This is a genomic window from Robertmurraya massiliosenegalensis JC6 (assembly GCF_000311725.1).
GTDB classification, from domain to species: Bacteria; Bacillota; Bacilli; order Bacillales; family Cytobacillaceae; genus Robertmurraya; species Robertmurraya massiliosenegalensis.
Map to the genome: position 1 here is coordinate 1 of NZ_HE978522.1, position 53,354 is coordinate 53,354.

52 protein-coding genes are annotated in these 53,354 nt (G+C 38.6%); 2 read left to right on the forward strand and 50 right to left on the reverse strand.

Translation table 11 applies throughout. The features are described 5' to 3' along the window. Nucleotides 1-392: 392 nt before the first annotated feature. From lysS to metG, 42 genes are all read right to left on the reverse strand, one after another. The gene (gene lysS / locus BMSHG_RS24670) at nucleotides 393-1,883 is read right to left on the reverse strand and encodes a lysine--tRNA ligase (RefSeq protein WP_026073615.1); all 1,491 of its coding nucleotides are present in this window, start codon (nucleotides 1,881-1,883) and stop codon (nucleotides 393-395) included. 209 nt (nucleotides 1,884-2,092) lie between these two features. Continuing rightward, nucleotides 2,093-3,091 carry a tRNA dihydrouridine synthase DusB gene (gene dusB / locus BMSHG_RS24675; protein WP_019157140.1) on the reverse strand — a complete coding sequence of 333 codons (999 nt, stop codon included), beginning with the start codon at nucleotides 3,089-3,091 and terminating at the stop codon, nucleotides 2,093-2,095. 13 nt (nucleotides 3,092-3,104) lie between these two features. Beyond that, the gene (locus BMSHG_RS24680) at nucleotides 3,105-3,314 is read right to left on the reverse strand and encodes a helix-turn-helix domain-containing protein (protein WP_019157141.1); all 210 of its coding nucleotides are present in this window, start codon (nucleotides 3,312-3,314) and stop codon (nucleotides 3,105-3,107) included. Beyond that, nucleotides 3,266-3,793, reverse strand: coding sequence for a 2-amino-4-hydroxy-6-hydroxymethyldihydropteridine diphosphokinase (gene folK, locus BMSHG_RS24685; protein ID WP_019157142.1), 528 nt, complete (start codon nucleotides 3,791-3,793; stop codon nucleotides 3,266-3,268). The genes BMSHG_RS24680 and folK overlap by 49 nt, the downstream gene beginning before the upstream one ends. A gap of 1 nt (nucleotide 3,794) precedes the next feature. Further along, nucleotides 3,795-4,154 (reverse strand): dihydroneopterin aldolase, encoded by a 360-nt coding sequence (gene folB, locus BMSHG_RS24690; protein ID WP_019157143.1) that lies wholly within the window; start codon nucleotides 4,152-4,154, stop codon nucleotides 3,795-3,797. Next, nucleotides 4,147-4,992 (reverse strand): dihydropteroate synthase, encoded by an 846-nt coding sequence (gene folP / locus BMSHG_RS24695; RefSeq protein WP_019157144.1) that lies wholly within the window; start codon nucleotides 4,990-4,992, stop codon nucleotides 4,147-4,149. The genes folB and folP overlap by 8 nt, the downstream gene beginning before the upstream one ends. 119 nt (nucleotides 4,993-5,111) lie before the next feature. Beyond that, complete coding sequence (cysK, locus tag BMSHG_RS24700) at nucleotides 5,112-6,041, reverse strand: cysteine synthase A (protein ID WP_019157145.1); 930 nt, start codon at nucleotides 6,039-6,041, stop codon at nucleotides 5,112-5,114. 208 nt (nucleotides 6,042-6,249) lie between these two features. Continuing rightward, a complete protein-coding gene (locus BMSHG_RS24705; RefSeq protein ID WP_019157146.1) occupies nucleotides 6,250-7,134 on the reverse strand; it encodes a peptidyl-prolyl cis-trans isomerase in 885 nt (294 codons plus the stop codon). Nucleotides 7,135-7,191: 57 nt separating this feature from the next. Beyond that, nucleotides 7,192-8,070 carry an Hsp33 family molecular chaperone HslO gene (gene hslO, locus BMSHG_RS24710; protein WP_019157147.1) on the reverse strand — a complete coding sequence of 293 codons (879 nt, stop codon included), beginning with the start codon at nucleotides 8,068-8,070 and terminating at the stop codon, nucleotides 7,192-7,194. A gap of 46 nt (nucleotides 8,071-8,116) precedes the next feature. Further along, nucleotides 8,117-8,899: a type III pantothenate kinase gene (locus tag BMSHG_RS24715; RefSeq protein WP_019157148.1), complete on the reverse strand. Its 783-nt coding sequence runs from the start codon at nucleotides 8,897-8,899 to the stop codon at nucleotides 8,117-8,119. 229 nt (nucleotides 8,900-9,128) lie between these two features. Then, nucleotides 9,129-11,129 (reverse strand): ATP-dependent zinc metalloprotease FtsH, encoded by a 2,001-nt coding sequence (gene ftsH, locus BMSHG_RS24720; protein WP_019157149.1) that lies wholly within the window; start codon nucleotides 11,127-11,129, stop codon nucleotides 9,129-9,131. Nucleotides 11,130-11,322: 193 nt separating this feature from the next. Next, the gene (gene hpt, locus BMSHG_RS24725; protein WP_213083613.1) at nucleotides 11,323-11,874 is read right to left on the reverse strand and encodes a hypoxanthine phosphoribosyltransferase; all 552 of its coding nucleotides are present in this window, start codon (nucleotides 11,872-11,874) and stop codon (nucleotides 11,323-11,325) included. Beyond that, complete coding sequence (tilS, locus tag BMSHG_RS24730) at nucleotides 11,858-13,300, reverse strand: tRNA lysidine(34) synthetase TilS (RefSeq protein WP_019157151.1); 1,443 nt, start codon at nucleotides 13,298-13,300, stop codon at nucleotides 11,858-11,860. The genes hpt and tilS overlap by 17 nt, the downstream gene beginning before the upstream one ends. Before the next feature lie 168 nt (nucleotides 13,301-13,468). Next, complete coding sequence (locus BMSHG_RS24735; protein WP_026073616.1) at nucleotides 13,469-14,437, reverse strand: protein kinase domain-containing protein; 969 nt, start codon at nucleotides 14,435-14,437, stop codon at nucleotides 13,469-13,471. Continuing rightward, the gene (locus BMSHG_RS24740) at nucleotides 14,406-15,164 is read right to left on the reverse strand and encodes a vWA domain-containing protein (RefSeq protein ID WP_262362312.1); all 759 of its coding nucleotides are present in this window, start codon (nucleotides 15,162-15,164) and stop codon (nucleotides 14,406-14,408) included. Before BMSHG_RS24740 ends, BMSHG_RS24735 begins: the two co-directional genes overlap by 32 nt. A gap of 243 nt (nucleotides 15,165-15,407) precedes the next feature. Further along, nucleotides 15,408-17,888: a stage II sporulation protein E gene (gene spoIIE, locus BMSHG_RS24745; RefSeq protein ID WP_019157154.1), complete on the reverse strand. Its 2,481-nt coding sequence runs from the start codon at nucleotides 17,886-17,888 to the stop codon at nucleotides 15,408-15,410. A gap of 615 nt (nucleotides 17,889-18,503) precedes the next feature. Then, nucleotides 18,504-18,959, reverse strand: a complete 456-nt coding sequence (locus tag BMSHG_RS24755) for a S1 domain-containing RNA-binding protein (protein ID WP_019157156.1) — start codon at nucleotides 18,957-18,959, stop codon at nucleotides 18,504-18,506. 134 nt (nucleotides 18,960-19,093) lie between these two features. Next, a complete protein-coding gene (locus BMSHG_RS24760; RefSeq protein WP_019157157.1) occupies nucleotides 19,094-19,495 on the reverse strand; it encodes an FtsB family cell division protein in 402 nt (133 codons plus the stop codon). A 27-nt stretch (nucleotides 19,496-19,522) separates the two neighbouring features. Then, entirely contained in the window at nucleotides 19,523-20,149 is a 627-nt protein-coding gene (gene yabQ, locus BMSHG_RS24765) for a spore cortex biosynthesis protein YabQ (RefSeq protein WP_019157158.1), read from the reverse strand. Further along, nucleotides 20,146-20,448: a sporulation protein YabP gene (gene yabP / locus BMSHG_RS24770; protein ID WP_019157159.1), complete on the reverse strand. Its 303-nt coding sequence runs from the start codon at nucleotides 20,446-20,448 to the stop codon at nucleotides 20,146-20,148. Before yabP ends, yabQ begins: the two co-directional genes overlap by 4 nt. A 139-nt stretch (nucleotides 20,449-20,587) precedes the next feature. Then, nucleotides 20,588-20,848, reverse strand: a complete 261-nt coding sequence (locus BMSHG_RS24775; protein ID WP_019157160.1) for an RNA-binding S4 domain-containing protein — start codon at nucleotides 20,846-20,848, stop codon at nucleotides 20,588-20,590. A 35-nt stretch (nucleotides 20,849-20,883) separates the two neighbouring features. Further along, nucleotides 20,884-22,344 carry a bifunctional methyltransferase/pyrophosphohydrolase YabN gene (gene yabN, locus BMSHG_RS24780; protein ID WP_019157161.1) on the reverse strand — a complete coding sequence of 487 codons (1,461 nt, stop codon included), beginning with the start codon at nucleotides 22,342-22,344 and terminating at the stop codon, nucleotides 20,884-20,886. 7 nt (nucleotides 22,345-22,351) lie between these two features. Then, the gene (locus tag BMSHG_RS24785) at nucleotides 22,352-23,965 is read right to left on the reverse strand and encodes a putative polysaccharide biosynthesis protein (RefSeq protein WP_019157162.1); all 1,614 of its coding nucleotides are present in this window, start codon (nucleotides 23,963-23,965) and stop codon (nucleotides 22,352-22,354) included. A gap of 238 nt (nucleotides 23,966-24,203) precedes the next feature. Further along, nucleotides 24,204-24,740 carry a stage V sporulation protein T gene (spoVT, locus tag BMSHG_RS24790; RefSeq protein WP_026073618.1) on the reverse strand — a complete coding sequence of 179 codons (537 nt, stop codon included), beginning with the start codon at nucleotides 24,738-24,740 and terminating at the stop codon, nucleotides 24,204-24,206. 238 nt (nucleotides 24,741-24,978) lie between these two features. Then, nucleotides 24,979-28,521 carry a transcription-repair coupling factor gene (gene mfd / locus BMSHG_RS24795; RefSeq protein WP_019157164.1) on the reverse strand — a complete coding sequence of 1,181 codons (3,543 nt, stop codon included), beginning with the start codon at nucleotides 28,519-28,521 and terminating at the stop codon, nucleotides 24,979-24,981. A 319-nt stretch (nucleotides 28,522-28,840) separates the two neighbouring features. Next, nucleotides 28,841-29,071 (reverse strand): anti-sigma-F factor Fin family protein, encoded by a 231-nt coding sequence (locus tag BMSHG_RS24800; protein WP_019157165.1) that lies wholly within the window; start codon nucleotides 29,069-29,071, stop codon nucleotides 28,841-28,843. Nucleotides 29,072-29,168: 97 nt separating this feature from the next. Further along, nucleotides 29,169-29,729: an aminoacyl-tRNA hydrolase gene (pth, locus tag BMSHG_RS24805; RefSeq protein ID WP_019157166.1), complete on the reverse strand. Its 561-nt coding sequence runs from the start codon at nucleotides 29,727-29,729 to the stop codon at nucleotides 29,169-29,171. 90 nt (nucleotides 29,730-29,819) lie between these two features. Continuing rightward, complete coding sequence (locus BMSHG_RS24810) at nucleotides 29,820-30,458, reverse strand: 50S ribosomal protein L25/general stress protein Ctc (RefSeq protein WP_019157167.1); 639 nt, start codon at nucleotides 30,456-30,458, stop codon at nucleotides 29,820-29,822. Nucleotides 30,459-30,693: 235 nt separating this feature from the next. Further along, nucleotides 30,694-31,650 carry a ribose-phosphate diphosphokinase gene (locus BMSHG_RS24815; protein WP_019157168.1) on the reverse strand — a complete coding sequence of 319 codons (957 nt, stop codon included), beginning with the start codon at nucleotides 31,648-31,650 and terminating at the stop codon, nucleotides 30,694-30,696. A 60-nt stretch (nucleotides 31,651-31,710) separates the two neighbouring features. Continuing rightward, entirely contained in the window at nucleotides 31,711-33,078 is a 1,368-nt protein-coding gene (glmU, locus tag BMSHG_RS24820) for a bifunctional UDP-N-acetylglucosamine diphosphorylase/glucosamine-1-phosphate N-acetyltransferase GlmU (RefSeq protein WP_019157169.1), read from the reverse strand. Between the two features lie 403 nt (nucleotides 33,079-33,481). Further along, nucleotides 33,482-33,772: a septation regulator SpoVG gene (gene spoVG / locus BMSHG_RS24825; RefSeq protein WP_019157170.1), complete on the reverse strand. Its 291-nt coding sequence runs from the start codon at nucleotides 33,770-33,772 to the stop codon at nucleotides 33,482-33,484. Between the two features lie 205 nt (nucleotides 33,773-33,977). Continuing rightward, entirely contained in the window at nucleotides 33,978-34,352 is a 375-nt protein-coding gene (locus BMSHG_RS24830; RefSeq protein ID WP_019157171.1) for a RidA family protein, read from the reverse strand. Nucleotides 34,353-34,369: 17 nt separating this feature from the next. Next, complete coding sequence (purR, locus tag BMSHG_RS24835; protein WP_019157172.1) at nucleotides 34,370-35,197, reverse strand: pur operon repressor; 828 nt, start codon at nucleotides 35,195-35,197, stop codon at nucleotides 34,370-34,372. 59 nt (nucleotides 35,198-35,256) lie between these two features. Next, a complete protein-coding gene (gene ispE / locus BMSHG_RS24840; protein WP_019157173.1) occupies nucleotides 35,257-36,126 on the reverse strand; it encodes a 4-(cytidine 5'-diphospho)-2-C-methyl-D-erythritol kinase in 870 nt (289 codons plus the stop codon). Nucleotides 36,127-36,358: 232 nt separating this feature from the next. Continuing rightward, nucleotides 36,359-36,547, reverse strand: coding sequence for a small, acid-soluble spore protein, alpha/beta type (locus tag BMSHG_RS24845; protein WP_034659412.1), 189 nt, complete (start codon nucleotides 36,545-36,547; stop codon nucleotides 36,359-36,361). A gap of 138 nt (nucleotides 36,548-36,685) precedes the next feature. After that, entirely contained in the window at nucleotides 36,686-36,949 is a 264-nt protein-coding gene (gene veg / locus BMSHG_RS24850) for a biofilm formation stimulator Veg (RefSeq protein WP_019157175.1), read from the reverse strand. 379 nt (nucleotides 36,950-37,328) lie between these two features. Next, a complete protein-coding gene (gene yabG, locus BMSHG_RS24855; protein ID WP_019157176.1) occupies nucleotides 37,329-38,207 on the reverse strand; it encodes a sporulation peptidase YabG in 879 nt (292 codons plus the stop codon). A 649-nt stretch (nucleotides 38,208-38,856) separates the two neighbouring features. Beyond that, nucleotides 38,857-39,735 carry a 16S rRNA (adenine(1518)-N(6)/adenine(1519)-N(6))-dimethyltransferase RsmA gene (gene rsmA / locus BMSHG_RS24860; RefSeq protein ID WP_019157177.1) on the reverse strand — a complete coding sequence of 293 codons (879 nt, stop codon included), beginning with the start codon at nucleotides 39,733-39,735 and terminating at the stop codon, nucleotides 38,857-38,859. Further along, nucleotides 39,728-40,288: a ribonuclease M5 gene (gene rnmV / locus BMSHG_RS24865; RefSeq protein ID WP_019157178.1), complete on the reverse strand. Its 561-nt coding sequence runs from the start codon at nucleotides 40,286-40,288 to the stop codon at nucleotides 39,728-39,730. Before rnmV ends, rsmA begins: the two co-directional genes overlap by 8 nt. Before the next feature lie 233 nt (nucleotides 40,289-40,521). After that, nucleotides 40,522-41,706 (reverse strand): G5 and 3D domain-containing protein, encoded by a 1,185-nt coding sequence (locus BMSHG_RS24870; RefSeq protein ID WP_019157179.1) that lies wholly within the window; start codon nucleotides 41,704-41,706, stop codon nucleotides 40,522-40,524. 235 nt (nucleotides 41,707-41,941) lie between these two features. Beyond that, nucleotides 41,942-42,709, reverse strand: a complete 768-nt coding sequence (locus BMSHG_RS24875) for a TatD family hydrolase (protein WP_019157180.1) — start codon at nucleotides 42,707-42,709, stop codon at nucleotides 41,942-41,944. A gap of 433 nt (nucleotides 42,710-43,142) precedes the next feature. Further along, on the reverse strand, nucleotides 43,143-45,086 hold the full coding sequence (gene metG, locus BMSHG_RS24880) for a methionine--tRNA ligase (protein WP_019157181.1): 1,944 nt from the start codon (nucleotides 45,084-45,086) through the stop codon (nucleotides 43,143-43,145). Between the two features lie 593 nt (nucleotides 45,087-45,679). Between metG and BMSHG_RS24885 the strand changes: the two genes are divergently transcribed. Then, nucleotides 45,680-45,967, forward strand: a complete 288-nt coding sequence (locus BMSHG_RS24885; protein ID WP_019157182.1) for an AbrB/MazE/SpoVT family DNA-binding domain-containing protein — start codon at nucleotides 45,680-45,682, stop codon at nucleotides 45,965-45,967. 59 nt (nucleotides 45,968-46,026) lie between these two features. Here the strand turns inward: BMSHG_RS24885 and rsmI are convergent, their stop codons facing one another. From rsmI to BMSHG_RS24925, 8 genes are all read right to left on the reverse strand, one after another. Beyond that, nucleotides 46,027-46,902 carry a 16S rRNA (cytidine(1402)-2'-O)-methyltransferase gene (gene rsmI, locus BMSHG_RS24890; protein ID WP_019157183.1) on the reverse strand — a complete coding sequence of 292 codons (876 nt, stop codon included), beginning with the start codon at nucleotides 46,900-46,902 and terminating at the stop codon, nucleotides 46,027-46,029. Nucleotides 46,903-46,923: 21 nt separating this feature from the next. After that, nucleotides 46,924-47,670, reverse strand: a complete 747-nt coding sequence (locus BMSHG_RS24895; RefSeq protein ID WP_019157184.1) for a tRNA1(Val) (adenine(37)-N6)-methyltransferase — start codon at nucleotides 47,668-47,670, stop codon at nucleotides 46,924-46,926. A 63-nt stretch (nucleotides 47,671-47,733) separates the two neighbouring features. After that, a complete protein-coding gene (gene yabA, locus BMSHG_RS24900; RefSeq protein ID WP_019157185.1) occupies nucleotides 47,734-48,102 on the reverse strand; it encodes a DNA replication initiation control protein YabA in 369 nt (122 codons plus the stop codon). Nucleotides 48,103-48,131: 29 nt separating this feature from the next. After that, complete coding sequence (locus BMSHG_RS24905) at nucleotides 48,132-48,941, reverse strand: PSP1 domain-containing protein (protein ID WP_019157186.1); 810 nt, start codon at nucleotides 48,939-48,941, stop codon at nucleotides 48,132-48,134. Continuing rightward, on the reverse strand, nucleotides 48,934-49,890 hold the full coding sequence (gene holB, locus BMSHG_RS24910) for a DNA polymerase III subunit delta' (RefSeq protein WP_235776443.1): 957 nt from the start codon (nucleotides 49,888-49,890) through the stop codon (nucleotides 48,934-48,936). The genes BMSHG_RS24905 and holB overlap by 8 nt, the downstream gene beginning before the upstream one ends. Before the next feature lie 84 nt (nucleotides 49,891-49,974). Next, on the reverse strand, nucleotides 49,975-50,304 hold the full coding sequence (locus BMSHG_RS24915) for a cyclic-di-AMP receptor (protein ID WP_019157188.1): 330 nt from the start codon (nucleotides 50,302-50,304) through the stop codon (nucleotides 49,975-49,977). Nucleotides 50,305-50,404: 100 nt separating this feature from the next. After that, the gene (gene tmk, locus BMSHG_RS24920) at nucleotides 50,405-51,046 is read right to left on the reverse strand and encodes a dTMP kinase (RefSeq protein WP_019157189.1); all 642 of its coding nucleotides are present in this window, start codon (nucleotides 51,044-51,046) and stop codon (nucleotides 50,405-50,407) included. Beyond that, on the reverse strand, nucleotides 51,039-52,469 hold the full coding sequence (locus BMSHG_RS24925; RefSeq protein WP_019157190.1) for an aminotransferase class I/II-fold pyridoxal phosphate-dependent enzyme: 1,431 nt from the start codon (nucleotides 52,467-52,469) through the stop codon (nucleotides 51,039-51,041). The genes tmk and BMSHG_RS24925 overlap by 8 nt, the downstream gene beginning before the upstream one ends. A 247-nt stretch (nucleotides 52,470-52,716) precedes the next feature. On the opposite strand from BMSHG_RS24925, the gene BMSHG_RS24930 reads away from it, so the two are divergent. Next, complete coding sequence (locus BMSHG_RS24930) at nucleotides 52,717-52,920, forward strand: sigma factor G inhibitor Gin (protein WP_019157191.1); 204 nt, start codon at nucleotides 52,717-52,719, stop codon at nucleotides 52,918-52,920. The last annotated feature ends 434 nt before the right edge of the window (nucleotides 52,921-53,354 follow it).

A 53,354-nucleotide genomic window follows, 5' to 3' on the forward strand; every position in this document is an offset into this window, starting at 1 on the left:
TCTTCTCGACCATTTCACTTCTTCTGTCAAAGTCTTTTGGACTTTTCCGCCAGAAGCTCCAATGTCTGTCGAAGCTGTACAGTCGCCTTCACTATTATATGTTGACGTATGATTTGTTTAGTTTTCAAAGTGCAATTGCGAAATTATCCACAAAAGAAAATTTCTTATATCGCTCAAAGGCGACTTTTTAATAATAACAGAATCTAACATGAGTGTCAATCACTTTTTTTAAATTCTTTTTTGTGTACCGACATCTTTCGCGGCAACAGATAATAATATACCACTATAATTTATCCCGCGCAATACTTTTTTTATAAGTTTTTATTGAAATCTTTTTTGATAGAAAAAAAGAGCAAAAGCTCTATCGCTCTCGCTCTCCTCTTATATCATAATTAACGATGACGCATTAACGGGAATAATAAAACATCTCTAATAGACGGAGAATTAGTTAATAGCATCACAAGACGATCAATTCCAATTCCTAGACCACCAGTCGGAGGCATTCCAAATTCTAAAGCCTCAATAAAATCATGGTCCATCATATGAGCTTCGTCGTTTCCTTGCTCTCTCTCTTTAAGCTGCGCTTCGAAACGTTCTCTTTGATCAATTGGATCATTTAACTCAGTAAACGCATTCGCATGCTCACGGGCCACGATAAATAACTCAAAACGATCCGTAAATCTTGGATCTTGTTCATTTTTCTTAGCCAATGGAGAAATCTCTACTGGATGGCCGTAAATGAAGGTTGGCTGAATAAGTTGTTCTTCTACTTTTTGCTCAAAGAACTCATTGACGATATGCCCATATAACATTGTATCTTTAATTTCAACATTATGTTCTTTTGCTAATTGTTTTGCTTCTTCAACGGACATTTCCTTCCAGAAGTCAACACCCGTATATTCCTTAATTGCATCTACCATATGAAGTCTTTTCCATTCAGGCTTCAAGTCTACTAAATGGTCACCGTATTGAACGGTCGTTGTACCAAGTACTTCTTGCGCAATATGAGCAACAAGATTCTCAGTCAGACTCATAATGTCACGGTAATCAGCATAAGCTTCATACAGTTCAATCATCGTAAATTCAGGGTTATGTCGAGTAGATACTCCCTCATTACGGAATACACGACCAATTTCGTACACTTTCTCTAATCCACCAACAATCAGGCGCTTTAAGTGCAACTCAATTGCAATACGCATATATAACTGCATGTCCAATGCATTGTGATGAGTAATGAACGGGCGAGCTGATGCTCCACCTGCAATGGCATGCATCATAGGTGTTTCTACTTCCAAATATCCGTGGTCATCTAAATAGCGTCTCATCGATTGAATAATTTTGCTGCGAGTAATGAAAGTTTTTCTACTTTCTTGACTTGTTATTAGATCTAAGTAGCGTTGACGGTAACGCTGTTCCACATCTTTAAGTCCATGGAACTTTTCAGGTAATGGACGAAGAGCCTTTGTTAGCAGTTGGAAGTCTTGAACTTTAATAGACAGTTCCCCTACCTTTGTCTTAAATAATTCTCCTGTTACACCAACGATATCTCCTAAATCTACGCTGCCGAAAGTATCATACTGATCCTCACCAACTGCATCTTGTCTCACATATATTTGAATTTGGTCTGTAAGATCTTGCAGATGAGCAAAACCTGCTTTTCCTTTTCCGCGCTTTGTCATAATACGACCTGCAATCGTAACGGTAACAGCTAATTGTTCAAGAGCCTCTTTCTCCATTTCACCATATTGATTAACTATTTCTTCTGCAAGATGAGTACGCTCATAGCGCTTTCCGAACGGATCTAATCCTTTTTCCCGCAAATCATTCATTTTTTCCAATCTGACCCTCATCTGGTCGTTTAATTCTTCACTCACTGAAATCATCTCCAATATTTAAATGTTTCTATGTAATCCAATCCAAAGACGTAAACCTTAAATCATGAATGGTATCATGGACAATCACAAAATAAAAATTCATACTTTACTATTTTACACAAAATAAATGAAAGAGACACCTAATATAATAAAAACTGCCAGCTATGACCGGCAGTTTTCTTTTTCATCATAATGAAAGAAGCGATCGAAGTCAATCCTTATCCAACCTGTATCTTTTGTTCCTTTGCCTCTTGCTCAAGGACAAGCTCATTTAGCAACCGGACCAATTCATCTCTTGTATTACATGAGTTAACTCCAGTACGAGCTTTAGCCGTTCCTCTAATCCCTTTTAAATACCACGCCGCATGCTTTCTCATTTCACGAACAGCGACATATTCACTTTTCAGGGCGATAAGACGGTCTAGGTGGAGAATGCACACATCAATCTTTTCTCTTACCGAAGGCTCACCTATCAATTCGCCTGTTTCCAAATATTTTACCGTTTCATAAATCATCCACGGATTGCCTAATGCTGCTCTTCCAATCATGACAGCGTCACAACCCGTTTCATCTAACATCCGCTTTGCATCCTGCGGTGTTTTCACATCGCCATTCCCAATGAGGGGGATATTGATAGATTCCTTCACTTCACGGATGATATCCCAATTCGCACTTCCTTCATACAATTGGACACGTGTACGGCCATGTAAGGACACCGCACTACCACCAGCTCGTTCAACTGCTTGGGCATTTTTCACAGCAAAGATATGCTCATCATCCCACCCCATACGCATTTTTACTGTCACGGGCTTATCCACATTATCAACTACCGCCGACACCATTTCATAAATTTTATCAGGGTCAAGCAACCATTTAGCGCCTGCATCACATTTCGTGATTTTCGGAACAGGGCATCCCATATTAATATCAATAATATCGGCATTTGTATGTTTATCTACAAATTTAGCTGCTTCAACAAGGGTAGCCTTTTCCCCACCAAAAATTTGTAGACTTAATGGATTTTCTCTCTCATCTATATATAGCATATTCATCGTTTTTTCGTTTTTTAAAACGATTCCTTTATCGCTAATCATTTCAGCACAAACTAAGCCAGCACCAAATTCCTTCACCGTTAAACGAAAAGCTGAATTACATATCCCAGCCATTGGCGCTAAGACAACTTGATTTTTCATTTCTACATTTCCGATTTTAAACATCAAGTTACCTCCTTTATTCTTCAGGTGGTGTTAAATCATCTATGTTCACTTTCAATTGTTCGGCAACCTGGTTTAAAAAATCTTCTGTCGGCATACGATTGCCACGTTCCACCTCTCCCAAAATAGAAACCGATACACCAAGATTTTCCGCTAAGCTCTCTTGTGTATAGCCTTTTAATTTGCGAAAAGCGCGAATACGTCTTCCCCATTTTTCAGCTTCCATATTCGTACTCCTTCTCTATCTGGTATTTCATCTAAATTTTTTCGTAAAAGATGATCCGTACTTGGGAGCTTTTCGTTCGGACTAATCTCGAGAAGTGGAATTAACACAAAAGCTCTTTCGTGCATCCGAGGATGTGGAACAAAAAGCTTCTCTGATTCAATATTTTCTTGATTATAGAGGAGAATGTCAAGATCTATAATCCTTGGTCCCCATCGAATGATCCTTTTTCTCCCAAGCTTTTCTTCAATTTGCAAGCAGCAATCTAACAAATCTAAAGGTCCCAACTCCGTTTTGACTTCAATTACCATGTTTAAAAATGGATCTTGCTCGGTGTATCCTACTGGGTCTGTCTCATAAATAGAAGAGCTATGAATCAACTCAATCTCAGGATGTTCATTTAGTAGTATGATTGCATCTGCGAGATTTTTATACCGATCGCCCATATTCGTACCGAGTGCAAGAAATGCTCGATTTTTCAATTTATCTACTCCTTGTAATTTCCACCGCAACCGAGTCGTAGTGACCTGGAATAGGAGGATCTGGCTTGATAACTTTTACCGTACATGACATCGCTTTTTCAAATTGCAGAAGACACGTGGCAGCAATTTTTTCGGCCACTGCTTCTAAAAGCTTATAGGGCTCTCCCTCTACAATTTCCTTGCACATCATATATAGCTCACCATAGTGAATGGAATCGGAAAGTTCATCCTTTTCACCAGCTGACTTTAAATCTGCTTCCACTACCAAATCAACGATGAACCTTTGCCCTAAACGTGTTTCCTCTGGAAAAACACCGTGGTAACCATAGAACTCCATTCGATTTACATAGATTTTATCCATTCCCTTGTCCCTTTCCGATTAATACATCCATCATCCCAGCCATTCGACTCATCTCTTTCACATCATGGACACGAATGATGTGACACCCCTTTTGAATGCCATAACAAACCGTTGCCCCTGTACCTTCCATCCTTTCTTCGACCGGAAGATTTAATGCTTGGCCAATCAGTGATTTTTTCGATGTTCCAAGTAAAACTGGATAACCAATCGAAACCAATTTATCAAGCTCCCTCATCATCACAATGTTTTCCTGCAAATCTTTAGCAAAACCAATACCTGGATCAAGTATGATATTTTTATCAGGAACGCCCGCATTTTTTACAATATGAATACTTTCAAACAAATCGTTTACCACATCTCGGTAAAAATGCTGATAGTCACGATCGTTACGATTATGCATCAAAATAATTGGCACATTGCAACGGACAGCTAGTGGAGCCATATCCGGATCTGCTTTTGCTCCCCATATATCGTTAATGATATGAGCACCAGCTTCCAAAGCTCCGGCTGCGACTTCAGCTTTATATGTATCAATCGATATCGGAACCCGAACTGCTTCTGACACCGCTTTAATAACAGGAACGACACGCTCCAATTCTTCCTGAACAGAAATTTGTTCATAACCAGGCCGAGTGGACTCGCCGCCAATATCAATAATGTCAGCACCAGCTTCAACCATTTGGCGAGCATGCTGAACCGCTTTTTCAATATGATTAAATTTGCCCCCATCTGAAAAAGAATCAGGGGTTGCATTTAAAATTCCCATAATTAGTGTTTTTTTACTGTAGTCCAGTGTATATGGACCACATTCGATCATTTGTTTTTGAATGGTAGACATCGTTAACCTCCAGATCGTTTTACTTCTTTATTGTAGCATAAGTTTCTTTCATCCATTCGATCTAAAAGGAGCAATAGTCATGTCGACTACTGCTCCTTTTGCATTTTTAATTGGCACGCTTACTCAGCATCAAATTGATACAGAGGAGTACTTAAATAACGTTCACCGTTACTTGGGATAATCGCTAACACTTTCTTCCCTTTCCCAAGCTCCTTTGCTACTTTTAATGCTGCTGAAATGGCAGCACCTGAAGAAATTCCACCTAAAATTCCTTCTTCTTTCGCAGCACGGCGGGCATATTCAAACGATTCTTCGTTTGTGATCTTTAATACTTCATCATACACTTCTGTATTTAATACTTTCGGTACAAATCCAGCACCGATACCTTGAATTTTATGTGGCCCTGGCTTACCTCCTGAAAGAACAGGTGAATCAGCAGGCTCAACTGCGTAAATTTTAATATTTGGATAATTTTCTTTTAGAACAGAACCAGCACCCGTTATCGTACCACCTGTTCCGATACCAGAGATAAAAGCATCTAATTGTTCGCCTATTTGCTCAACAATCTCTTTACCAGTTGTTCTCTTATGAACTTCAGGATTCGCAAAGTTTTCAAATTGTTGCGGTATGAAATAACCATTTTCCTTTGCTAACTCATCAGCTTTACGAATAGCTCCACCCATACCTTCTGGACCAGGTGTCAATACAAGCTCAGCACCATAGGCACGCAATAAGTTTCTACGCTCTAAGCTCATCGTTTCAGGCATTACAAGAATTGCTTTATATCCTTTGGCAGCCGCAACCATCGCCAGACCAATTCCTGTGTTTCCACTAGTTGGTTCAATGATCGTGTCTCCCTCTTTTAATTTTCCAGCTTCTTCTGCTGCTTCGATCATGGCAAGAGCGATACGATCCTTTACGCTGCTTCCAGGATTCATATACTCTAGCTTTAAATACACATCTGCGCTGTTTTCATCTACAAGGCGATTCAGTTTTACGATGGGCGTTTGACCCACTAACTCTGTTATTGAATTGGCTACACGTACCATTCTAAACACCTCTTATTCCGAGTAATTTTATTGGATTAATTCAAATTTACCAAGCTTATACCTAAATGTCAATCTTTTTACATGAAAAATGCAGAATATTTTTAATGTAATTTTTCACGCTTCACATTTCCTATCCTTCTTCATGCATTAAATACTTTTTATCCACTTTACAAAAATACACGAGCCACTGCTCGTGTATGATATTATCCTACTGCTCCCCGTAGAACCATTCCACATCTACTTCATTCCAAAAAGCTTCTACTGAGGATTCACCTTCCATCTGTTCCAAAGCGATAACTCTTCGAATTTCATTCTTCACTTCTTTAAAGCTGTACTCTTTTCCATCAATTTTTTCATGAAGGAGAGCAATCGCATATCCATCTTCAACTGGGATAGCCCCAGTCCATTCACCTGGCTTTAAAGTTTCCAATGCTTTTATGTAATCTGCGGAGATGGTCTCATCTTCAGAACGGACAAATCCAATATCCCCACCTTGGGCAGCACTAAACTCGTCCATCGATCGTTCCATCGCTAAAGCTGCAAAATTCGAACCACTTTTTAACTCCTCTAGAGCTTGATTTGCTTCTTTCTCCGTTTTCACCACTATTTGTGAAACATGGTAAGAAGTAGGGATTGCATAAAAGCTTTCGTTCTCATTATAGTAAGCCTGTAATTCCTCTTCTGGTACATTAACGTCCTTTGTTAAAATTTCCTCAAGCATCAGAGATGATTTTATTTGCCTTCTCCATTCTTCTTCATTCGATGCATCAGAGCTTGAGCCGTACATCGTTTTTATTAAAAACATTTCACGATCCACAGCTGCTTCTGAAATCGATATATCATACTTTTTGGCTAAGGCTTCAATGACCTTCTCATCAATCATTTCCTTCAATGTATCTTTTCCATACCGCTCTTCCATCACATTGAGCCACTCTTGCCTTGTTACTTCCTCTTTCCCGACAGTTGCCACAACTTCACTACTTCCATGGCTCGTTCCTAGTTTCGTTAGAAAAAAAGCAACGGTTAAGCAGTTTAGTGCAATTAGGCCAGCAATGATGATCCACAGCTGCTTTTTCTCCCACTTTCTCTCCAACCTTTTCTCCTCCCATTTTCACCACAATAGTCACACCAATGCTAAATAAAGCTATCTTTATTTCGCTTCATTTAACAATTGTTCTAAATCTTCACGCGTATAGGTATATTTCTCATTACAGAAATGACAATGGGTCTCTGCTTTACCATCTGTTTCAATCATATCGGTAATTTCATCTTTGCCTAAACTAATAATGGCATTTCCAAAGCGCTCCTTTGAGCATGTACATTGAAAAGTCACCGGCTGTGTTTCAAGGAACCGTACATTCCCTTTTCCTAAGACCTCTTCTAGTATTTCTTCTGGACTCAGGCCCCGTTCGATTAATTTTGAGATCGGTGGGATCGCTTTTAACCGTTCCTCAATTTTGGTAATCGTTTCATCTTCTGTCCCAGGCAATAATTGTATGACAAAACCTCCAGCTGCTAAAATCGTGTTATCCGGATTCACTAGTACACCTACCCCAACTGAAGAAGGGACCTGTTCGGATTTAACAAAGTAATACGTAAAGTCCTCTCCTAATTCCCCTGAAACGAGTGGAACCTGGCCAGTAAAGTAATCTCTTAAGCCAACATCTTTTACAACAGATAAGAAGCCACTCGTCCCTACTGCTCGTCTGACATCAAGCTTTCCATGCTCATTTAAGTCAAAGTGGACTTGAGGATGTGTGACATACCCTCTGACTTGTCCTTTCGCATTAGCATCTACTAAAATGGGACCAAGAGGACCATCCCCTTCAACTTTTACCGTAAGCTTTTCTTCCCCTTTTAACATAGAGCCCATCATTACGCTTGCTGTCATCGTTCTTCCAAGCGCCGCTGATGCGGTCGGCCATGTATGATGTCTTCTTTGTGCCTCTCCTACCGTTTCAGTACTACGAACTGCATAGGCGCGAACTTGATCATCAAACGCTAATGCTTTTACTAAATAATCCTTCATTCCTGTACCCCTTTCATGTATACCCGTTGTTGCTGCTTTATAGAGACTATTTTCTTAGCGTCTCCATATTTCGTTTATAAATTAACTGTAATCCTTTTAAGGTTAAATACGGATCGACGATATCAATGATAGATGCTTCTTTGGCGATAAGTCCATATAACCCACCTGTCGCAATGACCATCGGCTTTTTTTTGCTTTGCTTTTTCATTCTTTTTACAATTTCTTCAACCTGTCCTACATACCCGTAAAGGATACCCGCTTGCATTGCAGCAACTGTATTTTTTCCTACTACTCCTTCTGGAGGCGGTATTAATTCAATACGTGGTAACTTCGCTGCCCTGGAATACAGAGCTTCTGTTGAAATATGAACACCCGGAGCGATGGCTCCACCCATGTATTGCTTATGTTCATTAATATAACAATATGTAGTTGCTGTTCCAAAATCAACCACAATTAACGGACTTCCGTATTCATGAATGGCAGCAACCGCATTGACAATTCGATCCGCCCCAACCTCACGTGGATTTTCATATTTAATATCTAAGCCAGTTTTAATTCCCGGCCCGACAATTAATGGTTTCAAATTGAAATAGCGGGAACACATTCTCTCTAGCGCTAGCATAATTGGTGGAACGACAGATGAAATAATAATTCCCTCAATGGCAGATAAACTTAAACCGACATGATCAAATAAGTTCTTGATCATAATTCCGTACTCATCCTCGGTTTTGGAACGATTCGTCTCCATTCTCCAATGATGCTTTAATTCATCCTTATCATATACACCTAGAACCATATTGGTATTTCCCACATCAAAAACAAATATCACCTAGATCACCACTTTTGTTTAATATCAAGCTTTGATTAAACCAAGATCTTTGTCGAATAGTTGGATATCCTATTCTGCCAACATTTTAACACAAACGAAGGTTCTTTTAGCAAGCATTGTAGCTTTTCAAACATTTATTCCCTTACTTAGATCAGAAAAGGTGCCCTAAAGATAGGACACCTTAACGTGAACCATTATATCAGGCAGGAGCCTGAAGAAATTGCACTCATTAGTTCTTTTTATTTTCATCTTCTGTAGCGGATGGTGGTTCTGTCAAGTCTGTATCCTTTTCAGTTTCACTGGATTCAGACTTATCTTCATCCTTTTTGACACTGATATTTACCTTCACATCATCTGAATCAGTAGCCTCATTTTTTTCTAATTCAACAGATGCTGTTGGTCTTTCAGGTAATGTACCATGGTCGATTAAATGCTTGATTTGCTCAGCATCTAAAGTTTCTACTTCCAATAAAGTATTAGCGATTAAATCAAGCTTATCTCGGTTCTCAGTAAGAACTTTTCTAGCCTTTTCATAACACTCTTTAATGATGCGTTGAATTTCTAAATCAATTTCATACGCAATCGCATCGGAATAGTTTTGTTCATTATGAATATCACGACCTAAGAATACTTGGCCGCCTTGCGCTTGACCAAACTGTAAAGGTCCGAGCTTATCACTCATACCAAACTCAGTCACCATTCGACGAGCAAGACCTGTAGCACGTTGGAAGTCATTGTGAGCCCCTGTACTTACCTCACCAAAGACAATTTCCTCTGCTACGCGTCCACCAAGCAAGCCGACGATTTTGTCAAGAAGCTCCGGCTTTGTCATAAAGTAACGGTCTTCCTTCGGTAACATAACGGCATATCCGCCAGCCTGACCACGTGGAACGATCGTAACTTTATGAACCATTTCTGCTTCTTCAAGAACCACACCAATGACCGTATGTCCAGCTTCATGGAAAGCTACGATGTTTCTCTCCTTCTTGGAGATTACTCTGCTTTTCTTCGCTGGACCTGCAATGACGCGATCCGTTGCTTCGTCAATATCATCCATATCGACTTTCTTTTTGTTTCGACGGGCAGCTACAAGAGCCGCTTCATTTAATAAGTTTTCAAGGTCTGCACCAGAGAAGCCTGGCGTACGAGCTGCGATTGCTTTTAGGTTAACAGACTCATCTAATGGCTTATTACGCGCATGTACTTTTAGCACCGCTTCACGACCATTTACATCTGGGCGATCCACTGTAATTTGACGGTCAAAACGACCTGGACGCAATAACGCTGGGTCTAAAATATCTGGGCGGTTTGTAGCAGCGACGATGATAATTCCTTCATTGACGCCAAACCCATCCATTTCAACAAGCAATTGGTTCAAGGTTTGCTCACGTTCATCATGTCCTCCACCGAGACCAGCACCACGCTGACGACCAACTGCATCGATTTCATCAATAAAAATAATACATGGTGCATTTTTCTTCGCATTTTCAAATAAATCACGGACACGAGACGCACCGACCCCGACAAACATTTCAACAAAGTCAGAACCACTAATAGAGAAGAACGGGACTCCTGCTTCTCCCGCTACTGCTCGTGCCAGCAATGTTTTACCCGTACCTGGAGGTCCAACAAGTAAAACACCTTTCGGGATTCTTGCCCCTACTTCAGCAAATTTACGAGGATCCTTCAAGAATTCAACAACCTCTACAAGTTCCTGTTTCTCTTCATCTGCACCAGCCACATCTTTAAAACGGACTTTCTTCTTCTCATCATTGTAAAGCTTTGCCTTACTCTTACCAAAATTCATGACACGACTACCGCCGCCTTGAGCTTGGTTTAATAAGAAGAAAAACAAGATGAAAATAATGATAAACGGAATAATAGAAGTAAAGAACGTAATCCAACCACTCTGTTCTTTTGCTGGAAGAACGTCAATTTCAGAAGCTGCTGCTGCCTGGTCGACTTTTGCTAGCAACTGTTCACTATTCCATACATATGTGATAAAGTATTTGCCTTCCTCATAGTTGGCAAGGCGTCCTCTTACTTCATAGACCCCTCTTTCAGGCTGGATTGTGATTTCTTTAACATCACCAGCTTCTAAATGGGTTATAAAGTCATTATAGGATATATCTTCTGTTGGCTCATTGCTTCCATTAAAGAAACTAACAACGCCAATAATTACGAGAAAAATCAATAAATAAAATATGGTATTACGAAAAATTCGATTCATCCCTTACCTCCTCCCACACATCAACAAACTATAGTAAATAGTATCATAGAGATTTATGACTATACAAGAAATTGCCCCTTTTTGGAGAAACCTTGTCATTTCATAAAAACCTCATGAAATTTGCACAATACATCGGTTCGTTCATAAGGCTTTCATTTTTCATAAAAAAGTTTAAAGTAACATCCTTCTTATTTTACGCTTCGTCACTATTCGTATATACCTCTGGCTTTAAAACGCCAATATATGGTAGGTTGCGATATTTTTCAGCATAATCTAATCCATACCCTACAACGAATGCATCAGGAACGATAAAACCAACATAATCTGCACTAATATCTGCTTTTCTTCCTGTTGGTTTGTCAAGAAGTGTTACGATTTTAATCGATTTGGCTTTACGATAACGGAATAATTCCACTAAATAGCTTAATGTCAATCCACTATCAATGATATCCTCAATGATTAGAATATTTCTGCCTTCTACAGATGTATCTAAATCCTTTAGGATTTTTACTTCTCCAGAAGATACAGTTGAATTTCCATAGCTAGATACGTCCATGAAATCCATCTCTAAATATGTCTCCACTCGTTTTAACAGGTCACCCATAAAAGGCATTGCGCCTTTTAAAACCCCAACTGCTAGCGGAAAAGAATCCTGGTAGTCTTCTGTTAATTGAGCAGCAAGCTCTTTAATTTTCGTTTGAATCTCTTCTTCTGTAATAAGTACTTTTTCAATATCCTTTTTCATCATTTGTTGTGCCCCCTAGAAGATCATTGCTTATGTACCTTAGTAGAATGTTTCTTTGTTGACTGTTATAACTAGCTCCTGTTCGTGAATGCTTTGACTTTCGTAATCCAGGTACCCAGAGGATTTCATCGAAGCGATTTGTCACAACTGGCCAAGAATTTCTCTTAACCAACGGAACCTTTTCATCGATAAAAAGATCCTTCAGTTTCTTTGTTCCATCCATCCCCACTACGGTCATTCTATCGCCATTTTTCCTACTTCGAACGACAATTGGTAATTGCTCTTCTTCAAATCGAATTAGGCATTGATCTGGACCTTGCCCTTGTTGCCCACAACTATCAATCACTTCCATGCGGATGATATCCCCATTGGGAAGGGCTACTTCACCTGGCTCGCTCAATTCGAATGAATAAGGGGTATGGTTTGTTTGTACTTGAAATTGAAAGGTACATTCCTGGTACGAACGAACTACTTTTAACCCATTTGGGAAATCTAGTGAGCTAGAGGGGTGTGGACTTTGTAAAATGGATACTATTTTTTCAATATGTAAAGCGGATAAAGAAGCTGGTCTAACTTTATAAAGATAGTTTAATATTAGTTGAATCCCTCTCCTTTGTAAAGGCATAGGCATTGATTCAAACGCTTTTATATCAACTGTTATTAGACTGTCTCTATTCTTTAAAATAACGTCCTGCACTTTTTCCTCTGCTAAAGTAAGAAGAAAAGTTTCATCTTGTTCGAGCTCCTCGCTTAGACGTTGAAAATGCTCGTGTACTTGAGGGTTTTCTTGTCTTAAAAAAGGAAGAACGTACTTACGGAATCGATTTCGACTATAATCATCCTTATCATTGCTTGGGTCTCTTCGAGGATTTAATCCATAGTCTAAACAATACTGCTCAACTTCTCCCCTGTTTAAACATAGAAAAGGACGAATTAACAAACCATTATGGAAGGGCCTTGAAAAAGGGATCCCTGTTCTAGCTTTCCCTGTACTTCCTCTCGTTAATCTCATCAATATCGTTTCAATTTGGTCATCTCCATGATGACCGAGTGCCAAATCGGAGAGTCCATGCTTCTCAAGCATCTCCTCAAAAAAAGCGTATCTTTTCTCACGAGCTGCCACTTGAGAGCTAAGTCCAGTCCTTTCAATATAGGATTGGACATCGATTTGTTTCATTTCAAAAGGTATGTTTCTTTCTTCACAAAAGTCTCTAACGAATAACGCCTCTTGCTTCGATTCTTCCCCTCGAAACATATGGTCAACATGCGCTGCAACAATATACAAATTCCACTTTTCCTGATGACTCCATAAAAAATGAAGCAAGGCTAGAGAATCTGGCCCTCCAGAAACCCCTACTAATATCCTTTTATCATTCAGATTAAATCGTCTTTTTTTCAGGAAAGCTTTCACTTTTCTTTCCACCATAACCTCTTCCTTTAGGACAATTCTTAATTAATATTCTCCAAATAAGCTTACCATTAATAAATAAACTGGCACAACTCTCACGATCGCTCTATTATCATCATATTAAGCTTATTTTAGTTATTTTTATGGGGATTAACCCTTCGTTATGAGTCTTTTTTCGATGTTTTTTTAGCCAACTTGTCCATATATATAGAGCATATAGAGAATAGAAATGACCATGACAATCAACGTCGTCTCTAGCCAGCCACCTTTTCTTTTCTGAGTTGCCTGTCTAGTATTCTGAACAGAAGACCTCGTAACCCTCTTTTTCGGCGCAGGATTAACCTTCTTAACCGACTCACTCATGTTTCTTATCATATCCGCTCGCATTTCTTTCGCCGATTGATATTTGCCATTGAGGGCATTGAGCAGAACCACCTCATATTTTTGAAGTGCTTTCGCCTGCCGGATCATCCCTTGCAATTGAGTGATCCCTCCTGTCGATTTATTAAATCGCTTCGGATACTCTGTATTAATCATAATCATCGCAACAGCGAATAAATCATAAGTCGGTTCCGCTTTACGCGTCCCCATGCCCCAATAACCTCTATCATAAAATTCCGTAAACTCTTTGATTGCTCTTCCTTGGATCGTAGTGCCGCCGACATCAATGCAACGGATTCTTGGGGGCGGCCCCATCACAATTAAATTCTCTGGCTTTAAGTCGCCAAACACCCATCCTTTTTCATGGAGAGTATGTAGATCACTAAGCAGCTGCAGAATGAGAACCTCTGTCCATCCCGTTCCTTTTTGCTGAATGAATGTTAATAAATCTGGCCCCTCAATATATTCCATTACATAAAAGGATACGGGTTGGTTTCTCGTAGCCCAATCATCGACATCAATCAAAGAAGGCCCGAGGGATGACCCTTGGACCTTTGCAAAAGATTTGAGGACATTGACCTCAGATGTAATCGACATTCCGTTATCACTCATTTTAAGAGCAACTTTCTGCTGTTGAAATTGTGCTAAATATACAATCCCATTTGCCCCAAACCCCAGCTCCTTCAGAATCGTATAGCGATTTTTATGCCATTTCCCTTCAATAATTGTACCTGGTTGAACTTTACATAGATTCTTCAAAGAACTGTTCATCATCACGGGATAACAAACTCCTTAAGGATCGTTTTTTCTTAAAATAGGAAAGCGCTTCTCGAATGGCAGGACCTGTTGGAGTGATTCCCCCTGTTGAAAGCTTAGGGAAAATACTTGTTAAAGATTCTAATTGTGGTGTCCAATCGAGCAGTTTTTCGACATCTTTCTTTTTCCCGGGAAATACAAAGACCCCAAATTGATTATTCCCCGCACGAGCATTAAGACTTAAAGATAAATCTAGCAATGCTTCTTTAACCGTTGGAAGCTTGTGTTTCATACTCGCACTCGTATCGACAAGAACCAACACTTCCAATTTCACATTCTCACCTAGCTCATCGACAACTTCCATGACTTCTCCTCTTTGTTCAGGTGGAAGATCCTCCATCGTCTTAGAGCCACCTAAGATTTGTTGCAGTTCCTTGTTTACTACTCCTTGTAACGTTTGTGTCATCGCTTTTCTCGTTACCATCTGAACAGTTTGCGATAAACTTTGCGCATACACAACTTGACTCACGCCGCCTCCTGACATGGCAATTCCTTCTATTTCCTTCATTCCTTGTTCATCAATTGTATCCTGCTCCATCACTCCAATCACATTTACCGTCACACCTTGCTCTTTCGCTAGTGCGGCCATCGCAATGGGATCTTCCCCTTGATTGGAGCATCCATCAGTAATCAACAATATTTGCTTTAACGTACCTGGATTCATGCTTTCTCCTCCTCGTTTCAGGTTGTTACCATTTTCGTCATGAAGAGAAGCAATTATACCTATTCACGCAATATGATTTCATAATGTTCGAATTTTTTTAACGACATGAGGCAATTTCACAATGAACGAAGGTGAATTAAGAATCCGATAATCCCCATAGGTTTCTAAATATGTATCCTATTTCAAGTTAATATCGTTTTCGTATTTTAACTTGAGAAGGGCAATTATGAAATTCATTCACATTACTCTGTTTGCATGCATTTCTTATGCCTGTTTTTGATATTTATGAATCGGAATCGTCGCCCATTTCGGTGTATTATGTTTGATTTTTGTTACGACGACTGTCATATCATCTGCAATTGAATTTGAGCGCGAGCGAATCACTTCTTCCATAATTAAATCTGCAACTTCCTGAGGATCATCTGTCGCCAATTCACTTATTTTCCGTTTCATCCACAGATCATAATTCTCCACATGTTTGGGCCCTTCAAATACACCATCACTCATCATGATTAATAGATCACCTGCTTTAAGCTGCTCTTTCACAACCTCCACATCAAATTCATGAATGATGCCAATAGGCAAATTGCTTGCCTGGATTTTTTTCACGGTGTCACCCCTCTTAATAAAACTTGGGATAGAGCCAACTTTTAAAAACTTCGCTGAAGCATCTTGTAAATCAATCATGGCCAAGTCTAATGTAGAAAAGATTTCATCCGTCGTCCTCAAGGAGAGAATCGAGTTCACTGATTTAATCGCCAATCTTTCTTCAATACCTGACTGCAATATTTTTTGTAATAGTTTAAGTGTCTCTTGGCTTTCAAAATGAGCCCGTTCTCCATTTCCCATCCCATCGCTTATCGCTACAGCATGCTTTCCACCGCTTAAACTGATCATAGAATAGCTGTCACCAGAAACAAATCCACCGTCCTTAGCCGCATGTGCGACTCCAGTATCAATCGTAAACGCCTTAGCCGAACGGAATGTAACATGACAAAAACCATTTGGATACGTTGAACATTCCTCTGAATCGACAATAATTGTTTCCCCTAAAATATCAGATAATACAGGCGCAATCAGTTTTTCACATTCTCCATGACCGTTGCAGAAGGGGATGGTCATATCAATATCAACATTACTATGCTCGAGACTATAAATTTCAACATATTCAATCTGAATTCCAAACTCCTGTAAGGCTTCATAAATCAATTCTTCCTGCTTATGATGATTGTCCCTCTCTCTTTGAATTTCCTTTGCAAAGTCCCCCATTACAGTAGAGACCCCTAGTAATTGGTCTGCGACCAGCCTTCTGCTTTCCTGCACCTGTTTCTTTAATTTTTGATTGGCTTGAAACAATGTTAATTCCTGTTGGATCGTGTTGATCACTTTTTGGGATTTCGTACAATGCTTATTCCAATCCCTTGATAGCTTAGGTGAAATCGTTCCATCATTTTGATCCATTTCATGCATAAGTTCCTTCATATAATCATAAGTTGTATTAAAGTTACGTGCCCAGCAATGTTCTTTTTTAAAACACATTTGACACGTCTTTTCTGTCACATTGCTTAAAAAGTAGTCAAGCTCTCGACTTTCCGGATCCTCATGTTCTGATAACTCATCATAGGATGCAAAGCTATTCGACAACGCTTGAAAGACAGATGAAAATTGTTCCACTCTTTGAGCAGTCACATCTCGCATTTTTCGCATATAATGCTGCTGTTCAGCTGCGTATTCAGGTGTACCTGGAATATATTTTGCTAATTTTGAAGTCAATCCATGAGGTGTAAGCAGGAACAAGAGTACAGCTGCTGCTGATTCCAGTAGGGTCTTGTCCAGATTGCCACTACCCTCACCATACATTCCGATAAGCAAGGTGGAAATAAATAACCCAATGACAACACCAATCTTTTTCCCTTCTTTAAGCAAACCACCTAGCAGTCCGGCAAAGGCTAATAGACTCATATGATAAAAGCTTGATACATTGGCCAAGCTAAAAATAAGACCGGTCACAACACCTACAGTCGAACCGACCGTTGCTCCTGCCACAAATGCAAAAACAAGCACTAAATAACGGGAGGTTATATGTTCTAGAGACAAATCATAGACAGACCAACCGATCGTTCCGGTCATAACGGATGCAAGCATAATAATTAAACATACAACTTCTTCTGTTTTTAATGTCTGCCTTCTCTTACTTGCCAAAATAAGGGGGATACTTTGCAAAAATATAAGGGTTAAAATAAATCCTAAACTTGCTTCAACGCCTGCCATCATCCCATCATAAAGGGAGATTTGCCCTGTTACGATAAAGCTTTTAGCGAGTTTACTTACAAGAATGGTAAAGAGCACAAAGAAAGGAAGCGCTTTAATCTCTTTCTTTATCCAATGAAGAGCAATACGGAATAGCACCAGAAATATTAGCGTACTTATAAATGCATATGCCGCATCTACAACTGTCAATGTGGCAGCTCCAGTAACTAATCCTACTAGGGCAATCGGAGCCCGATCTCTTCTTAATACATACACGGCTGCGAAGAATGGGAGAATAAACGGCGTAAGGGTCGATAAAATAAGGGCTCGTCCAAGTAAGAATCCAATTACAAAAAGAATATACCCTCTCTTCAAAAAGAAGGCTTCTAATTTTTGTTGAATTTTGTTTATCCCCGAAGACACATCAAACTTTGCTTTGTTGTTCAAATCCAAACTACCGACAGGTTCAATCAATGTCCTTACTGTCTTGTCCATAACAAATACACTCCTTACTTTTTTATTTTTCTATCCCTTCTCATCAATGTGTTTTTAATTAATTGCTGTTTTCGTAAATGTCCTCAAATGAGGTTTTAGAACACACATTAATTTCGCTTCCTGGATAATCATTTAACGAGTAATAATAGGGCTTTATTCTCCTATCTATGACTAAATAGCAACAATGTTCGCGAAAAGAACCTAATTAATTGAAAACTACCTTATTCTCAATAATGGAAGACATCCTGGCAAACGGCGGCTCGCTTTTATCCAATAAGCATGTATGTATGATGAAATTTTGGTGTTGGTGATTATTATAAGGAGGTTCATTTCAGAAGTTTGTCAAAATGGCGGACAAGCGTTTATTTTTCTTTCGACGCTATTCATGTTAATGTACGAAAAGGAAACAAATTGCTTGCCTATCAGCACCGCCTTCATTGCTAAAGATGGTGATCGATCAAACAATTTGATGATTTATATGTTATTAATAGGATTATATACTCAAGTTTATATGGCGCTTTTCTTTTTCATAGATAATTGGAGACACAAAAAAGCAAGCCTTAAAGGCTTGCTTTCCAATTTACACCGAGCTATATATTTTAATTCAGCAGCAAGTTAGCCTCTTCTAGCGCCTCTTCCGCCACGTTTCGATTCTGTGTTACGTTTTAAAGAAGATAAGCGGTCTTCACTATCTTTTAAGAAACGCGCCATTTTTGATTCAAAGTTTTCTTTAGGTGCGCGGGCTTCATTTGTTCTCCCTTGACGAGGACGTCCAGGACCTCTGGAGTCACCACCACCCCTAAAGTTTCTTTCTGGTCGAGGGCTTCTTTCTGGTTTGTCTACAGCCTTCTTGATCGAAAGACCGATTTTCCCATCCTTTTCAACGTTGATAACCTTTACTTCTACTTGGTCACCTACTTTTAGATGGTCATTAATGTCCTTCACATAATTATCTGCGACCTCACTAATATGAACAAGCCCCGTTGATCCTTCTGATAATTCAACAAATGCCCCAAAATTAGTAATGCCTGTTACTTTTCCTTGTAACTTGCTGCCTACTTCGATTGACATAAAAAAATTTTTCCTCCTTAAGAATTTAAAAAGTCATACTACGGTCAAGTTCCAGCTGTCAAACGACATAGTCATGGAATTGTACACTACTATATATTATACAGAAAAGGAAAAAAGAGTGTCAATAAGACTGGTTATTCGGAACTTTTTTCCTTGTTTTCCTCTTTTTCCTTAGGAATATTGAAAATTACTTCTCCCTCTTCTGATAAGAAGTAATCTTTCCTAGCCAATTTTGCGATATATTCATCATCATTAAGCTTCACGATTTCTTCCTTCAAGATCGTTTCGCTCTTCTTTAATCCAGCAAGCGTTTCGTTCAACTGCTGCTGTTCCCCTTTAATCTCTTCTAAAGAGGAGGCCTGGGAAATGAGGGTTGATATCATAAAATAGGAAACAATGGATGCAAGTACAAAGAACATCGATAATCGCCGGATAAGCAACTTTCTTCTCCTTGATGCACTTACTTCATTTCTCTCGTGTTGTTTGACATATTCTGATTGTAGCTTCGTGACACTTCGTTTGTTCATCGCACCCATTTTCGCACCTCCTATTTAAGGGTTAGTCTATTGTTTTTTCCATCTAGAAATTAGCTTATTAATGGTATTCTTGCTTTTACGAAAAAATCCTGCAAAATTATTATATATCTTCTCGACCATTTTTTTAATCTTTTTCGGCAATAAATTCCAAAAAAACATTAAAACCCACTCAAATGGCTTGAATAATACTTTTATAACGAATAGTATAACCTTCCAAATCCCTTTCGCAAGTGCTAAAAGTCCTTTTCCGATCATAATTAAAAAAGATAATAAGAGCATCACGAAAGAATAGAGTGGTCGAACGATCACAACACGCACCATTTTAACAATAAACCGATAAATAGAGATTACCATTGAAATGACAATCTCTAACAATCGTAAATATCCTTCTTTGAGCAAACTTTGATAGGCGGCAAAGCCACATAAAAGAGCCAGAAAGATGTAAAATCTTAGCTCCCCTTTATTCACAAGAAATAGAACATAAAAAATTGACAATCCTTGAAAAAGCCAGAAAAGAATATCATGACAAAAGACAATCCATCTTTTTCTTTTTTGTCTTTGCAAAAAACGATTATACGTATCTAACGAGGCTCCAAAATAACTTCCCATGCCAATCATGGCAAGCATTGTTAAAAATTGTGTCGAGAGTGTCATCGGAACAACTTGCTAAAGAAGCCCTTAGCCTTCTCCCCATGTTGATCATCAAGATAAACGAGATCAAATACCTTCCCCTTTATTGATACAATCCCTTTATCGACATCAAGATTTTTCATTTGTAGATTTTGTCCTCTGATCGCCAAAAAACCCATAACCGTCTCTAACAGAAATTCCTCATTATCAAAGCTCTCAACTTGCTTTACGCCTGTAATATCAAGCAACTTTCTTCCCCTCATGATCACATCATGCTCTGGAACAGACCCTTTTGTTGTATTCATATCCTGATATTGACTCATATTCTCACCCCTCACTTTTTGCAAATACGCATTTGTACAAGTGTATGAAGGATGAGTGAGTAATAGAACAAGCTTTCAGGTTCCTCGCTTCTGGAAGGCTACCCGCAAACAAGTTTCAATCAGCTTAGAATAGCAAATTTTACTCTTCTACTTTTTCCTCTTTCACGACCGTATACATTTCAGCCGCCTCTTCTTTTCTTACCGTTTCTTGTAGGCGTTCGATCCTCACCACTACTCTTTTTTGTCCAAAGCGAATCGCAAGTTCATCTCCTGCTTTTACCACTGAACTTGCCTTCGCCACTTGTCCATTTATCGTGATTCGGCCTTGGTCGCTTACTTCCTTTGCCAAAGTTCTCCTCTTTATAAGTCTAGACACTTTTAAAAATTTATCTAATCTCATTGATCTTCACTCCCGTATTTTTTTGCTGCAGGAAATTACAATCCCTTCCTTTTCGCTTCATTCCAGAACTCATCCAATTCTGCTAATGTAAAATCGTCAAAGTCCTTGCTGCTCTCCTTTACTCTTTGTTCCACATATGTAAAGCGACGAATAAACTTCTGATTTGTATGAAATAGAGCTTCTTCCGGATTGATCTTATAAAAACGAGCCACATTGATGAATGCAAATAGGATATCCCCAAATTCTTGCATCAAATGTTCGGAGTCATTCCCCTTCATTTCTCGCTCGAATTCCTCAATTTCTTCTCTTACTTTCGCAAACGCATCTTCGACCTTATCCCAGTCAAACCCAACCTTAGCAGCTTTTTTTTGAATCTCATACGCCCTTAACGTATTCGGTAAATGCTTTCCTACTCCTTCTAAATGAGAAGTAACGTTGTCTTCCCCTTTTTCAGCCTTTTTAATTTCCTGCCAATTCTTTACGACATCATCTGCTGTTTCTGCCTCACTATCGGCAAACACATGGGGATGACGTCGCACCATTTTATCGCTAATCGATTCAATGACATCATCAATAGAAAAGTAACCGTCATCTTCACCAATCTGAGCGTGAAGCATGACTTGGAGAAGAACATCTCCTAATTCCTCAATTAAGTGATCGATATCGTCTTCATCAATGGCTTCAATGACTTCGAAGCTCTCTTCAATCAAATATTTTTTCAAAGATTGATGAGTCTGTTCCTTATCCCATGGACATCCATTCGGTCCTCTTAGTTCAGCAATAATTTGGCGAAGCTTTGAAAAATGCTTATAGAGAACGACCTCATCCTTAACAGGCGGAACATAGACGGAGGTTAAATTATTGAGTGATACTTCCCGGTCCAATTCATAAAGAGGAACGAGTGTTACCTGTTCTTCACGACTCCCTGCAGCCGTGACAATATATACTCCATAGTCATCTGGTAGCTTCTCCATTAAGGTTAGTTTCACCTCTGAAGCCATAAAACTATCATATACTTGTCCAATGATCATATGCTGCCGTATTTCTAACTCATCTACCTTTAAGCTTGTTGCATCAAGTAATTGAAACCCTTCAATTGGGTCAATTTTAACCGCTTGAAACAATGGATCGAGAAAGCTTTGCCCGCCGCCAAGTTCAATCTCAATTCCTCGTTCACTAGCTCTTTCTAATAACAGTTGCACTGTACGTTCTGCAACAAGGGGATGACCGGGGACAGCATAAATAATCGACTGACGTTCGGCTAATTTAAACAACGTTTCACAAATTTCTTCATACACGGCTTCAAATGAAGCATGCTTTTCATATATATTATCAAAGGATGAAAACGTTAACCCTTCAGATTGTAATTCCTTCACAACTGGATGCTCTTTTGTCCGTAAAAAAACTTGTTCTGCTTTCGTAAGTTGCCGATAAATTCCTAATGGCAATTGTTCTAATGTACCGGCACCTAAACCAATAATCAAGATTTTATTCAATTATTCCTCATCTCCTAGTTCGCTTTCGTGGAAATAAATGCATGATTTTACTTCCAAAAGGAAGCAATGTAAGTTCCTCAATCGTAAATACGTTCGTCCGAATAATCACAAATAAATAAGTAAGTGCACCTATAACGACGGCACTCAACGCTTGCATCGAAGCAATTAAACGGCGATGTCCTAACGGGTACAGAAAATCAGTTAGGAATAAGTAACCTTTTAGCACGATGCACATGGCGCATGCCGCAAGCATTCCTTTTACTAGCATTGGAAGAAGTCCCATTCTACTTCTCCTTTTCGCTCTCATACGGATGAATAGAGTGAGTAGGATAACTACTAAAGCCACATTAGAAGCCCAAGCTGCCCCGATCGTGCCATATGCTGGCACAAAAATGAGATTGAGGAAGTATTTGCAGACAAAGCCAATCATTACGGCCGCTGCAGGATAAATTGTTTCCCCTAAACCTTGAGAAATAGCAATAAGTGTCATAATAATGGAACTAAGTAAAATCGTTATCGTAATGACTGAGAGCACATCCGAACCATGACGATTTTCAAACAACATCATATTGGTCGGTTCTATAATCATCATTAAGCCCACTGTAGCTCCAAGACCAATCACAAAGCTGACACGAACAGCTAATTGAATATGCCTCTGGAGTCCTTCAACACTTTTCTTCATACGATCACTTGCAATTAAAGGAACAAGGGATAGCGACATCGATGTCGCTACGACTGTTCCAAGTTGAATCAGCGGTTGACCTCGATCATAAATCCCTTTTATACCCTTAGCATCTTCTCCATTTAATCCTGTGGATATGAGTAATGAGTACAAATTCAACGAGTCAGCTAGCTGCATTAAAAGTAAGAGCATACTGCTTACACAAATGGCAAACCCTTGTATAAGTATGATTTTCATGACTGCTATGACCTCTTTGAACTCGAATAATCGGCGTATTTCCTGCAAGCGAATGATCTTGTAATCTTTTTTTATCCAAATAAAAGTAATTAAAATGATTGCTCCAACGATTCCTCCTGTAATTGAACCAAACGCAGCTCCAGCCCCTACGTCATAAAGACTATAACCAGCGCTCATAAATAGCATGGCTGTGATCAGGATCGTCGCAACACGAACAAATTGCTCGCCCACTTGTGAGTAGGCAGTCGGTGTCATATTGCCCTTTCCTTGATAATACCCCCGGAATAATGCTGTAAAGGGCATGATCAAAAAGACAGCCGATAGCACTTTAATTAAAATCGAAAGCTCTGGATCATCCATGAAGCGGGCAATCGATTCTGCTCCAAAATAGAGGAGAAGAAACATAACGACACCCAATATGAGAAGAAAAACAGCAGAGATGACCATGAGTCGCTGCTTCTCAATGTGATTTTTCTGCTCTGTGTAAAGCTTTGATAAAATTACGGGAAATCCAGTTGTTGCTAGTACGAGAGCAACCCCATAAAGAGGATACACTTGCTGGTATATGTAAAAACCTGTGTCCCCAACAATATTTTGAAAAGGGACTCGATAAACGGCACTTAATATTTTCGTCACTAGAGCAGCGATCGCTAATACGAAAGCGCCTCTAACCAAAAGCTTTGACTGTTGTGCAGACTGCACAAGCACAACTCCTTCCGAAACACGTTTTAAAGAGGATTGAATTGACTGTATTATAGCACAACACTAGATGCATTTAGAGAGAAATGAAAAAAGGTAGCTAAAGAACGCTACCTTTTTTCGAAAATGGATTTACATTATTGATTTTTGGTTTATTTCGTGCAAAACCTTGGTTTTGCACGCCTTTCAACAAATCTGTATAACCTTATGTTCTAAATCTTTTAAAGCTTTTACTGAGGAGTTATGATTCCATTTGTCGTGCTAAGAATCCTGCAGCGGTTTCTACTGCTTTTTGTTCTACTTCGCCTAGTGTTCCTTCTTTTGAGAAAATGACAACTGCTCCGATTGGGTCTCCATTAGCGATGATTGGACCAACCGTGTAAGAGGTTACGGTTTCTTCATTTCCTTCTATGATAGCAACTTCACTTTGGCCCGTTTTCAATACCGAGCTACGTTCTTCCATCGTTTTTTCCATAAGATCACTGATGTTTTTATTTAAATAATCCTTCTTTGAACTCCCTGCTACTGCAATGTAAGCATCTCTGTCACATATTAAGACGGGATTTCCCAAGCTATCAAATAGTGCTTCTGCATATTCCTTAGCAAAATCGCTTAGTTCACTGATGGGTGAATATTTTTTCAAAATGACTTCCCCATCGCGATCAACAAATATTTCTAGTGGGTCCCCTTCACGAATGCGAAGAGTTCTGCGAATTTCTTTCGGAATAACGACACGACCCAAATCATCGATTCGACGAACAATACCAGTTGCTTTCATCCAACGTTGCCTCACTTTCATCTGATGATTTTGTAGCACTGGCATGACTTCAACGGATGTGAAATCTTTGCCATGTTTGAACTTAGTATCTTTCATATGGAAAGTTCTATACACAAACAAATATTTTTTCTCCTGTTTAGTAATTTTGCCATCAGAGTGAAAATATTCCATTATGATTTCTCTTTACCCATACCTTTAGAAATCAAACTAGAGGACACGCCCAATTTTTACAGAACACTTAAGAGACCGTTTTTTCCTCATCTCTTTTTGCCTCCTGGAGACCTTGAACCATCGTGAAAGCAGCCTGAAGCCAGTGCGCAACTTCAACCCCTTTTATATGAAGAACCATTTTCAATCGATTTCCTTCCATCCCTAAACCGACCATTCTCCTAAATTGATTGCTAATCTCAAAGATTTTTTGTCCATTAATACGAGCACTTTCTTGTTCCGATAAGAGAATCGTCACTTCATCTTTTACTTGTTTAATGGAATCCACTCCGACCATAATCGCATGTGCTTTGATCTCGGCGATTTGGAATAAATAAGAGACTTCTTCCGGGTATTCCCCGAAACGATCGATCATCTCTTCCTGTAATTCTTGAACCTCTTCTATCGTTGTTGCACTACGGAAGCGTTTGTACATTTCGATTTTCAAATGTCCATCAGAAATATACGTATCCGGAATATAAGCATCAATTTCTAAATCTACTTCAACACTTTGTTCCTTTTCTACCTTTTCAAAGTCCCCTTTGCGCTCTTCAATTGCTTCTTTAAGCATTTGCGAATACAGATCAAATCCCACTGAATCAATAAATCCATGCTGCTGAGCACCAAGAATATTTCCAGCTCCTCTAATCGATAAATCACGCATCGCAATTTTAAACCCTGAGCCTAGCTCTGTGAATTCTTTAATCGCCTGAAGTCTTTTTTCTGCTACCTCAGTCAACACCTTATCTTTACGATAGGTAAAATAAGCATAGGCAACACGATTAGAACGACCCACACGACCACGTAACTGATAAAGCTGCGATAAACCCATGCGATCTGCATCATAAACAATCAATGTATTGACATTCGGGATATCAACACCTGTTTCAATAATCGTCGTACTAACAAGAACATCATACTCTCCTGCGAGGAAACCAAGCATGACAGATTCCAACTCATTTTCACTCATTTGACCATGAGCGTACGTTACACGGGCATCTGGTACAAGCATTGAGATTTCTTCTGCTTTCCGTTCAATATCTTCAACACGATTGTAAAGGAAATACACTTGGCCATTTCGCGCTAATTCCCGCTCGATCGACTCTCTTACCAGCCCACCATTGTATTCCATCACATAGGTTTGAACTGGAAAACGATTTTCAGGAGGAGTCTCAATCACAGATAGATCCCTTACCCCAAGCATGGACATATGCAAGGTTCTCGGTATCGGTGTCGCTGTTAATGTGAGAACATCGACATTGGTTTTCATCTGCTTAATTTTTTCCTTATGGGTGACTCCGAAACGCTGTTCTTCATCAATGACAAGCAGCCCTAAATCTCGATAGACGATCCCTTTTGAGAGGAGACGGTGCGTTCCAACTACGACATCTACCGTTCCATTTTTTAACCCATTGATCGTTTCAGTTTGTTGTTTTTTCGTTCTAAAACGACTTAATAACCCAATTTCAATTGGATAATCTTGAAATCTTTCTCGCATCGTTTCATAATGCTGCTGTGCTAGAATCGTCGTTGGAACAAGTATTGCTACTTGTTTTCCGTCAGCTATTGCTTTAAATGCGGCACGTATCGCTACCTCTGTTTTTCCATAACCTACATCACCGCACAATAACCGATCCATTGGACGTTCTTTTTCCATATCCTTTTTAATTTCTTGGATCGAACGGAGCTGATCCTCTGTTTCTTGATATGGGAAGGATGTCTCGAACTCCCTTTGCATATCTCCATCTGGGGAGAACGCATAACCTTTAGACGCTTCTCTTTCGGCATAAAGTTTAATTAAGTCATCGGCAATATCCTGTACAGACGACTGAACCTTATTTTTAACTTTCTTCCAGTCGTTCCCACCAAGCTTATAAACTTTCGGCTCCTTGCCTTCTGAAGCAACATATTTTTGCACAAGATCAATTTGTTCAACTGGAACATATAACTTGTCGCTACCTTGATAACGAATATGGAGATAGTCTTTATGGATACCATTAATTTCTAATGTTTCAATTCCTAAATACTTCCCGATCCCGTGATTGATATGAACGACATAATCCCCAACTTTAAGCTCTGAGTAGCTCTTTATCCTCTCAGCATTGGATAACTTCTGTTGGCGGCGACGGGCTTTTTTCGGCTTTCGATTAAAAAGCTCTTCTTCCGTTATGACAGCCATTTTTTGAATGGGTAGTTCAAACCCTGTTTGGAGATCGCCTTCCATGATTTGTACTTTGCCATGGGAGAGCGTTTGGCTCTCATGGATGACGCTCGCTTCAATCCCATAATCCTCAAGCACTTGTTCGAGCTTTTCAACTCGTTTTCGATCTGCACCAAGAAAAACGACAGCATAATTTCCTTTTTGCAAACGCTCAATTTCACTTTTAAGAACATGCATTTGGCCATGGAAATTTTGCATTTGTTTGCACGAAATATTGATAATATTCTGTGGATTTGTATTTGGAACATGACGTAAAAATAAGGACATATAAACGATCGGATGCTTTGTTTTTTGTATTCTTGCATGAATTTGGTGGCTTATCATTAAATCATGAATGATCTTTCCTTCGCTTAGGAGACTGAAATACCATTCTGCCTCTTCCTTATCCAAGGAATCATTCATTTCCTGGACTCTACTAATTTCATCAACAAAAATAAGCGCATCAGATGGCAAATAGTCCACTAGACTATTAGATTGTTCGTACGCCAATGATAGATACTTAAACAGTTGTTCTGGTTTTTGGCGATTCTTTAGCTGCTCAATTTCGTGATTAATATTTTGCGTAAGAGCTATTTTTGCTTTTTCATCCTTTATTTTTTTCAGACTTTTGCCTAAACCTAGTTCCAACTTTTTCACAACGGCTTCATAATGCTCCTCATGAAACGGTGTTTCTGTTGCTGGTCCAATCAGAACTTCCTTTAATTTGTCACGGGAACGTTGATCTTCTAAAGAAAAATAACGGATCGATTCTATTTCCGTATCAAATAACTCAAGACGAATCGGCTCTTCTTCTGTTAGCGGATAAATATCAATAATTCCTCCTCGAACACTGAACTCTCCAGGAGATGAAACCATTTCTGAGCGTACATAGCCCATTTCTACAAGTCTTAATAACTGACCTTCTATATCAAGATCATCCCCGACCTTCAAGGTCATCTGTTCTTCCTTCCACACTGACTTAGGGGGAACGATTTTTCGCAATCCTGAAATGGGAACGATTATAATTCCTTCATCATGCTGACTCCAGTAATTTAAAACATCTATACGTTGAGCTTTTAATTCTGGACTAGCAATACTCATTTCTGCTGCAATCAGCTCATTAGCCGGATATAAAAATACCTCTTTTTCATTAATCAATTGTACGAGGTCATCATATAGTTTCTGAGCTTGTAAAAGATTGTACGTCACAATCAGTAGTGACTTTTTCGATTCTTTGTAAGCGGTCGCTAAAAATACGGTTCTTGCAGAGCCCGATAGACCTGCAACCAACTGTTCCTTAAGTCCTTCTTGAACTCCTGCTATAACCGATCGAATATCATCCTGTCCTGTAAATAGCTGTTTAAGACCTAACACAAGGCTCCTCCTCCCATGTCTACTGAAATATATCTTTATAGTAGGCTCTTTTCGTCAAAATTGTTGTTTTATCATCATTCTTTCTACAACGCAAGAATGATTTTTTCTTGTAAAAAGATATTCTAGCAGCAAAAAGTACTGCGCAAAAATAATCTCCACCTCTCCGCAGTACGAGGTGCAAATGTCAACTTCTCATTTTTTAAAGAAAAAAATCTGGACATTTACGAAAAACATCATCGTAAAATTCGGAATAAAATATAAAATAAGACCAAAAATCCAAATAGAAAAATGCTTTGGATTAGAAAGTCCAAAGCTTGTATTAATGAATGAGATAGTCATTTTGATAATAGGTTGGATTTCGTTCCAATGATTCATGGCAATCTTCGCAAATGGATTTAATGTGGACATCTCCAGCGTCATCATAAGAGACCATTTCCATTCGTTCTTCACTGGTTAGTTTATGGAGCCCCAATCTCTCCGAATCAACCGACATATTATCAATTTTGCCCATTTCAATCCCACAATGACGGCAAAAATATTTTAGAGCCATATAAAGCCCTCCTCTTAAACCATTCTATAGTTTATTATGAACCGTTTAAAAGGTACTTATTCATGTCGATTGCCTGAATGAAATTTGAATCCTCATTTTATTGATTAAACTCATTCATAACCTGTAGAAAAGGCTTTTCAAAAGTAGCTTCACAAGCTTCTGAACATTTTTTTATAACGAGTTCAAGTTGCTCCTGCTCTTCCTTTGTAAATCGGCCTAGAACATAGTCTACAATAGGTTGACCATTAGTTGGTCGATTGATCCCCACTCGTATTCTATTAAATTCCTGAGTTCCCATATGAGCAATCATAGATTTTATGCCATTATGCCCTCCAGCACTCCCTTTTTGCCTTAAGCGGATTCTTCCCACTGGCAAATCAAGATCATCATAAATGACAATTAAATCTTCAAGCTCTATTTGATAGTATTCCATCAACGGCCTAACCGACTCTCCAGATAAGTTCATATACGTTAACGGCTTAAGTAAAATAACTTTTTCCCCACGAACATTCCCGATCCCATAAAGCCCTTTGTGCTTTGATTGATTAAGAGGAATTTGGAGTCTTTCTGATAATTCGTCTATGACTTCAAAGCCAATATTATGTCTCGTTTTCTCGTATTGTTTTCCTGGATTCCCCAATCCCACAATTAACTTCATCTTCTTCTCACCTTCATCAGCCATTTTCTCATTAATCTATACACATTAAGGGGCTGACCTTTTAAGCCAGTCCCTTAATATCATATGGTGTTACGATTCTTTTGATTCTGCTTCTGTCTCTCGTCCCTCTTCTTGAGTTGGAACTCCTTCTTCCTGTTCTTCACCAGAGTCAATTTCTTCTTCTACTTTTGGTGGAAGAATGGAAGCAATCGTTTGTTCAGAATCATGGTTAATTTCAAAATTATTGGTTTTCAAGTCTGCTATTGTGATCGTTCCTCCGACTTCAAGATGGGAAATATCCACCTCAATTACTTGTGGAATATTTGACGGTGTTGATGTTACCGAAACCTCGTGCAACGATTGTTGTAGCACGCCTCCGTCCTTAACCCCAATGGCTTCACCTAATAGACTAATTCTAACGTCTGCTTGAATTTCTTTCCTCATATCTACAGCAAGTAAATCAGCATGAATAACCTCATTCTTAATCGCATCTGCTTGATAGTCTGTTAACATCACATTGACCTGTTTCCCATTTAAGTCTAATGGAAAAACCCCGTTTCTTCCAACCTCGCGCATTATTTTCACAAAATCAGCCCCATTTATGTATATGGGTTTCGTCTCCAATTTGTTTCCATATACAACAGCTGGAATATTTCCTTCTCTTCTGATCTTTGTCAACGCTGAATTCCTAAATTCTGTTCTTTCTACCGCCTGTAGTGCTGTACTCATTTATAATCCCCTTCCTTATTGTCAGAGTCTTTTTTAAAAGAGAATACCGCAAGGCACTTATCTCACGAATTCACTCTCTTCTATAAAAAATGCCCATAATAAGTCAGGAATAAACATAAACGTTTAAAGATAGACGGCAAAGAATGGCCTAAACCCTTTGAAAATCTATCTGTAAAATATTTTTTATGTAGACGGAAAGGCTTGCTTTTAAGAGCAAGCCTAACCTTTAGGAGTATTAATCAAACAACGTACTAACAGATTGATCTTCGTGAACGCGGATAATCGCTTCACCAATTAAAGCAGCCACAGACAATTGCTTAATCTTGCCTGTTATTTTTTCTTCTGATAATGCAATGGAGTTTGTGACAACCAACTCTTTAATCTTAGAATTCTCGATTCTTTCAATTGCTGGTCCTGATAGAACGGGGTGCGTACAGCATGCATATACAGCTTTCGCCCCATTTTCGACTAATGCATTTGCTGCCAATGTAATCGTCCCAGCCGTATCAATAATATCATCAATCAGGATGGCAACTTTGCCCTCAATATTCCCTACTATATTCATAACTTCTGCCACATTGGGCTTTGGTCTACGTTTATCAATAATTGCAATTGGCGCTTTTAAACGGTCTGACATTTTACGAGCACGTGTAACGCCACCATGATCAGGAGAAACGATCACGATATCTCCTCCAAGGTCTTTGCTGTCAAAATAATCAGCTAAGATCGGAACGCCCATGAGGTGGTCGGTTGGGATATCAAAGAAACCTTGAATTTGTGGAGCATGTAAATCAAGTGTAATCACGCGAGTTGCGCCAGCTACTTCAAGTAAGTTAGCGGTTAGCTTTGCTGTAATTGGCTCACGAGCACGCGCTTTACGATCTTGTCTAGCATATCCATAGTACGGCATAACAATATTGATTGTTTTTGCTGAAGCTCGTTTTAAAGCATCAATCATAATCAGTAATTCCATTAAATGCTCGTTAACCGGAGAGCTTGTAGATTGGATGACGAACACATCACACCCACGAATACTCTCTTCAATGTTAATTTGGATTTCTCCATCACTAAAGTGCTGAACGGAACACTTTCCTAATTCTACACCGATTACTTTGGCAATTTCCTTTGCAAGCTCCGGATTTGAATTTAACGTAAACACCTTTAAATTCGGGTCTAAATATTGATTTGACATGATGAACCTCCAATTGCTTATCTTTTTTGGCTTACTTTATTCCTTCGATCAATCTCAAGATTATTTATTTAATTTATCCACGTACTGCTCCTTGTTCACTTGTCTTGCTCTGGCAATCGCCAATGCATTTCCTGGTACATCTTTCGTCACAGTAGAACCAGCAGCAACATAAGCCCCTGCTCCCACAGTTACAGGTGCAACTAAGTTAGAGTTGCAGCCAATAAAGACGCCATCTTCAATTTTTGTTAAAAATTTATTCTTGCCATCATAGTTTACCGTAATCGAGCCACAGCCAATATTAACATCTTTCCCAACCTCTGCATCGCCTATATAACTTAAGTGGGATGCTTTGCTTCCTTTTCCAAAGACCGCTTTCTTTATTTCAACAAAATTGCCGATTTTTACATCATCATGGATATTGGATTGAGGACGGATATGGGCAAATGGTCCAACATTAACCTGACTACCAATGAAACTGTCATGGGCAACTGATTGACGAATGACTGTACCTTCTCCAATTTGGCAATTTTGAATCTCACTGTTTGGTCCAATTACGCAATCAGAAGCAATACTTGTCTTTCCTGAGATCATGGTTCCCGGCTGAACAACCGTATCAGAGCCGATTTCCACATCTGCACCAATATACGTATTATTCGGATCAATGATCGTTACACCATTTCGCATATGGAATTCGTTGATTCTCTTTTTCATGATCGCTTCTGCTTGTGATAACGCTACTCGGTCATTAACTCCCAATGTCTCTTCGAAATCCTCTGTTTGAAATGCAGATACGACCTCACCAGCATTTTTCAAAATTTCGATGACATCAGGTAAATAGTATTCACCTTGCACATTCTCATTTGAAACATTTTTCAATGCAGCAAACAAGGCTTGGTTATCAAAACAATATGTACCTGTATTGATTTCCTTCACTTCTCGTTCTGATTCAGACGCATCCTTATGTTCGACGATCTTTTCAACTAATCCTTTTTCATTACGGATAAGACGCCCATATCCAGTTGGATCCGCTGCATAAGCCGTTAGCACAGTTGCTTTTGCTTTTTGTTCTTCATGCTGTTTAAAAAGGGCTTCCATCGTTTCTGCTTTAATCAATGGGGTATCACCACAGACAACTAGGGTCACTCCCTCTTTGTCTTCTAACATGGCTTGTGCCTGCATAACCGCATGCGCTGTACCAAGTTGCTCTTCCTGTAACGCATAGCTACACTGCTCACCAAGCTGTGATTTTACTAATTCTGCTCCGTGTCCTATAATCGTCACGATATGGTCAGTATCTAGCTTAGCTACTTGATCGACGACATGTTGAACCATCGGTTTTCCACACACAGGGTGTAAAACCTTGTATAATTTTGACCTCATCCTTGTCCCTTGACCTGCGGCTAGGATGACAGCATAACGTTTAGACATTAACAGTCCTCCATTTTAGTTATCATATTTTAGGACACATCCATTTAATCATCGCTAAACAAACATCAGTGTTCTATATTCAAATTTTCATCATTTAGCCTGTCTATTCTTTTTTCCTTACCCTTATATTATAAAGGATTCTTCAATAGAAAAAATTAAAATAATCCATTAAGAATATATCCTAAATAGATAACTATTTCAAGGACGCTTCATAAAGTACAAATTTTCGACATATACGAACGAGCAGGAAAAGGAACGAATTGAGGGCATTTATATCCCTAAAAAAAGAAATGATTTTTTTAAAAAAAGAGGTTTTACTTCTGTAGCATTCGGGTAAGGAATGAGAGGAATTACTTCAAAGAAAAAAGGCACTACTTATGAAGTAGGCCCTTGTTGCTATATCCTACGAAGCTCCGGCTTCTTCAAATTCAACTTCTATTTCACCTAAACGGTGGTACTCAGCCAAAACAGCCTCTTGGATTTTACCGCGTGTTCCTGAATTAATTGGATGGGCAATATCTCGAAATTCTCCATCTGGAGTTCGTTTACTTGGCATTGCTACAAATAATCCATTATTTCCATCAATGACACGAATATCATGAACGACAAACTCATCATCAAGTGTAATCGAAGCTATCGCTCTCATACGTCCCTCAGTATTTACGCGGCGTAGTCTAACGTCTGTCACTTCCATTTTGTTCACCACCTTTGCAAATAGATAAAAATCTAGTTAACTAATTCAACATAACTTCTGATTATCCTTCTTTTTAACGAAAATTTTTTCAAAATTAAGTCGAAAGCGTGAATTCGCTTACATAAATCATTATGATTCAACGCTCTTTTTTTAGTAATTTAATCCTACTTTTACCGAAAAAAGGCCCTATGTTAGGACCTCGTTACTACTTGACTAATGCTATGACTTCAATCTCTACTAATGCATCCTTTGGTAATCTTGCTACCTCTACGCAGGAGCGCGCAGGCTTATGCGTTGAAAAATATTCACCGTATACTTCGTTAATGCTACCGAAGTCATCCATATTTTTGATAAATACTGTTGCTTTTACAACCGTTTCTAGCGCTGCTCCTGCTTCTTTTAAAACCGCTTGTAGGTTTTTGAATACTTGATGCGTTTGCTCCTTTACATCACCTTGAACCATGTCACCTGCTGCAGTTAACGGAATTTGTCCAGAACTATAAAAAAGATTATTGACAACGATTCCTTGTGAATATGGTCCAATAGCAGCCGGTGCTTCATTTGTTTGTACGATTTTCATGTATTCACCCTCCTATTTCAAACTTCGACTTTTTGAAAATAATTGCCTTCGCTTACGGTAATTTTCTTTTCTTTCACGTCTACATCTGAGAGCTTCACTAACGAAAGATAATCTTCAACTAACCGTTCTTCTGTTTTCTCTGCTTCGACAAGAACTGCGATCCCAGCGACAGCGGCATTAAATTCTTCCAATAGACTAACCATTCCGTTAATCGTTCCGCCCGCCTTCATGAAATCATCGACGATTAATACGTTAGATCCTTCTTCTAAGCTTCGTTTCGATAACAACATCGTTTGGATTCTTTTTGAAGAGCCCGAGACATAGTTAATACTCACGGTTGAGCCTTCCGTCACTTTGCTATCTCTTCTAACAATCACGACAGGGACATTCAACTGACTTGCTACAGCATAAGCTAAAGGAATTCCCTTTGTTGCCACCGTCATCACAACATCAATTTTTGCATCTATGTATGCCGATGCTAATAATCGTCCAGCTCGCTGTACGATAGATGGATCACCTAATAAATCCATCATATACAGATAGCCACCAGGCAAAAGTCGATCAGGGCTGGCAATTAATTCACACAGTTCCTCAATAAAGGGCTTTGCTTCGAGCTCAGACACCTTCACAAAGTATTTAACCCCACCTGCAGCACCTGGTACAGTTTGAAGCGTTCCAATTCCTCTATGTTCAAAAGCTTCCTTAATGATGGCTAGATCTTCACTAATCGAAGATTTTGCTGAACCATATCTTTCCGAAAAGAACGATAGGGATACAAGTTCTCTAGGATGGTCAAGTAGATAATGGGTCATATCAATTAAACGTTCACTTCTACGGAACTTCACCGGACAGAACCTCCTTTTATCCGAATATTTTAACGTTAATATATCATTAATATACGGATTTAATCAAGGGGGTTCCGCTCACCAAGTAATCTCACAGCAAAAACTTGGTCACAAAATCCTCGGAGTCCATTATATAAACGATGCATTCTTGAATCGTGCTGTACGAGAGCAAAAACCGTTGGACCACTGCCACTCATGAGTACTGCATCTGCACCAAACCTGTGCATTTGCTCTTTAATTTGAGCAACCTCAGGATATAAGTTCAATGTTACTCCTTCAAGAACATTTCCTACATTTTTACAAACGCCAGCAAAATCCTGATTCTGAATGGCTTCAATCATTTTATTCGTGTTTGGGTGTGTAATCTCTTTCAATTGCAGTCGACCATATACGTCGGCTGTCGAAACACCTATTAGAGGCTTCGCTAATACAACCCAGCAGCTCGGAGGCGCCGGCAAATGCTCAATCTTCTCTCCTCGCCCTGTCGCTAAAGCCGTACCACCATATACGCAAAAAGACACATCAGAACCGATCAGGGCTCCAAGTTCTGCCAGCTCATCCAATGATAAACCTAACTGCCATAGCTTATTTAATCCTCTTAAAGTTGCTGCCGCATCACTGCTTCCTCCAGCGAGCCCGGCCGCAACAGGAATCGTTTTTTCAATATTGATCTGCACACCTTTTTTGATCTGAAATTTATCTTTTAAAAGCTTCGCAGCTTGATAAGCCAAATTCCGCTGATCATCTGGGACAAAACGATTTTGGGAAACAATTTTAATTTGATCGTCGGGCAACAATGTTAATTCGATCCGATCTGCTAAATCAATCGTCGTCATAATCATTTCAACCTCATGATAGCCATCTGATCTTTTATGTAAAACATCTAGTGATAAATTTATTTTAGCCGGTGCCTTAATTAAGACCTTCAACACTTCCACCTACTTGAATAATTTCAATCTGTACTATATGCAAATGCACAAGCAGTAAGATTCTCCATTTTTTGTCCTATTTTACCACAAAACGACACATATAAGACCTGCTCTTCATGACATTTTAAAAAACGCTTACGAAAAAGAGCGCAAAATCCCCATAAATCAAGTCGGAGCTAGAAAGCCCCGACTTTAACGTAGTGAATCCATTTGATTATTAAATTCGTCCTTGCTATTGTTTTTTGGCTAATTGTTGTTCAGCGATTTCAATCGCTCTCTTCACCATATTACCAGCATCTTTTGCACGAATTCCGCCCCAACCCTCTTTTTGGACAACATCATAAAAGCCAAGTTCTTTTGCTAACTCTTCTTTAAAACCTTCAGACATCATGCCACGTCGTCTTCTGCCCAAAATGCACATCTCCTTTCTCCACTACGTATTCTTAGTATGAATAAGGAAGTGCAATTTCATGAGAACCTAATTTATCCGTTTTGAAAAAAAGGGCAAATTAAAAGCAGTAAACATTTTCTGTTCACTGCTCACTTAAAATATAGGCTTTTAGCTTAACGCTACCTGTCCTGTTGTATCTTCATAGAAGGTAATTTGAACCGTTTCTGTCAGTACATCTGCATAGCTGTACGATACACGTTCGAATGCATTTTCATCTTGGTCTAACTCAATCACAAATACCGATGGATAAGTCTCAGCCAAAACACCAGAACGTTCGATCGTTTTTCTACGTCCACCGTTGGCCTTTAATAACAATCTCTTCCCTAGATTTGAATCAAGGGCTTTCTTAATATCAATTAACGTTTTTGCCATTCGGTCCACCTCACTATGTAAAGTATAACACACTGACATAATATAGTCAAATAAAAATATAAATTATAACAGTGTTTAAAAATAATTGTCAATAGATTTTATTCCACATTTTTTTCTAAATTTCTACAAAGTTTTTTCGCATTAGCGAAAATAACTATCTTTTATCTTTTTCGCAGTAGCAAAAAGAACTTTCCTTGATCTTTTTTCGCTTTAGTAAAATTAATTCTCCATCATATACTTTCCTAATTTGACAGGATTATGTATGTATTATAAAAATCGATACATCTTTTAAGTACCATCACGCGCTTTAACATGAAAGCGGTAGGAAAAGGAAGACCTACCACTTTCCGTTCAAAGATGTCTGCTATTGTCGAAAAATTTAATTCTGATTTTCTGAATGAAATGGCATTCCTGTTCTTAAGATCCCTTTTGTTTCAATTCCGCCTAATCCTTTTTCACCGGTAAGTGTATTTCGTAGCACGTCCCAAACATTGATTCTTTCCATAAATGGGGTAAAGCTTATTTTGGCAACAATATAAACTGGATCCAAGGCATGAATGTTTACCCGTGAAGGGGAACTGGCAAAATTGGCTCCCGCATGTATAAGTGATTCAAAATGTGATTGGCAAGCACCTGCAAAAATCACTAATTGATCCAAATTTGGAATTTTCCGTCTTGCCTCACTTACCGTTTGAACAAAAAATTTAGAATGTCGATAAGCATTTATATCTCCAATTGCCCCTTTTGATTTAGAATAGGCATCATGTCCGGTAATAACCAATATATCAGGGCGATAGTACTCAATGAGCCGACTTATTTTTTGAGGCATTTCCTTTTCATTACAATGAATCCCTGTTACAGGTATCCCGATTTTCTCATAAAGATTTAAACACTTTTGCAAATAGGATGGATCGCCATCAATATGAAGAACACGGCCTGGAAGTTGAAAATAGTTAATCTTCATTTTATAGCCTTCTGTTGTATCATACTCTTGTCTTTGTTTGAGCAAATCGATGTCCTGTTTAAATAATCTAAACGATTGCTCTTCAAGAGAACGAAACTCTTGTGTTACTTCCATTCTCTTCATTTGATCAATCACAAGTAGATCTTCATAAGGAGCATCTGCTATTAAACGAAAATCCTCACCATACAACACAGCTTTTTTTTGACCATTTTCTTCTTTAATATCGATGACACGAAACAAAATATCACAATTATAAGAAACTCTTCCAACAATATCCATGAGGTTAATCGTCACTTATCGTCACTCCAATTAGCACAAGTAGATCCCTCTTATTGTGAGAGGGATAAGAATGTAAGCAAACTCTAGGTGTTTTTACTAAATTATGCATTGGACGACAAACATGTGCCTTAGAAGGCGCTTATATGAATAGGCAAATAAAAAGGCTCCTACCAAATGTAGGAAGCTTCCAGTTTGTCTCATTCTTCGATCCAAACCTCTCTCACCCTTAAGCGGAATTTTTCCTGTTATCTCCTCGATGGAGTCCCTTTTAGGGGAAATAACGGAAGATTTTCCGCTTATGGATGGCAAAATCGTTTATTTTGGCATTTTTTGAGGGAATAGCAGGAATTTTTCCTGTTATCTCGGCTCTTTTTCATGATGGTTGCTCATTAAGCGGAATTTATCCTGTTATTTTTTCATACCGATCCTACTAACGTTTATACGAACCTTATCCACAAGTCGAGGCAATTTATAAATTCCTGGTGTATGAAATAATCATTTTAGAAACAAAAATGTCCCAGTGACTATGTTACGATTGAAATACTTAACCAAGTTTAACTCAATCCCCCACCCGGACAATGGTTAAGAAGAAGTCAATTCGCAAAAGAGCTAGGCAAATAAAAAGGCTGAACTTCTAATTTTGAGTTCAGCCCTAGCATATATTTTATTGAAAATGTGGAAGTAACGCATCACTTAATAAAGCAAATTCTTCAATCGATAATGTTTCCCCTCGTCTTGTTGGTTCAACATTTGCTTCTTGTAACGCCGAGAGAATGGCGTCTTTTTTCATTTTTCCTTCAGGTAGTTGACTAGTTAAATTGTTTAGGATTGTTTTTCTTCTTTGTGCAAAGCTTGCTTTTGTTACTTGGAAGAAAAATGACTCACTTTTCACCGCCACCTTTGGCGTTGCTCGAACCGTCAATCGAATGACCGCAGAATCGACATTGGGTTGAGGTACGAAAACTGTTTTTGGAACAATCATGACTGTCTCAGCATCAGTATAATATTGCACCGCTATTGAAAGAGAACCATAATCCTTTGTCCCTGGTTTAGCGGCAATTCGTTCAGCCACCTCTTTTTGCAACATACAAACAATTCCTCGAATTGGGAGCTTTTCCTCTAGTAGCTTCATGATGATTGGTGTTGTCACATAATAAGGAAGATTTGCCACAACCATGATATCCTTAAATCCTGCGAACTCGTTTGCGATCATTTCTGCAACATCCGCTTTTAACACATCCGAATGAATGATTTTCGTATTCTCATAAGGAGACAACGTATCTTCTAAAATTGGGAGTAATCGCTGGTCAATCTCGAAAGCAACAACTTTTTTACTGCGACGAGCAATCTGTTCTGTAAGAGCACCAATTCCAGGTCCAACCTCAATTGCGCCTGATTCTTCTGTTAAATTCGCATGATCAACAATGCGATTTAAAATATTGGTATCGATCAGGAAATTCTGACCGAGGCTTTTCTTAAAAGAAAATCCGTATTTTTCTAGGATTGCCCTTGTTCTAACTGGGGTTGCAATATCTTTATTCATTTTTCTCCTCCTGCCTGATAACATTTATCGCTTGTCCAAAGTCCTCTTTGCTAATTTGAAACATTTGCAAACGTTTATATAGTTGTTTACCATTCGTATATCCAATTTTTAATAACTTCCCTAACTTTTCACGGCGCTCTTTCGCACGAGGGCCACCAATCAAGCCAGCTACAATTAGCTCATCTTGGCTGATGACTTCGACCGTATCCTCCATCATAAGATGGGCATCCTTTAAGGCACGACGAATCTCCTCTGGAGACGCATGCTCTACCCCGACTCCCTTCCCATACTTATGGAGGGCTGCTTCCTTTGGGATAAAAGCATGCTTACAATCTGGAACATGGTGGGTAATGGTTTGTCTAATTTTTTGTCCAGGATAATCAGGGTCTGTAAAAATAATTACCCCCCTTGTCTTTTGAGCGAGCTGGATCTTTTCAATCGTCTCCATATTAACGGCAGAGCCATTTGTTTCAATTGTATCTGCATCAACTGCTCTTTTTATTGCTGTGGTATCATCTTTCCCTTCAACCACAATAATCTCTTTTATTTTCATATGTCCTCCTCAAAAAACAGCACATTCACTCTAAATTTGAATGCTTTTAAACTCTACTTGAAAAATCTTATAATTTTTTTGAAAAAAATAAAATATATTTGAAACAATTTTGTAATCTAATTCGTCTATATAAGTGTAAAGAAAAATGGTGTAAAAAACAAAAAAAAGCAGAGGACGTCCCCCTGCTTAACATGACTTTTTATTAAGTAAGTAGATTTCACCTAATCACAAGCTTAATTTAAGATCTTAATCTTTACGTTCTTCCGGCCCCAACGATAAGCAGCCGACTTAGAAGAAAAGAATACATCAATCTTGTTCCCTTTTATCGCTGAGCCTGTATCAGCTGCTACAGCATAGCCATAACCTTCAACATAGACCTTTGTTCCTAAAGGAATAACACTCGGGTCGACAGCAATGATCTTTGCGTTCGGGTTCGCCTTTAAATTAAATCCTGTAGCTGTTCTTCCTGAACAACCATTACAGTTAGCGGTATAAGCCGTAGAGCTTACGGTAAACTCTTTACTTACATTATCATTTGTTCCACGAGATACTGTTTGAGCAATAACTTTCGTACCAACAGCTACTACTTTATCCTGCTTTTCTTTCAAAGTAGATTCTTTGACCAGTTCTCGAGACACTTCTTTCCCGTTTTCAAGAACAACTTCGTATTCTTTCTTAAGCAGTCCTTCTTGACCACTCGTTACAGTTTTTTCTGTCCCTTGTGTGAGACTGCTGTCCTGCTTCGTGACAACAGCAAATTTAATTGGTTCTTCCACTACATCGGTGACTTTTTCAACTCGAATGACGTTAATAATAGCGTCTTCTTGGACTTTTTCATCCATTTTGGGTTCAACTCGGTCTAATTCATTCAGTGTGATTCCTTGTTGTGATAAAAAGTCAGCGACCGTAGTCGAAGTGGACCATACTTGCTTTTCTTCTCCACCATCGTTCAATGTTAAAGAAAAAGCTTTATCTATTTTGATCTGTAAATCATTTTTAATCTTTGTGTCAATTGTTGGATGAACTTGATCATGCTCGCTCAAAGAAACTTTTTGTTCTTTTAAGAACGCTCCAACCGTATCGGCTGTTGTCCAGACTTGTTTCGTTTCGTTTCCCTTAACCATCTGAACCTGCTTTGCTGGCTTCCATTCTACCTTTAGATTGTCATTGACTTTCGTATCGGCTGATGGAGACACATAGTCTTCTGAGTGTAGAGAAATATCTAATTCCTCTAGTACTTCTTCAATCGTTCCTGCGTGTGTTTTTATTACTTTCTCTTCACCGTCTAAAGTTACTGCTACAGTTTTTTTCGTAGTTTCATAGAAAACAAATCCAAAAGCTGCAACAAACACTACGAAACTAGCTCCAATCACGGCTACTTTCTTTTTACTCAAAGACTTGGAAAACAGGTTTTTCATGTTTTTGATTACGATGAAAAACGCCTCCTTCTCTCTCGAGTGATTATATAGAACTTAACACGTGCATGTCAACCCTCCACTTCCCGAACATATTTCCTATTATGCGAAATATATCCAGAAAAGGAAAGAGGGACTTATCGACATGGTTATCCTATGAAGAAAAGGAGACATGTAGAACTTTTTAGAATCGGAATTGATTTGGACAAGCATCCATCTATTTCGACAGCATTCTATATCATTTTATGGCGAATAATTTTTTCGCATTTGCGGTTGTAATGGCAGCAACTTCCTCATAGGAAATCCCCTTTAACTCCGCAATTTGTTCTGCCACAAGTTTGACATAACTTGGTTCATTTCTTTTTCCTCTGTATGGATGTGGTGCCAAGTAAGGGCAATCCGTTTCAATGAGAAGCTTATCTAATGGAACTGCCTCTGCTACTTCCTTTGGCTTTCTCGCATTCTTAAATGTGACTGGTCCCCCTAAAGAAATATAGAAGTTCATTAGCAGACATTCCTGTGCCACTTCTACACTTCCACTAAAGCAATGCATGATTCCCCCGACTTCAGAAGCCCCTTCCTCTTTTAAAATGTCCACGATATCCGCTGTTGCTTCTCGATTATGTATGACGATCGGTAGCTTAACTCTCTTTGCTAGCTGGATTTGTCTTCGAAATACCTCTTTTTGTACCTCTTTCGGAGATTTATCCCAATAATAATCCAAGCCCATCTCCCCGATCGCGACTACTTTAGGATGACTTGTGAGATCCTCAATCCAAGCTAAATCCTCATCCGTCATATCAACTGCATCTACTGGGTGCCAGCCGATACTTGCATACATAAAATCATATTGTTCAACCAATTCCATCGCTCTCGTAATCGTTGGACGATCAAATCCAACAATCACCATATTTTCTACTCCGCTCTCTTGTGCTCTTGTCACAACCTCCTCTAAATCCTCTTCAAATTGTTCTGCGTTTAAATGGGCATGTGTGTCGAATAACATCAAAATTCTCCCTTCATTTCATATATTATTTTTATGTTACAATCTTATCTTTTTCTTTTCTTTTCGCTGTTTTCGTATAGATTGTGGTTTTTATATAAACCCAAAAGCCGCTTCTTGCCCTTAACATGAAGTGTGTGACGACACTTTTCGCTCCCTAAATCAAGCATTTTGTTCTTAGTGCTTTCCAAAAGCAACAAGTTTTTTTCAAAAGAAAATAAACAATGGCTACGAAAAGTGCTTTTCTTTTTATCTCGTTGCGCAAATATTATTCTCAAAAAACATTGAAATTTTCCACATATTATTCTCATAAAGTTAATATTTACACTTAATCCTATTTTAACAACTTTCATTGTTATTTAAATAAAAGAAAACATAGATACGTTTCACGTTTTTTGTTACACGTGAAACATTTCTATGCTCCTTTCAAAAACAATTATTTTACGCGTGCTCCAAGTGGAAGAGACTCTGCAATCGTTGCCAGTGATAATTCGCCATCCTTCGATCCTGCTAAAATCATCCCTTGAGAAAGTTCCCCACGGAGTTTAACAGGCTTTAAGTTCGTCACACAAACGACTTTTCGTCCGACGAGTTCTTCCGGCTTATAAAATTGAGCAATTCCCGAAACCACTTGACGTTTTTCATAGCCTAAGTCTAACTGAAGTTTAAGCAATTTATCAGCTTTCTTTACAGGCCCCGCCGCTATCACTTGTGCTACACGTAGATCAACTTTCATAAAGTCATCTATCGTAATTTCCTCACTATCTGGAACCTCTTCTTTTTTCTCTTCTACTGGAGTAGGAGCAGAACCTTGCATTTTTTCCTTTATAAAAGCAACCTCTTCTTCAATATCTAGTCGAGGGAATAAAGGATTTCCTTTTGCTACCTTCACCCCTTCTCCAATCACTCCGAATGTCTCTAAGCTTTCCCATGTCGTTAAAGCTTCAGCCACACCAAGCTGTTCAAAGATTCCTTTAGGTGTTCTAGTTAAGAAAGGCTGTAGCATAATCGCCACTCTTCTTAAAGACTCTGCCAAATGGGCCATGACGGTACCTAATGGTTCCATTTTTTCTTCCTTTGCTAGCACCCATGGTTGTGTTTCATCTATATATTTATTCGTTCTGCTTACAAGCTGCCAAAGGGAAGCTAAAGCTACGGAGAACTCCATATTCTCCATTGCTTCCTCATATTTTTGCACGGTATCTAAGTTTACCTGAAGCAACTGCTGATCAAATTCTCCTTCTGATCCTCTGTAAACAGGTATCATTCCATCAAAGTAGCGATCGATCATCGCGACCGTACGATTAAGAAGATTTCCTAAATCATTCGCTAAATCAAAATTAATTCTTTCGACAAACCCTTCTGGTGTAAAGACTCCATCTGCTCCAAAAGGAACTTCGCGAAGCAAATAATATCTAAGAGCATCTAATCCGTAACGATCGATGAGCGTTACCGGATCAACAACATTTCCTTTTGACTTAGACATTTTCCCATCCTTCATTAATAACCATCCATGCGCAAATACTTTTTTAGGAAGTGGTAAGTCTAATGCCATTAACATAATTGGCCAGTAAATCGTATGAAAACGGACGATTTCTTTTCCAACTAAATGAAAATCAGCCGGCCAGTATTTATTGAATTTACTTTCATCATCTGTCCCGTATCCTAACGCCGTTATATAATTGGAAAGTGCGTCAATCCATACATAAATCACATGTTTAGGATTAGCAGGAACTTTAATCCCCCAGTCAAAAGTCGTCCGAGAAACAGCTAAATCCTCTAGTCCTGGCTTAATAAAGTTATTAATCATCTCATTTTTACGAGATTCAGGTTGAATGAATTGTGGATTCTCTTCATAATATTGAAGCAAACGATCGGCATATTTACTAACTTTGAAAAAATATGATTCTTCCTTAACTTTTTCTACTGGTCTTCCACAGTCGGGACATTTTCCTTCATTTAATTGTCTTTCCGTAAAGAAGGACTCACATGGTGTACAGTACATTCCTTCATATTCATCTAAATAAATATCTCCCTGCTCGAGTAACTGTGCAAAGATTTTTTCTACTACTTCTTTATGACGATCTTGTGTTGTGCGTATGAAATCGTCATAAGAGATATCAAGCTTTTTCCAAAGCTCTTGAATTCCTGACACAATCTCATCGACATATGCTTGGGGCGTAACTCCTTTTTCCTGAGCCTTCTGTTGAATTTTTTGCCCATGCTCATCCGTTCCCGTTAAATACATGACATCATATCCACGCAAACGCTTGTAACGAGCCATTGCATCGCCTGCAACAGTTGTATAAGCATGACCAATATGTAAGTTTCCACTTGGATAATAGATTGGGGTGGTTAAATAAAACGTTTTAGATTCCACTATAATGGTCCCTCCTTATGGGGAATAAAAATTGATTTGTAGTATTGTAAAATTATCTTTTGCATCTAACCCTTTGAATGGAGCTATCCAAAAGTCGATACATATAATTTAGAAAAAAATGGACGAGCTGTGTTTAACTGGAACCATTTTTGGGTAAATTTCACAATAATCAACAACCTATCGAATATAGGTAATCTGCTGATAGATATATATATGTAATTTTGAGCCCAGTACACTCGTCATCATTACCTATTCTATCATCAAAATATACATAAAAATAAGAAAATGTGCAACCAGATCATCCTTTTAAGGAGGTGCTCGTCTATATACAAATCGTTTATTTCAAAAATATTATTGAAAAGATACTAATACGACCTCCAAAAACTTTCTTTTTCTTTCGAACTATTTTGTATATGAATATAGTGCGAAATTGCAGATTAATTTCATTCCATAAATTACTAAAATAATGATTACAAAATTATTGACGTTTATGGGAATAACTGTTATTATTGGTTTAGGAAGAAATTTGTCGAATAATGACGAAAATAGATAGATAGAGAAAAATTTTTAGGAGATTGAGAGGAGATTTAATTATGAAATCTACAGGTATTGTTCGTAAGGTTGATGAACTTGGTCGTGTGGTTATTCCGATCGAATTAAGACGTACATTAGGAATTGCAGAAAAGGACGCACTAGAAATTTATGTAGATGACGAGCGCATTGTTTTAAAGAAATATAAACCTAACATGACTTGTCAAGTTACAGGAGAAGTTTCTGATGATAATGCAACATTTGCAGATGGCAAGCTTATTTTAAGCCGCGAAGGCGCTGAAAAGCTATTAAAAGAAATTCAAGACGCTTTCCAAACAGCAAAAGCTTAATCATGTTTTAACCCTATAGTTAAGGCTTCTTTTCACAAGAAGCCTTTTTGTTTTGTCACTTATTCTTCGATATGGTAAGCGTGATAGACATCTCTTTTATTCATATGGCGATCTTTTGCAGTTTGCTTAATTGCATCCTTTGACGATAGCCCCTTTTCTGTCATATAGTGCTCAATATGTTCCTGAATCGTTTGTCCTTCCCACCAAATATCACTTTCTTCCATTCGCTCATGGCACCCTTCTATAATAAGGCAAAACTCTCCTCGTACCTCACCATTTGACGCCCATTCAAGTATTTCGCTTATCGTTCCACGAATAAATTCTTCATACCGTTTCGTTAATTCTCGGCAGATGGAGATTTGGCGTTCACCAAATACATCATAAATTTGCTGGAGTGTCTCTTTCAATCGATGAGGAGATTCATATAAAATGACCGTCGACATCCGTTTCGATAACTCTTCAAGCTCAGCTACTTTTTCCTTCTTTTGTCTCGGTAAAAATCCGTAAAAATAGAAAGGCTGTGTTGCTATGCCAGATGCAATAAGAGCAGTTAGAGCTGCATTTGCCCCTGGTAGTGGAACGACGGCTAATTGTTCATTCGTTGCAGCGACAACCAATTCATAGCCTGGGTCAGAAATCGTTGGCATTCCTGCATCACTGACTAAAGCTATTTTTTCCCCTGCTTTAAGCTTTTCAATAAGCTTTGCCCCGCTCGTTTCTTTATTATGCTCGTGATAACTAATGACTGGTGTAGAGATCTCGAAATGATTACATAACTTTTTTGTATTTCTCGTATCCTCTGCTGCTATATAATCACTTTCTTTTAATAGTCGCACGGCCCGGAAACTCATATCCTCCAAATTCCCAATCGGGGTTGGAATTAAATATAAGATCCCTTTTTCACGTTCATTTTCAAAGCTTTTTTGTTGCCACATGTTTTTTCACCCTACCCTTATTTACTGCTTGTCCCCATACAGGATATCCTTTATCTCAGGCGTGTACTCATGATCATCATCATATACAACTAAAGGAGGAAGAATTTTTAAATCCGCTTTCCCATCTTTAATCGCTTCTACTAAAAGCGTATTCGCTTCTTTCCCTTGTTGCGGATAAACCAATTGAATTCTCTTTGGTTCCAAACGATATTGTCGCATCAAGGTAATAATATCTAATAATCTACCTGGTCGATGAACAAAAGCAACCTTCCCACCTTGTTTCACGAGCTGACTTGATACACGAATCGTATCCTCTAATGTACAAAAAATTTCATGCCGCGCAATGGCTAAATGCTCATTCTCATTGATTTCCTCTTTCGATGGTGTTGGAAAATACGGTGGATTGCATGTAACGACATCGAACTTTCCCATCCCTAATTGACTTGGCATATCTTTTATATTTCCATGAATCATTTGTAAGCGATGTTGCAATTCATTGTACTGAAAGCTTCGTTTTGCCATATCATACAAACGCTCTTGTATTTCAACACCTGTTATTTCCCCTTTTGTTCTCATGCTTAAAAAAAGAGGAATGACACCATTTCCACTACATAAATCGATTAATTTTCCCTTTTGAATGGGGACATAGACAAATCTGGCGAGCAATACGGCATCTAATGAAAAAGCAAACACCGACGGACTTTGAATAATCCGCAAGTCCTCTGCTAATAAATAATCCAAACGCTCATCATCTTTTAATGGAACCATTCTTTTTCCTCCTGGTTCTTTTTTCAACTCTAAAAAAATAGTCTCCCTAAAAGGAAGACCACATTACTTTTTATTAAGAAAGGATAAGCAAAATAGACAATCGCCTTCTTTACGAGGGCTACCAAAATGCAAATTACAGATGTGGAAGCCTTCCTGATAAAGCCTTGCTAAATTATCATATCCTTCCCCAATATCAACTGCTTTCTCATCAGGTTGCTCAAGTGATTTCTTTTGCTGTTTGCCCTGATTTTTTTTCCCAGTATTAGAGGTATGCTCCAGCCGACGTCTTAGATGATCATTCTCTAGCTTTAATGAGTTATTTTCTTCGAGAATTTCTGCTAAATGCTCTTTTAACTCACCAAGCTGCTGATACAGCTGCCCAATCTGTACTTCCATATTACTCACTGAATCAAAGATTTCCTTTTTATTCACGCCTTCCACCTCTATCGTCCGTGGATCTCCTACATAGCGCCTTCCTTTAATATTTCATCCAGTGTATATTCGAGGACACGCTCTTGATCTATCATTTCTACTTGTAAAATACGTTCCAAAATATTTAATCCAACTACTTTCCCTAATCCTGCTGGGGTACCAATGATTTCACCCACATCAGGCAGCTGTTCCTTAGCGGTCTCATACTCATCATTTTCATACTTTAAACAGCACATAAGTCGACCACATAAGCCAGATATTTTCGTTGGATTAAGAGAGAGGTTTTGATCCTTCGCCATTTTAATTGACACAGGCTCAAAGTCTCCTAAAAAGCTAGAGCAACAAAGCATACGACCACAAGGTCCAATTCCGCCTAACATTTTGGCTTCATCTCGTACACCGATTTGCCTTAATTCAATCCGCGTTCTAAAAATCGCGGCCAAATCCTTCACGAGTTCTCTGAAATCAACCCGTCCATCTGCTGTAAAATAGAAAATGACCTTATTGCGGTCAAAGGTATATTCCACATCTACAAGCTTCATATCAAGTTGATGTAAGTTGACCTTCTCACAACAAACCTCATATGCTTCTTTGGCAGATTGTTTATTTTCCTCAACGATAAGCCGATCCTTTTGATCTGCAATTCTCAGAACTTTTTTAAGTGGGAGAACCACATCGTGCTCCTCGACCTGCTTTGGGCCGATGACTACTCGACCGTACTCAACTCCCCTAACCGTCTCCACAATGACGAAATCGTCCTTTTGAATTAAGAGATCTCCGGGATCAAAATAATAGATTTTCCCCGCTTTTTTAAAGCGGACTCCCACTACATTATACAAATGATGATCCCTCCTGCAATTGTAACACGAGCTGCTCCAATAGCAGCTGTGGATTCATATTTGCATGCAATCTTCTTTTTGCATTCAAAATTGCGGTCATTTGATTGGCCAACCTTTTTGCAGAAGTTTGCAGTGCAAATTGTTCGAGACGATCTCTTTCGTCCAAATAAACAACCTGGTTTTGCTTTCCAAGTTGTATATATAATAAATCCTTCAGAACAAGAAGTAATAAATCTAGCCCCTGATCGTATTGTTCCTTATCTTTAAAATGCAAGAACCAATCCTCTTGAAGGGATACTAATGCCTCCAACGGATTCTTTCTTAGCACTTCATATAATTTTAACACTATTTTTTGGGCTTGTGCAAACCATTCATCATTACTTAGTGCAAGTCCTTCATCCAAATTATTGGTAAGCTGGGCAATTATAGGGGATTTTTTCTCCGAAACTCCCCGTTCTATTAGTTTCTGTATGAGTTGGTCTGAGGATAATTGCTTAAACGTGACAATTTGACATCGAGAAAGAATCGTCGGCAATATTTTCTGAGCTTGTTCTGTTAATAAAATGGCCGTCGTCTCAGAAGTCGGCTCTTCCAGAAATTTCAATAGACTGTTAGCGGCATTGACCGTCATCCGATCAGCATGAACAATTGTATATACCTTTTTCTTCGATTCTACCCCCGTCTTGGCAAACTCTTCTTGAAGGGACTGAATTTGTTGTTTTTTAATGGAGGCACCATCCGGCTCCACCATATGAAGGTCCGGATGATTTCCACTATTAATTCGCTTGCAGTTATGGCATGCTTCACATGGAATATATCCATCAACTGGATGCGTACAAAATAAACTTTTTGATAAGAGGAGACTGACATCCTTTTTCCCTGTCCCCCGCATTCCCTCAAATAAATACGCGTGGGCTAACCGACCTTTTTGGATACTATTCTTTAACATTTTCAAAACGGTTGGCTGGATCGTTTCATAGCTTTCCCACGTGTTCAAATCGATCATCTCACTTACTTATTTATTAGTCGTACATTAAAAATTGTGAAATTGTTCAATCGGGAGTACAAATACAGTAGCTCCACCTACTTCAACCTCGACAGGATATGGAACATAGGAGTCCGCACTTCCCCCCATCGGAGAAACTGGTGCTACTAGTTGGTCTCTTGATTGACAGTTGTCCTTAATCACTTGTAACGCTTTTTCAACACGTATATCTTCTGTTCCAATCAAGAAAGTTGTATTACCAGATTTCAAAAATCCACCCGTACTCGCTAGCTTAGTTGCTCTAAAATTATGATCGACAAGGGCGCTTGATAAACGATTACTATCTTGATCCTGTACAACTGCAATAATTAACTTCATTCTATCAACTCCTTAGTATCCCATTTAATTATGTTTATTATAACAGGAATTTCTTTGAATGAATTTCTTTAAAAAAATGCCCACTTATTTTTTTGCAATCTTATGATTTCTGACTTTGAAGAAGCCTATCTACTTCTTTATAAGCTTTTTCAAATACGTCATCCAGCGATTGTTCAGCATTAATCTTTCTCATTCTTTCTGGAAATCTCGTTAAAAGAATTTGATATCCTTCTCGGACGGCCTCGTGAAATTGAAGTTCTTCTAAATCTAAGCGGTTTACTTCTCTTTCATCGCTCCTGCTAATTCTTTCTAGCCCGACCTTCGGATCAATATCAAAATATAAGGTTAAGTTTGGCATCATATCATCAATCGCAAATTGATTAATGCTGTACACCTCGTCAATCCCTAATTTTCGGGCATAGCCTTGATAAGCTAATGAGCTATCTACAAAACGATCACATAACACGACATAGCCTTCTTCTAAAGCAGGCTGAACCTTCTCCACTAAATGTTGTCTTCGCGCCGCAGCATACAATAGAGCCTCTGTCCGTGAATCCATTGCCGTATTGTTTTTATCTAGAATTACTTTTCTGATTTGTTCTGCGATCTCAATACCACCAGGCTCTCTAGTATGTAATACCTTTATCCCCTCTTTTTGAAACCTTTTTGCAAGTCGGGATAATATCGTCGTTTTCCCAGCTCCCTCCGGACCTTCTAATGTAATAAACAAACCTCTAGTCATCGTTATCCTCCAATTTATGAAAAACCTTCATCGTTTCTTCTGTTAATGTTTCTCCCCCTTGAAATCTTGCGCCTGATTCCAATAAATACAGCAAGCCATCTACATCTTGTTTCGTGATTTTCTCGCCGCGTAGTAATAATGGAATTCCAGGGGGGTACGGAATAATCGTCTCTGCACATATGAAGCCAACCGAATCTTGTATCGATACTAATTCTTCCTTCTGTGATTGTACACGATATAAAGTTGAAATTCTTTCCTTTTTAAAATAATGAGCGTCAGCCCGTGATTCTTTTTTGCGAATTGTCAGCTCTTTTAGCTTTGCAATAATATCTTCAAACGGAAATTTGTCACCTTTTTTTAAAAGAGGAAGGACAAATAGAACATTATTTGGATCTGCCATTTCCGAGTAAATCCCTTTTTCTTCAAAAAATTGCTGTAGTTCATAGCCTGTATAGCCGCAGCGAGATTGGATCGTTAGCTTCAGCGGATCCCCTTCTTGATTTGGATAATCTAGCACTTTTAGAAATTCTAATGTTTCAACTTCTTTTTTAAAGTGCTCAACGGCTTTCTTAAAATAGATCTCATCCTCATTTGTATAAGTTCCAATATACTTTCTCGCAAGATCTAAAGAGGCCATAATTGGATAAGAAGGACTACTTGATTGTAACATCCCTAGATAGTGGACTACCTTTTTTATCGAAACGTCATGACTATTAATATGTAAAAAAGATCCCATCGTCATTGCAGGCAATGTTTTATGAGCAGACTGCACCACCACATCTGCACCTAATTCAACAGCTGACGGCGGGAAACCCTCTCCACCAATAAAATGTGCCCCATGTGCCTCATCGACTAATACCAGAATATCGTGCCTATGAGCAAACTCGATAATTGCTTTCAGATCATACGTCATTCCATAATAATTAGGGTACGTCAATATGATCGCACGGCATTCTGGGTAGCGTTCATATGCCTCCTCAATCGTTTCCAACGTGACTGCTCCAGCTACCTTCCATTCTTTTTCATATTCTGGACCTAAAAGAACGGGCTTTGCCTTCGTTAGTTCTAAACCATTAAGAATAGATTTATGACAGTTTCTCTGAATAAACACGGTTTCCCCTTCCTCAAGAGTCGCAAGCATCATAGCGAGATTACCTACCGTCGTTCCATTCACTAGAAAAAAGCTTTTTATCGCTTGATACGCATCTGCTAATAACCATTCAGCATCTTTAATCACACCTTCTGGAGCATGCAAATCATCTAAACCTGTTAACTCTGTCGCATCAATATGTAAAATTTCTCGAAAAAAATTATGATTCTTCATTAATAAACCGTTCTTATGTCCAGGCACATGCAAAGAGAGCGGCTTACTTCTATAAAACATCTCTAATGCTGAATATAACGGGGTATCATGTTGATTCAACTTTCATCACCATCTCGAATCTTCTGTTTTCCATCACTTGTCTATTTTATCGTAAAAACGAGTTCCGATACAATTTAATCAAAAATCTTGAAGGAAGACATACAATGTCTGCTCTTTCGCAACATACACTAAATTAACATCTTCATTAAGAGTACACTTGGAACTCCATAGACAACGAGAATATTCTAAATATTGTTATATATCGGGGGATTCATGGGCAGAATAGTTTTGTGGAGGTGGAGTCATAATGAGTACATTATTAAAAAACCAACCTGGGGAAACATGTTGTGTCATCTGTGAACAATACAAATGGAAAGGTATTTATTTATACACATCCTTTATCTGCTCTGATTGCGAAAAAAAGATAATTTCTACTGAAACGAATGACCCTCAATATAAATTTTATCTAAAAAAAATGCGAAAAATCAACGCACCTGAAATCTACTCCTAAAAAACCCATTGAATGGGTTTTTTATTTTGGGTTTGCCTTTAAATTTGAATTTGGATTTGAGCGGGAACACTTTTTTGTACACTTACATGAACGGGAACTTTCATGAATTTCGTCTGACTTTGTCCTCATGAACCCTTTATGAGGACATACTTTCTTGATTTTCGTCTGACTTTGTCCTCATGAACCCCTTATGATGACAAACTTTCCTGATTTTCATCTGACTTTGTCCTCATGAACTTCTTATGAGGACAAACTTTTCTGATTTTCGCCTGACTTTGTCCTCATGAACACCTTATGAGGACAAACTTTCTTCGATTTCGTTCGACTTTGTCCTCATGAACCCTCTATGAGGACAAGCTTTCTTCGATTTCGTTCGACTTTGTCCTCATGAACCCTTTATGAGGACAAACTTTCCTAGATTTTCATCTGACTTT

Excerpts from the sequence above, each read along its gene's own strand:
- yabQ (WP_019157158.1), bottom strand. The coding sequence starts at position 20,149 with ATGACACTCTCGACACAATTTTTAACAATGCTTGCCATGATTGGCATG.
- BMSHG_RS24680 (WP_019157141.1), bottom strand. The coding sequence starts at position 3,314 with ATGGAAGCTGAAAAATGGGGAAGACGTATTCGCGCTTTTCGCAAATTA.
- BMSHG_RS24845 (WP_034659412.1), bottom strand. The coding sequence starts at position 36,547 with ATGTGCATTTTGGGCAGAAGACGACGTGGCATGATGTCTGAAGGTTTT.
- BMSHG_RS24875 (WP_019157180.1), bottom strand. The coding sequence starts at position 42,709 with ATGTTATTCGACACACATGCCCATTTAAACGCAGAACAATTTGAAGAG.
- tilS (WP_019157151.1), bottom strand. The coding sequence starts at position 13,300 with ATGGTGGAAAGAAAAGTGAAAGCTTTCCTGAAAAAAAGACGATTTAAT.
- folB (WP_019157143.1), bottom strand. The coding sequence starts at position 4,154 with ATGGATAAAATCTATGTAAATCGAATGGAGTTCTATGGTTACCACGGT.
- rnmV (WP_019157178.1), bottom strand. The coding sequence starts at position 40,288 with ATGAAAATAAAAGAGATTATTGTGGTTGAAGGGAAAGATGATACCACA.
- dusB (WP_019157140.1), bottom strand. The coding sequence starts at position 3,091 with ATGTTTAAAATCGGAAATGTAGAAATGAAAAATCAAGTTGTCTTAGCG.
- BMSHG_RS24755 (WP_019157156.1), bottom strand. The coding sequence starts at position 18,959 with ATGTCAATCGAAGTAGGCAGCAAGTTACAAGGAAAAGTAACAGGCATT.
- BMSHG_RS24885 (WP_019157182.1), top strand. The coding sequence starts at position 45,680 with ATGAAATCTACAGGTATTGTTCGTAAGGTTGATGAACTTGGTCGTGTG.
- yabP (WP_019157159.1), bottom strand. The coding sequence starts at position 20,448 with ATGAGTCAATATCAGGATATGAATACAACAAAAGGGTCTGTTCCAGAG.
- hslO (WP_019157147.1), bottom strand. The coding sequence starts at position 8,070 with ATGAAGGATTATTTAGTAAAAGCATTAGCGTTTGATGATCAAGTTCGC.
- lysS (WP_026073615.1), bottom strand. The coding sequence starts at position 1,883 with ATGATTTCAGTGAGTGAAGAATTAAACGACCAGATGAGGGTCAGATTG.
- glmU (WP_019157169.1), bottom strand. The coding sequence starts at position 33,078 with ATGTCTAAACGTTATGCTGTCATCCTAGCCGCAGGTCAAGGGACAAGG.
- BMSHG_RS24895 (WP_019157184.1), bottom strand. The coding sequence starts at position 47,670 with ATGGTTCCATTAAAAGATGATGAGCGTTTGGATTATTTATTAGCAGAG.
- BMSHG_RS24815 (WP_019157168.1), bottom strand. The coding sequence starts at position 31,650 with ATGTCAAATCAATATTTAGACCCGAATTTAAAGGTGTTTACGTTAAAT.
- spoVT (WP_026073618.1), bottom strand. The coding sequence starts at position 24,740 with ATGAAAGCAACTGGTATTGTTCGTCGAATCGATGATTTGGGTCGTGTC.
- BMSHG_RS24830 (WP_019157171.1), bottom strand. The coding sequence starts at position 34,352 with ATGAAAATCGTACAAACAAATGAAGCACCGGCTGCTATTGGACCATAT.
- ftsH (WP_019157149.1), bottom strand. The coding sequence starts at position 11,129 with ATGAATCGAATTTTTCGTAATACCATATTTTATTTATTGATTTTTCTC.
- BMSHG_RS24735 (WP_026073616.1), bottom strand. The coding sequence starts at position 14,437 with ATGATGAACAGTTCTTTGAAGAATCTATGTAAAGTTCAACCAGGTACA.
- BMSHG_RS24915 (WP_019157188.1), bottom strand. The coding sequence starts at position 50,304 with ATGAAGTTAATTATTGCAGTTGTACAGGATCAAGATAGTAATCGTTTA.
- BMSHG_RS24800 (WP_019157165.1), bottom strand. The coding sequence starts at position 29,071 with ATGGCTCTAAAATATTTTTGCCGTCATTGTGGGATTGAAATGGGCAAA.
- cysK (WP_019157145.1), bottom strand. The coding sequence starts at position 6,041 with ATGGTACGTGTAGCCAATTCAATAACAGAGTTAGTGGGTCAAACGCCC.
- BMSHG_RS24775 (WP_019157160.1), bottom strand. The coding sequence starts at position 20,848 with ATGAGATTAGATAAATTTTTAAAAGTGTCTAGACTTATAAAGAGGAGA.
- BMSHG_RS24930 (WP_019157191.1), top strand. The coding sequence starts at position 52,717 with ATGAGTACATTATTAAAAAACCAACCTGGGGAAACATGTTGTGTCATC.
- pth (WP_019157166.1), bottom strand. The coding sequence starts at position 29,729 with ATGAAGTTAATTGTGGGATTGGGGAATCCAGGAAAACAATACGAGAAA.
- BMSHG_RS24870 (WP_019157179.1), bottom strand. The coding sequence starts at position 41,706 with ATGAAAAACCTGTTTTCCAAGTCTTTGAGTAAAAAGAAAGTAGCCGTG.
- tmk (WP_019157189.1), bottom strand. The coding sequence starts at position 51,046 with ATGACTAGAGGTTTGTTTATTACATTAGAAGGTCCGGAGGGAGCTGGG.
- BMSHG_RS24760 (WP_019157157.1), bottom strand. The coding sequence starts at position 19,495 with ATGGGTGCGATGAACAAACGAAGTGTCACGAAGCTACAATCAGAATAT.
- spoIIE (WP_019157154.1), bottom strand. The coding sequence starts at position 17,888 with ATGGACAAGACAGTAAGGACATTGATTGAACCTGTCGGTAGTTTGGAT.
- spoVG (WP_019157170.1), bottom strand. The coding sequence starts at position 33,772 with ATGGAAGTGACAGACGTTAGACTACGCCGCGTAAATACTGAGGGACGT.
- rsmA (WP_019157177.1), bottom strand. The coding sequence starts at position 39,735 with ATGAATAAAGATATTGCAACCCCAGTTAGAACAAGGGCAATCCTAGAA.
- folP (WP_019157144.1), bottom strand. The coding sequence starts at position 4,992 with ATGTCTACCATTCAAAAACAAATGATCGAATGTGGTCCATATACACTG.
- hpt (WP_213083613.1), bottom strand. The coding sequence starts at position 11,874 with ATGAAAAAGGATATTGAAAAAGTACTTATTACAGAAGAAGAGATTCAA.
- BMSHG_RS24810 (WP_019157167.1), bottom strand. The coding sequence starts at position 30,458 with ATGAGTACAGCACTACAGGCGGTAGAAAGAACAGAATTTAGGAATTCA.
- veg (WP_019157175.1), bottom strand. The coding sequence starts at position 36,949 with ATGGCAAAAACGTTAATTGATATTAAGAAAGCCCTTGATTCAAATCTA.
- rsmI (WP_019157183.1), bottom strand. The coding sequence starts at position 46,902 with ATGTGGCAACAAAAAAGCTTTGAAAATGAACGTGAAAAAGGGATCTTA.
- holB (WP_235776443.1), bottom strand. The coding sequence starts at position 49,890 with ATGTTAAAGAATAGTATCCAAAAAGGTCGGTTAGCCCACGCGTATTTA.